The sequence below is a fragment of the Streptomyces sp. NPDC014889 genome (assembly GCF_043081205.1).
In the GTDB taxonomy this organism is placed as follows: domain Bacteria; phylum Actinomycetota; class Actinomycetes; order Streptomycetales; family Streptomycetaceae; genus Streptomyces.
In genome coordinates, this window is the sequence record NZ_JBIBWH010000011.1 from 268,958 (window position 1) to 318,489 (window position 49,532).

A 49,532-nucleotide genomic window follows, 5' to 3' on the forward strand; every position below is an offset into this window, starting at 1 on the left:
TTCAGCGCCGCCACCGGCATCGTCCGACAGGACTTCGGCCAGTCCGTGACCTGGATGGGCGACCGGCTCGGCGAGGCCGTCCACTCCATCGCGAGCCTGCCCGGCAAGGTGCCGGCCCTGTGGAACGCGGCCTTCGACGGCGCTCCACGCCAGCCCGACTCCCCGATGGGCGTGGTCGGCGCGGCCCGCGTCGGCGGCGAGATCTTCACCCTGGACATCCCGCCCACCCAGCAGCTGGCCATGGCCCTGATGCTGGTCGCCGGATTCAACCTCTCCCTGTTCCTGTTCAACATGCTTCCGCTGCTCCCGCTGGACGGCGGGCACATCGCGGGGGCGCTGTGGGAGTCGCTGCGGCGGAACCTGGCGAGGGTGCTGCGCCGGCCGGACCCGGGCCCGTTCGACGTGGCGAAGCTCATGCCGGTGGCCTACGTGGTGGCGGGCGTCTTCGTCTGCTTCACCCTCCTGGTCCTGGTCGCCGACGTGGTCAACCCGGTCAAGATCAGCTAGCGGAAACCCCCCGTGGAAGGCGGCCGGACGGATCTCCCGTCCGGCCGCCTTCCATTGAGTGGGTTTGGACGGGTGGGATGTGCTGGGGCGCACTGGTGTGCCGTAATCTCGATGCCTGGAGCCCGCCGCTGAACGAGGCCGGACCTTGATCCACGACTTGGGGTTGCACAGCAGATGACTGCGATTTCTCTCGGCATGCCGTCCGTTCCGACCAAGCTCGCCGAGCGCCGCAAGAGCCGGCAGATCCAGGTCGGGTCCGTGGCCGTGGGCGGGGACGCGCCGGTGTCGGTGCAGTCGATGACGACGACGCGTACGTCGGACGTCGGTGCGACGTTGCAGCAGATCGCGGAGCTGACGGCGTCGGGCTGCCAGATCGTGCGGGTGGCGTGTCCGACGCAGGACGACGCGGACGCGCTGGCGACGATCGCGCGGAAGTCGCAGATCCCGGTGATCGCTGACATCCACTTCCAGCCGAAGTACGTCTTCGCGGCGATCGAGGCCGGCTGTGCGGCGGTGCGGGTGAATCCGGGCAACATCAAGCAGTTCGACGACAAGGTCAGGGAGATCGCGAAGGCGGCGAAGGACCACGGCACGCCGATCCGGATCGGGGTGAACGCGGGGTCGCTCGACCGCCGGCTGCTGCAGAAGTACGGGAAGGCGACTCCGGAGGCGCTGGTGGAGTCGGCGCTGTGGGAGGCGTCCCTGTTCGAGGAGCACGACTTCCGGGACATCAAGATCTCGGTCAAGCACAACGACCCGGTCGTGATGATCGAGGCCTACCGTCAGCTCGCCGAGCAGTGCGAGTACCCCCTCCACCTCGGCGTCACCGAGGCCGGACCCGCCTTCCAGGGCACGATCAAGTCGGCCGTCGCCTTCGGCGCGCTGCTCTCCCAGGGCATCGGTGACACCATCCGCGTCTCGCTGTCCGCGCCGCCGGTCGAGGAGGTGAAGGTCGGCATCCAGATCCTGGAGTCGCTGAACCTGCGTCAGCGCGGTCTGGAGATCGTGTCGTGTCCGTCGTGCGGTCGTGCGCAGGTGGACGTGTACAAGCTGGCGGAGGAGGTCACCGCCGGTCTGACCGGTATGGAGGTGCCGCTGCGGGTCGCGGTGATGGGCTGTGTCGTCAACGGTCCGGGCGAGGCCCGTGAGGCCGACCTCGGGGTGGCCTCCGGCAACGGCAAGGGGCAGATCTTCGTCAAGGGGCAGGTCATCAAGACCGTTCCGGAGTCGAAGATCGTGGAGACCCTGATCGAGGAGGCCATGAAGCTCGCCGAGCAGATGGAGGCCGACGGGGTGTCCGCCGGGGAGCCCTCGGTCGCCGTCGCGGGCTGAGGCCGCTGTACGGGGCTTGCGGGGGCGGCGGCCGGTCGTCGCCGGGTGCGCCCGCGCCGGCTTCGGGCAGCCGCAGCGCCGGCAGGGCGACGTCATCGCCGCTGGGTGCGATGCGGTTCAGCAGCTCGCGCACCCTCGGGGCCCCGGGCCGGGGAGCCGGGAGGGAGGGCACCGGTGGCCATGGCGAGGGGCGAGCGGGACCCGGCCGGCGCCGCATCCCCGGCCGGGTCCCGCTTCTCACCAAGGTGTCCGGACCGCCGGGTCAGGAACCGGCCGGCCGGCCGTTGACGAGGACGTTGTCGAGACGCAGGCCGTCGACGTTCTCGGTCACGTTGTCCTTGGCCACCTCCGCGAACGTGCAGTCGCGCAGCCGGACATTTCTGATGGGCGCGTTCGGGAACGCCCGCATGGACAGCGCGTACGGCGCCTTCTGGACGGTGAGGTCTCTGATGGTGATGTCGTGGACGTCCGGCATGAACGGGTATCCGTCGGCCTCCTCGTAGTAGTAGTTGGTCTCGATCGCCGAGATGCTGACCTCGCCGACCGTCACGTTGCGGACGTTGAAGTTCTCGATGACCCCGCCGCGCAGCGAGTTCGTCTTCATCCGGATCGCGATCTGCAGTTCGGGGCTGGTCATCCGCAGGTTCTGGGCGAAGACGTTGCGCACCCCGCCGGTCATCTCGCTGCCGATGGTGACACCGCCGTGGCCGTCCCGGAACTCGCAGTTCTCGATGAGGATGTTCTCGCTCGGCACGTTGAGTCGACGCCCCTCGGCGTTCCGCGCCGCCTTGATGGCGATGCAGTCGTCCCCGGTGGCGAAGACGCAGTCACGGATGAGCACGTTCTTCGAACTCTCGGGGTCGCACCCGTCGTTGTTGGGGCCGAGTCCGGTCACGGTGACGCCCTGGATGATCACGTCCGTGCACTCCACCGGGTGGATGTTCCACATGGGTGAGTCCTTGATCGTGACGCCTTCGACGAGCACGCTCTCGCAGCGGTACGGCTGGATGAACATCGGCCGCATGTAGCTGCCGTCGCCGAACACCCGTTCCTCGACCGGAACGCCCTGCTCGACCATGGCCATCAGTGCGTTCCGGGCGTTGTCCTGCTTCGGGTCGCCCTTGTTCCAGCCGTACTCGGCCTTGCCCTTCCACGGCCACCAGTGGCTGTTGTCACCCTGCCCGTCGAGAACGCCCGAGCCCGTGATCGCGATGTTGCGCTGACCGTAGGCGTAGACGAGGGGCGAGTAGTTGTAGAACTCCATGCCCTCGAACCGGGTCAGCACCAGCGGCTTGTAGGCGTCCACGTCCTGGGTGAACCTGACCGTTGAGCCGGCCTCCAGATGCAGGTCGACGTTGCTGAGCAGATGGATCGGACCGGTCAGCCACACTCCGGCGGAGACGACGACGTGACCGCCGTTGCGCCGGTGGCACTCGGCGATGGCGCGCCTGAACGCCTCCGTGTTGTCGCTGGTGCCGTCACCGATCGCGCCGAAGTCGGTGATGTGGAACTTCCTGTTCGGGAAGTGCGGGGCCTTGATGGTGTGCCGCAGTTTCTCGATGTTCTTCCAGGCCTGGTCCCAGGCCTTCTCTTCCTTGGGGGTCCACGACGGCGAAGTGGCCGCCGGCTCGGCGAGCGGAGTGCCGGCGGCCGCGTAGGCCGTGCCCTGGCGCAGGACGGCGCCCGCGACCAGTGCGCTGCCGAGCGCGAAGCCACCGGCCTTCAGGAAATCTCTGCGACCGCGGTGTTCCGACATGACACGTGCTCCCTTGGTGTGGACGAGCGGTTCAGAGGTGCGAGGGTCGGGTGGCCACCCGGAAAGCGGTTTCAGCGGAGTGTTGTGGCGCTTCACCCGCGCGTCAAGACCTCCGGCCCACCGGATTTGGACAGCGGCAGCCCCAGCCCTGGCGCGTTTCGGTGGCCGGCCTGCCCCTCCGAGTCCCTACAGCGGCTGTTCAGAGGCGATCGCGGCGGTCCGTAGCCCTCTCCCCGCACGCTCGTGGCTGCTAACTTGCTGCAGAGCAGGCTGAGAAATCGTTATCTGATCACCAGGACGACCCCAGGGGGATGCGATGACCACGACGCGGCGCACGGGAGAGACCCTCGGACGCGGCGGCGAGGGGGCCGTGAGACGGGCCGTCGGGCGGGGTGCGAAACGAGTCACCATCGCCGACGTGGCCCGCGCCTCAGGCGCCTCCGTGTCGACCGTCTCACGAGTGATCAACGGGGTCGGCACCGTCGCCCCGGACCTCGCGGACCGGGTCCGCGGCGCCGTCGCCGACCTGGGCTACCGTCCGAACGCCGCAGCGCAGGGCCTGGCCCGGGGACGTTCCGGCACACTCGGCGTGCTCGTGCCGGACCTGGCGAACCAGTACTTCCACGACATCATCAAGGCGGTCTCCGCCGTGGCCAGGGCCGACGGGTCCCGGGTCCTGATCATGGACTCCAACGAGGACCCCGGCGCAGAGCGGGAACTGGCCGAGGACCTCATCCGGTACGCGGACGGTCTGCTGCTCTGCTCCCCGCGCATGCCGCGCGCCGACCTCATCGCGCTGGCCGGCCGCGACACCCCGATCCTGGTCACCAACCGGCAGGTGCCCGGCCTCGGTCTGCCGGCGATCACCGTCGACTTCTTCCGCGGCGTCCTGGCCATCTGCGGCCACCTCGCCCAGCTCGGACACCGGGACGTCGTCTACGTCGCCGGGCCCGAGCACGCCTGGGCCCACCACGAGCGGATGCGCGCACTCGCCGCCGCCGAGGACTTCGGACTGCGCGTGCGCACGGTCGACGGAGGCTCCACCACCGACGACGGATACGCGGCGGCCGACGCCGCCCTCGGCGCCGGCGCGAGTGCCGTGATGGCCTACAACGACTTCGTGGCGCTCGGGCTGCTCGCGCGGTTCGCGGAACTCGGCGTGCGGGTGCCGGACGACGTGTCGCTGACCGGCTTCGACGAGATCGACATGGCGCGCTTCTCGGCTCCGTCCCTCACCACGGTAGCGGTTGCCCGAGGGCGACTCGGGCAGGTCGCGGGCGGCGCGTTGCTGCGGCTGATGGCCGGCGAGGACGACATCGAGTGGGAATCCATCCCCGTTGACCTGCAGGTTCGTAGTTCGACCGGCGCACCTTCTTGACAGATCCGATGGGGGGCAGGATTTTGTTCGGGCACACAGGCCGAGAAAGCGTTTCCTCACTGTCGCTGTTGAATATCGGGCCGATGCCCACAGGGAGTTGCTGTGTCCCGCACCATCCTCAGAGCCAGTTCTCGTAAGTCGTCTGTTCAGCGCCTCGTCGCCGCCGGGTTGTTGCTCGCGGTCACGATGGTGGGATGCAGCGCGCCCAGCAGTCAGTCCTCGGACGACAAGGGGCAATCCGCCCAGGAGATACCGGACAAGCCCAGCAAGCCGGTCTCGCTGGAGATCCTCGACGTCGCGGGGAACCTCCAGTTGACCCAGGGCATGATCGACGAGTTCCGGAAGACGCACCCGGAGATCGTCAGCAAGGTCTCGTACTCCAAGGCGCCCGCCCCGGAACTCGCCGGCAAGATCAAGGCCCAGCAGCAGGCCGGCCGCGTCCAGATCGACATGGTCCTCACCGGGACCGACGGCCTCGCCGCGGGGCTTGAGCAGAACCTCTGGACGGACATGTCCGCGCACCAGGACGCCATCGGCAACCCGGACTACCTGCCGCCGGCGGCGGAGATGGCGAAGCTGGCGCAGGGCAAGGGCACGGCCGTCGTGTACTACCCGTCGGGCCCGCTGTTCGAGTACGACCCGGCCAAGGTGCCGAACCCGCCGAAGAGCCCGCAGGAACTCCTCGACTGGGCCAAGGCCCACCCCAAGCGCTTCCAGTACGCCGACCCGGCCAACTCGGGCCCGGGGCGCACCTGGTTGATGGGGCTGCCGTACCTCCTCGGCGACAAGGACCCGTCCGACCCCGAGAAGGGGTGGGACAAGACGTGGGCGTATCTGAAGGAACTCGACAAGTACGTCGACGTGTACGGCTCGGGCACCTCCGAGACCATGAAGAACCTGGCGACCGGTCAGGTCGACATGGTCATGAGCACCACGGGCTGGTACATCAACCCGCGTGCGCTGGGCACCGTGCCGAAGAAGATGAAGGCCGGTCACTTCGACAACATGACCTGGGTGACCGACGCCCAGTACGCCGTGGTCCCCAAGGGCGTCAGCGCCGACAAGATGTCCGCGGTGCTCAACCTGCTCCACTGGATGCTCACCCCCGAGCAGCAGGCCAAGGCCTACGACGACGGCTACTTCTACCCGGGCCCGGCCGTCAAGGACGTGCCGCTGTCGATGGCGCCCGCCAAGTCCCAGCAGGTCATCAAGGAGTACGGCGTCCCCGAGTTCGACACGTGGATCGACCAGTTCCCGAAGAAGCCGTCGCTGTCCTCGCAGGCACAGGTCAAGGCGTTCGACCTGTGGAACCGTCAGGTGGCCGGCCAGTGACCGCCGCCCGTATCTCGACCCTGCGCCTGGACGGAGTCACCCGCAGCTTCGGCGGACACCAGGCCCTGCGGGGCCTTGACCTGGAGATCTCGGGCGGCGAGTTCGTGGCGCTGCTCGGCCCCTCCGGATGCGGAAAGTCCACCGCCCTCAACTGCCTGGCCGGACTGCTGCCGCTGACCGGCGGCCAGATCCTGCTCGACGATGAGCGCATCGACCAACTCGCCCCCGAGCGGCGCGGGTTCGGCATGGTCTTCCAGAACTACGCCCTCTTCCCGCACATGACCGTACGGAACAACGTCGGCTTCGGCCTCAAGATGGCCAAGGTTCCCAAGGCCGAGGCCGCCGAACGGGTCGGCAGGGCCCTGGACATGGTGCAGTTGACCGACCACGCCCACAAGCGGCCCGGTCAGCTCTCCGGCGGCCAGCAGCAGCGGGTCGCCATCGCCCGCGCCATCGTCCTGGAACCGCGGCTCGTGCTGATGGACGAGCCGCTGTCGAACCTCGACGCCGCGCTGCGCCTGGAGATGCGGGCGGAGATCCGCCGCCTGCACCAGCGGCTCGGACTGACCACCGTGTACGTCACGCACGACCAGGAGGAGGCCCTCTCCCTCGCGGACCGGCTCGTCGTGCTGCGCGACGGCCGCACCCAGCAGATCGGCACCCCGGAGGAGGTCTACAGCCGCCCGGCCAACCGCTACGTCGCCTCCTTCATGGGCTACCGCACCCTGCTGGACGCCACCGTGACCGGGACCCGCGGCTCGCATGTGGTCGTCGACATCGCCGGCAGCCCGCTCGTCGGGCTCGACCGTGACGGCGTGGCGGCCGGGGGCCGGGTCACGGCGGCCATCCGTCCCGAGGACCTGGACGCGGTCACCGGCGACGAGCCGGCCGACGGCACCTCCGGCACACCGGGACTGCCCGCGACGGTCGAGGTCGTCGAGTACCACGGACGCGAACTCGCCGTACAGGCACGGCTGACGGACGGACGCCGGGTCCACTTCCGCACCGGCAAGCGGCTCGCGCCCGACGAGTCGGTGCGGCTCGTCGCACCACCCGACCGGGTCCTCGTCTTCGCCGCCGACGACGGCGACGGGCAGCGGAGCGACAGCGGTACCGGGCCGTCCCGCGGCCCCGGTGCCGAGGACGGACCGTCCGCCCCCGAGGCCGGGGAGCCGGACTCCCACGACGCGCGGAACCCGGCGGACAAGGACGCGGAGGCGGCGGGGCCTTCGCCGAAGTCGCGGGAGGCGCGCGACACCCCGAAGCAGGTGGCCACATGAGCGCCACCGACACCCGCGCGGCGCCGCCGCCCGCGCCGCCGGAACCCCCGGCCGCCCGGCCCGCGCTGCGCCACCGCCTGGCCGAGCGCGGGGTCGACCGGCTCCTGCTCCTCGCGGTCCCGGGCGTGCTCTTCCTCGCCGTGCTGTTCTGCTACCCGTTCTTCTACGGTCTCGGACTGTCCTTCCAGCCCGCCCAGGGCGGGGGGCCGTTCGCCAACTACCGGCTCTTCTTCAGCGATCCGTACCTGCGGGAGACTCTGTGGATCACGCTGGAGCTGGCCGTGCCCGCCGCGCTGATCAACTGCCTCGCCGCCGTACCGGTCGCGTTCCGCACCCGCGGGGCGTTCCGCGGCCGGCGGCTGATCACCACGCTGCTGGTCATGCCGATCACCCTGGGGACAGTTCTCACCGCCCAGGGTCTGCTCGGCTACCTCGGTCCCAACGGCTGGTTCAACAAGGCCCTGCTGGGACTCGGCATCGTCGACGAGCCGCTCGCCCTCGTGCACAACTACTGGGGCGTGCTGGCCTCGCTGATCATCACCGGCTTCCCCTTCTCCTACCTGCTGACGCTGTCGTACCTGACCGGTATCGACCCCAGCCTTGAGCAGGCCGCCGCGACGCTCGGCGCGGACTGGCGCAAGCGGCTGCGGTACGTGCTCCTGCCGCTGCTCGCGCCGGGGCTGGCCATCACCTTCTGCCTGTCGTTCGTCCTGGCGTTCGCGGTGTTCCCGTCCGCCCAACTCGTCGGTGACCCGCGCAAGTCCACGCACGTGATCTCGATCGAGGCGTACCAGGCGGCGTTCCAGAAATTCGACTACTCCCTCGGTTCCGCCATCGCCATGATCATGGCCGCGGTGATGCTCGCGGTCGTCGTCCTGGTGCTCGCCTGGCGGTCGCTGCTGTACCGAGGAGCGACAGGAGGCAAGGGCTGATGGCCGACCTCGTCCAGACCCCCGCGGCGGACGCCGTCACGGACCCGGCCGCCCGCCCCTGGTGGCGCGGGATCCGCCCCGGCACCTGGATCGCCGCCGTCGTCTTCGGGTTCTTCTTCCTCCAGCTCGCCGGAGTCATCGGCGTCCCGCTCGTCGACTCCCTGGGCACCCGCTGGTTCACCAGCTGGCTGCCGGAGGGCTGGACGACGAAGTGGTACGGCTCCGCCTGGCGGGAGTTCCAGCTCGGCCAGGTCTTCTGGACGACGGCGCTGGTGTCCGTGCTCGTCGTCGCCCTGTCCGTGGTGATCGGGGTGCCGGCCGCCTACGCGCTGGCCCGGCGCGACTTCCCCGGCAAGAAGGCCGTGCTGCTGCTCTTCGTGCTGCCGATCCTGGTGCCGCCTCTCACCTACGGCATCCCGCTGGCCACCGTCCTGTACAAGTTCCAGCTCGCCGGCACCCTGACCGGGGTGGTGCTGGCGAACCTCGTGCCGTCGGTGCCGTTCGTCGTCCTGACGATGACCCCGTTCATCGAGCAGATCGACCCCAGGATCGAGGCGGCCGCCCGGATGTGCGGGGCCAGGACCGGCTCCGTCCTGCTGCGCGTCCTCGCGCCGCTGCTGGTGCCCGGCATCCTCGCCGCCTCCGTGCTGGTCCTGGTCCGCACGGTCGGCATGTTCGAACTCACCTTCCTCACCGCGGGTCCGGACAGCCAGACGCTCGTCGTGGCGCTCTACTACGCCGTGTTCTCGGCCGGTATCCGCACCCAGCAGTCCATCGACGCGATGGCCGTGATGTACACACTGTCGATGCTGGTGCTGCTGGTCGTCGCGCTGCGCTTCGTCAACCCCACCCAGTTGGTGACCCGTGTCAAGGACGACCGGTCCGCGTAGGGGGCGGCCGTCCTTACGGGCGGGGGGACGCCGTCCGGCGCTGTTCACCGCCGGGCGGCGTCCCCCGTTTCTGGCAGGTACAGTGCGGGAACCAGTAGATCCTCATGGTGAGGCCCCGCCGACGTGTTGACCCAGACGACCACCACGGTCCTCGGACCGAGCGACCTCGACGCCGCACTGGCGGTCCTCGGCCGCGAGCCGGTCGCGAACGCCTTCGTGGCGTCCCGCGTACAGGTCGCCGGACTCGACCCGTGGCGGCTCGGCGGCGAGATGTGGGGCTGGTACGAGAACGGCATATTGACGTCCCTGTGCTACGCGGGCGCCAACCTCGTCCCGATCTGCGCCACCCCCAGGGCCGTCCGGGCCTTCGCGGACCGTGCCCGCCGGGCCGGCCGCCGCTGCTCCTCCATCGTCGGACCGGCCGAACCCACCTCCCAGCTCTGGCGGCTCCTGGAACCCGGCTGGGGCCCCGCCCGCGAGATCCGCGCCCACCAGCCGCTCATGGTCACCGACCGCATGCCCGCCGGCATCGCCGCCGATCCCTACGTCCGCCGCATCCGCAAGGACGAGATGGAGACGATCATGCCGGCCTGCGTGGCGATGTTCACCGAGGAGGTCGGGGTCTCCCCGCTCGCCGGTGACGGCGGCCTGCTCTACCAGGCCCGGGTCGCCGAACTCGTCGGCTCCGGACGCTCCTTCGCGCGCCTCGACGAGCACGGCAAGGTGATGTTCAAGGCCGAGATCGGCGCCGCGACCCCCGAGGCCTGCCAGATCCAGGGCGTCTGGGTGGCCCCCGAGTACCGCGGCCGCGGACTCGCGGTCCCCGGCATGGCCGCGGTCCTGCGGTACGCGCTGGCCGACGTCGCCCCGCTGGTCAGTCTTTACGTGAACGACTTCAACACCGCGGCCCGGCGCACCTACCTCAAGGCGGGCTTCCGCGAGGTCGGCGCGTTCATGAGCGTGCTGTTCTGACCTGCGCCTCACTGAGCTGTTCAGCGTCCCGTGCCTGCCCTGTAGTCTCCCCGCATGGCGCACTTCCCCGATCACGGACACCGCCACGGCGAGGACGTCGTGATCGGCCCGCTCGACCTGCCGGCCCACGTCGACGAGGCGCTCGCCGTGCAGGCCGTCGCCTTCGGCCTCGGCGCCGAAGAGGTGGCCGTACGCCGGCAGATCGTGCTGCGCCACATGACCTGCCGGGGCGCCCGCGCGCTCGGCGCCACCACGGCCGACGGCCGGCTCGTCGGATTCGTCTACGGCATGCCCAACGACCGCACCCACTGGTGGTCCACCGTCGTCGAACCCCATCTGCGCGCCCGCGGCCACGACGACTGGCTCGACGACTCCTTCGTGATCACCGAACTGCACGTCCACCCGAGCCACCAGAACCGCGGCATCGGACGGGCCCTGATCACCACCATCACCGACAGCGCGAGCGAGCCGCGCTCGATCCTCTCCGCGATCGACACCGACAGCCCGGCCCGCGGCCTCTACCACTCCCTCGGCTACGAGGACCTGGCCCGCCAGGTGCTCTTCCCCAGCGCGCCGAAACCGTACGCCGTGATGGGCGCACCGCTGCCGCTGCGCCGCCGTCCGGCCACGGCGCCGGGTCGGCTTTAACCGATTTCCACCGGCGCGGCAAGCCCGGCTAACCTCCTAGTCACCAGCTTCCCCCGCCCTCGGCCCGCCCGGGCGCGGGGCAACCATCGGCAGGAGTACGAGAACCATGGCCAACGCACCGGTCCAGCGCATGTCCCAGTTGTTGGTGAAGACGCTGCGCGACGACCCGGCGGACGCCGAGGTCCTGAGCCACAAGCTGCTGGTCCGCGCGGGTTACGTACGGCGTACCGCCGCCGGGATCTGGACCTGGCTGCCGCTCGGCAAGAAGGTCCTCGCCAACGTGGAGCGGATCGTCCGCGAGGAGATGGACGCCATCGGCGCCCAGGAGGTGCTGCTGCCGGCGCTGCTGCCCCGCGAGCCGTACGAGGCCACCGGCCGCTGGGACGAGTACGGCGCCGAGCTGTTCCGCCTGAAGGACCGCAAGGGCGGCGACTACCTCCTCGGGCCGACCCACGAGGAGATCTTCACGCTGATGGTGAAGGACCAGGCGACCTCCTACAAGGATCTGCCGGTCATCCTCTACCAGATCCAGACCAAGTTCCGTGACGAGGCCCGGCCGCGCGCGGGCATCCTGCGCGGGCGCGAGTTCCTGATGAAGGACTCCTACTCCTTCGACCTCGCCGACGAGGGCCTCGCCGAGTCCTACGCCCTGCACCGCGAGGCCTACCAGCGGATCTTCGAGCGGCTCGGCCTGGACTACCGGATCTGCGCCGCGACCGCGGGCGCGATGGGCGGCTCCAAGTCCGAGGAGTTCCTCGCCCCGGCCGCCGCCGGCGAGGACACCTTCGCCGACTGCCCGAACTGCGACTTCGCCGCCAACACCGAGGCGATCGCGTACGAGCTGGTGCCGGTGGACGGCTCCGCCGTGCCCGCGGCCGAGGAGATCCCCACCCCGGACACCCCGACCATCGAGACCCTCGCCGCCTCCCTCGGCGTGCCGGCCTCCGCCACGCTGAAGAACCTGCTCGTCAAGGTCGACGGGGAGATCGTCGCCGTCGGTGTCCCCGGCGACCGCGAGGTGGACCTGGGCAAGGTCGAGGCGCACTTCGCCCCGGCCGCCGTCGAACTGGTCACCGCGGAGGACTTCGTGGGCCGCCCCGACCTGGTCCGCGGCTACGTCGGGCCGCAGGGACTGGGCAAGGTGAAGTACATCGCCGACCCGCGCGTGGCGCCGGGCACGGCCTGGATCACCGGCGCCAACAAGCAGCACACGCACGCGAAGAACGTGGTCGCCGGGCGCGACTTCGAGGTCGACGAGTACGTGGACGTCGTGGTCGTGCAGGACGGCGACCCCTGCCCGAAGTGCGGCACCGGCCTCAAGCTGGACCGGGCCATCGAGATCGGCCACATCTTCCAGCTCGGCCGCAAGTACGCCGACGCCCTCAAGCTGGACGTGCTCGGCCAGAACGGCAAGCCGGTCCGCGTCACCATGGGCTCCTACGGCATCGGCGTCTCCCGCGCGGTCGCGGCCCTCGCCGAGCAGCACGCCGACGACAAGGGCCTGATCTGGGCCAAGGAGGTCGCCCCGGCCGACGTGCACGTGGTCGCCGCCGGAAAGGCCCTGCAGACCGAGGTCGCCCTTGAGGTCTCCCAGAAGCTTGCCGCGGCGGGCGTCCGCGTCCTGGTCGACGACCGGGCCGGCGTCTCACCGGGCGTGAAGTTCACCGACTCCGAGCTCATCGGCGTCCCGCAGATCCTGGTCGTCGGCCGTCGCGCGGCCGAGGGCGTCGTGGAGCTGAAGGACCGCCGCACCGGCGAGCGCGAGGAACTCCCGATCGAGGAGGCCCTCACCCGCCTCACGGCATAGCACCGCGGGTACGCGGAGCCCGGCGCGTCCAACCGCGAAACCCGGCGGACCGCACCGGGCCGTGCGTCCACGGCCCTCGGCCGGGCAACGGCGCCTGGCTCCGGCTGCCGTCCGCGCCGGGCGGGCCGGAGCCCGGCTGTCGTGGCCGCGACGCGGCTGCCGGGCGGGGTGGCCCGGGATCTGACGGGTACCGGCTGCCGGGCGGGCGGGGTGCGTTCGGACCGCACCGGGTCGTGCGTCCACGGCCCTCGGCCGGGCAACGGCGCCTGGCCCCGGCTGCCGTCCGCCCCGGGCGGGTCGGAGCCCGGCTGTCGTGGTCGCGACGCGGCTGCCGGGCCGGGTGGTTTGGGATCTGACAGGTTCCGGCTGCCGGGCGGGGTGCGCCCCGACCGCACCGGGCCGTGTGTCCACGGCCCTCGGGCCGGGCAACGGCACCTGGCCCCGGCTGCCGGGCCGGGCGGCCCGGGATCTGACGGGTTCCGGCTGCGGGCGGGGCGTCCGCGGCAGGATCCTCCGATCGGGCGCTGACGCCTCGCCATCGTCGGCAGTCCCGGCGGTCGACGGGCCGGGGCGGTGTCCGCCGTCGCGGTCGGCGAGGGCGTCGCCCGGTGGCGCCGTCGCCTGCTCGCGGAGCACGGGGCGGTGGCCGGCCAGGCGGCTCGGGTCAGAGCCAGGTGGCGAATTCCAGGAGGAGTTCCGCGTCCTTCGGGCGGCCCACACGGCGCGCGCGGGCGCCGGATTCGACGGCCCGGAAGAGGGTCCAGCCGCGCAGGCGGTCGCGGTCGACCTCCAGGGACTCCGCCAGCCGCTTGACGCGGCGCCGGGTGGTGGCGGCCCCGGACGGTGAGGCGATCAGGTCCTCCACCCGATCGCGTACCAGCCGTGCCAGATCGAAGGCGGTCTCGCCGACCACCGGATCCGGGCCCACGGCCAGCCACGGCATCCGGTCCCCGGCGAGCACCTTGCTCTGCCGGAACGTGCCGTGCAGCAGCCGCCGTTCGGGCGGCGCCGCCAGCAGTTCCGTACGAGCCGTGAGCGCCGCCTCGACCAGCGGCGCCACCTCCGCGTCGGCCTCCGCGCCCGCCCGCATCGCCTCGGCCTGCCGCCCGGTCCGCTCCTCGACCGTCTCGAAGGAATGCCCGGCGGGCGGCTCGACCCACAGCCGCCGCAGCGTGCCCGCCGCCTCCAGCAGCGCCCTCGCCTCCGGCAGCGACCGCACCGACACGTCCGGGTGCAGCCGCTCGAGGAGCAGCACGCCCTCGCCGGGAACCGGACCGGCCGGACCGTCCTCCAGCAGTTGCACGGCGCCCCGCCCGCCCCAGTGCGCGAGCGCGGCCCGCTCGCTCTCCGGACGGGCCCGGGCAGGGGCCAGCTTCAGCACGGCCGGTGTCCCGTCCGCCGTCCGCACCAGCACGACGAGGCTGCTGCGTCCGCCCGGCATCTGCACCCGCTCGACGGTCAGCTCACGCAGCTCCACGGCCTGCCGCGCCAGTCCGGGCAGCTTCTCCAGCCAGTCGTCCCCGTCCGGCGCGGTCTCACCCAGCGCCCGCACCAGACGCCGCGGCGGTTCGAAAGCCATGCGCGAGTCGTTCCTTCCTGACGTCCCGGACGCGTTCTGCGCTGTCGCCGTGCGCCTGTCGCCGTGCGCCGTGGGCGCCTCCTGTGCCGTCCCGCTCCTCCTGTCCGTGCCCGTCCGTGCCCGTCCGCAGGATCCGTACGCCCTACGGCGTCGGCGCCGCCGAGGCCGCGGGCGTGGGCGCCGCACCGGCCCGTTCGGCGAGACCAGGGAAGGCTACGCTCTCCCCGCGCCAGCGCACCGCCCGGACCGCCGCCTCGCGCAGCGCCCCGGCGGCCTCCCGCCGCCGCTCGCCCCCGCTCGCCCTGACCAGGTCGGAGTACACCCCGGCCACGCGGTCCTCGAGGTCGGCGGCGAGCCGTACCGCCGCCGCGGAGTCCGGCACCGGGAACGGCAGCGCGTAGGCGGCCGCCGCGGCCACCGGCTGCCCGCCCAGGTCCCGCACCTCGCGCACCAGGGCGTCCCGCCGTGCCCGGTGGGCGTCGTACGCCGACCGCGCCTCGGCCCGCCGGCTCTCGCCGATCCGGCCGCCGACGACGCCGTACCCGTACACGGCCGCGTGCTCGGCGGCGAGCGCCGCCGAGAGGGCCTCCAGCCGCCGCCGGTCCGTCACCTGGCTCACTTGTCACCTTCCGTCAGGAGATACGCGTGGGCGGCCCCGGCCGCCGCCACCGAGGCCAGCAGGCGGGCCAGTTCGCCGGACACCTGGACGAGGAGGGCGGTGCGCCGGTCGGACAGGGAACGCTCGGCGGCGGCGAGCCCGGCCAGGGCCGACTTCGCGGTCTCCCGGGCGGCGGGGGAGGCCGACGCCTCGGCTCCCGCCGGTGCCGCCGAGTCCTCCGGTGAGCCGGAGCCCTCGGGCGTGGCCGAGCCCGACGGTGACGCGGTGGAGGCCGACGGCGTGGTCGATGCCGTCGCACCCGGCGAGGACTTAGCCGTGCCGCCGAACGCCTCCGCGTGCGCCGCGACCTGCGCGCGCAGCGGCCGCAGCCGCTCCGCCAGCGCGGGGTACGCGGCCATCACCGCGTCGTACCGCCGCGCCAGCTCCTCGCTGTCGCGTGCCGCACGCGCGCGTGCCCGCTCCTCGGGCGACGGGGTCTCGCCCGCGCCGCCGGAGTCGTCGGAACCGGCGGAGCAGCCCACGAGCAGGGCGGCCCCCGCGGCCGAGGCGAGCAGGCTCCTTCTGCGCGGCCCTGGGGCGCGCGGAGGTGAGGGGAACGGCACGGCAGACGTCCTCGGGTGCGTACGAACGGAATGGGAGGGGCAGGCGGCTCGCCCGTGATCACGGTACCCGCGCCCCGCGCCCGCTTCACTCAGCGGCACCGCCGCTGCCCAGGTGGACGGCAACACCCCTGCGGACCGGATACCCTTTGACCAGACACACGACCAACCCACAACAGCACACGCGGCCGAGGAGTCACCCGGATGAGCACCACCCAGAGCGAGAGGCTGCGGGAACTGCTGGAACCGCTCGTCACCTCCCAGGGCCTGGATCTCGAAGAGATCGCCGTGGACTCCGTAGGACGAAAGCGTGTGCTGCGCGTCGTCGTCGACTCCGACACCGGGGCCGACCTGGACCGGATCGCCGATGTGAGCCGTGCGCTCTCGGCGAGGCTGGACGAGACGGACGCGATGGGCGAGGGCGAGTACACCCTCGAGGTCGGCACCCCGGGCGCGGAGCGCCTCCTCACGGAACACCGGCACTACGTGCGCGCCACGGGCCGGCTGGCGAAGTTCACGCTGGCCGACGGCGGCGAGCTGGTGGCCAGGATCCTCGGGGTCGACGACGAAGGCCTCGACCTCGAAGTGCCCGGAGTGAAGGGGCGCAGGCCCACCACCCGCAGGCTCGGCCTCCCGGACGTCGTCAGGGCGCGGGTGCAGGTCGAGTTCAGCCGCAAGGACCAGAAGGAAGAGGAGGCGTAGCCGTGGACATCGACATGAGTGCCCTGCGGGGCTTGGTACGAGAGAAGGAGATCTCCTTCGACCTGCTGGTCGAGGCGATCGAGTCGGCCCTCCTCATCGCCTACCACCGCACCGAGGGAAGCCGCCGCCACGCGCGCGTGGAGCTCGACCGGCAGACCGGGCATGTGACCGTGTGGGCGAAGGAGGACCCCCAGGACCTCGAGGAGGGCCAGGAGCCCCGCGAGTTCGACGACACCCCGTCCGGCTTCGGCCGTATCGCCGCCACCACCGCCAAGCAGGTCATCCTGCAGCGGCTGCGCGACGCCGAGGACGACGCGACGCTCGGCGAGTACGCCGGCCGCGAGGGCGACATCGTCACCGGGGTGGTCCAGCAGGGCCGCGACCCGAAGAACGTGCTCGTGGACATCGGCAAGCTGGAGGCCATCCTGCCGGTGCAGGAGCAGGTCCCGGGCGAGACCTACCCGCACGGCATGCGGCTGCGGTCGTACGTCGTCCGGGTCGCCAAGGGCGTCCGCGGCCCCTCGGTGACGCTGTCCCGTACGCACCCGAACCTGGTGAAGAAGCTCTTCGCGCTGGAGGTCCCGGAGATCGCCGACGGCTCCGTGGAGATCGCCGCGATCGCCCGTGAGGCCGGTCACCGCACCAAGATCGCCGTGCGGTCCACCCGTTCGGGCCTGAACGCCAAGGGCGCCTGCATCGGCCCCATGGGCGGCCGGGTGCGCAACGTGATGGGCGAGCTGAACGGCGAGAAGATCGACATCGTCGACTGGTCGGACGACCCGGCCGAGATGGTGGCGAACGCGCTGTCGCCGGCCCGCGTCTCCAAGGTGGACGTCGTGGACCTGGCCGCCCGCTCGGCCCGCGTCACCGTGCCGGACTACCAGCTGTCGCTGGCGATCGGCAAGGAGGGCCAGAACGCCCGGCTGGCGGCCCGGCTGACCGGCTGGCGGATCGACATCCGCCCGGACACGGAGCAGCCGGCCGAGCAGGTGCCCGAGTAGTCGTTCGGGTACGGCGGCGGGGAGTTCACCCGTACGGAGGGAATAGATCCGAGCCGTAGGCCGCTCGGAATACGACAACAGCCGTTCGATCTTTGCCCCGCAGGGGTGAGGTCCGTGCGGGGAGGTAGACTTAGCTGTGTCTGGCCGGACACGTGTCCGCGCATGCCCTGAGCGTACCTGTGTGGGATGCCGGGAGCGGGCGGCCAAGATCGAACTGTTGCGGACCGTGGTGGTCGAGGGCGAGTGCGTCCCCGATCCTCGCGGTACGCTGCCCGGCCGGGGTGCGTATGTACACCCCGCCCCGGTCTGTCTCGACCAGGCGGTGCGCCGCCGGGCGTTTCCGCGGGCGCTCCGCGTCCCGGGACCGCTCGACGTAATGGCGTTGCGCCAGTACGTCGAGCAGGCACAAGGTTGCTGAGGCAACACGGCAAGGAAAGCCGTACGGAAGTCCCCGTGCGGCCTGGTACCTCGCGAGTCGAAAGCAGGTCGAGATTGCGATGAGCACTCGATGAGTACGCGATGAGTACGCCCATGAACTAGCGACGGTCCGGCCGCAACCCGGACCTCAAAGGAGCGAAGTGGCTAAGGTCCGGGTCTACGAACTCGCCAAGGAGTTCGGTGTGGAGAGCAAGGTCGTCATGGCCAAGCTCCAGGAACTCGGTGAATTCGTCCGATCGGCGTCCTCGACGATCGAGGCGCCCGTAGTACGCAAACTGACTGACGCCTTCCAGCAGGGCAACGGCAGCGGCAGGTCCGCCGCGAAGCCGGGTGCCCCGAAGAAGGCCGCCCCCAGGCCCGCCGCGCCCTCGCCGGCGCAGGCCGGGGGTCCCTCTCGCGCCGCCAAGCCGGCGGGTGAGCGTCCGGCCGCGCCCAAGCCGCCGGCCGCGCCCAGGCCGGCCCCGGCGCAGCCCGCGGCCCCGTCGGCGTCCGCGCCGGCCCCCGGTCCGCGTCCGGTGCCGGGTCCCAAGCCCGCGCCGCGTCCGGCTCCGGCCGCGCCCACCACGCCGGAGTTCACCGCTCCGCCGTCGGCCCCGTCGCCGGCCGCGCCGAAGCCCGCCGCCCGTCCCGGTGCCCCCAAGCCCGGCGGCCGTCCCGGCCAGGGCCAGGCGCCGCGTCCGGGCGGCCAGGGTGCCGCGCGTCCCGGTGGCCAGGGTGCGCGTCCGGGCGGTCGTCCGGCCGGCCCGCGTCCGGGCAACAACCCCTTCACCTCCGGTGGCTCCACCGGCATGGCGCGTCCGCAGGCGCCGCGTCCGCAGGGCGCGCGTCCCGGCGGCCCCGGTGCTCCCGGCGGCGGTCCCCGTCCGCAGGGCCCCGGTGGCCAGGGCGGCGGTCCGCGTCCGCAGGCTCCGGGCGGTCCGCGTCCGACTCCGGGCTCGATGCCCCGTCCCCAGGGCGGTCCGCGTCCGGGCGGTCCGCGCCCGAACCCCGGCATGATGCCGCAGCGTCCCGCTGCCGGCCCGCGTCCCGGCCCCGGTGGCGGCGGTCGCGGCCCGGGTGGTGCGGGTCGTCCCGGCGGTGCCGGTCGTCCCGGCGGCGGCTTCGCCGGTCGTCCCGGAGGCGGCGGCGGTGCCGGTCGTCCCGGTGGCGGCGGCGGCTTCGCCGGTCGTCCCGGCGGTGGCGGCGGCTTCGGCGGTGGCGGCGGTGGCCGTCCCGGCTTCGGCGGCCGTCCCGGCGGTCCCGGTGGCCGTGGTGGCACGCAGGGCGCCTTCGGCCGTCCCGGCGGTCCCGCGCGTCGCGGCCGCAAGTCGAAGCGGCAGAGGCGCCAGGAGTACGAGGCCATGCAGGCCCCGTCGGTCGGCGGCGTGATGCTGCCTCGCGGCAACGGCGAGACCATTCGCCTGTCGCGCGGTGCGTCGCTCACCGACTTCGCGGAGAAGATCAACGCCAACCCGGCGTCGCTCGTCGCGGTCATGATGAACCTGGGCGAGATGGTCACGGCCACGCAGTCCGTGTCCGACGAGACGCTCCAGCTCCTCGCCGACGAGATGAACTACCAGGTTCAGATCGTCAGCCCCGAGGAGGAGGACCGCGAGCTGCTCGAGTCCTTCGACCTGGAGTTCGGCGAGGACGAGGGCGGCGAGGAGGACCTGGTCGTCCGCCCGCCGGTCGTCACCGTCATGGGTCACGTCGACCACGGAAAGACCCGACTGCTCGACGCCATCCGCAAGACGAACGTCATCGCGGGCGAGGCCGGCGGCATCACCCAGCACATCGGTGCCTACCAGGTCGCGACCGAGGTCAACGGCGAGGACCGGGCGATCACCTTCATCGACACCCCGGGTCACGAGGCGTTCACCGCCATGCGTGCCCGCGGTGCCCGGTCGACGGACATCGCCATCCTGGTCGTCGCGGCCAACGACGGCGTCATGCCGCAGACGGTCGAGGCGCTCAACCACGCCAAGGCGGCCGACGTCCCGATCGTGGTCGCGGTCAACAAGATCGACGTCGAGGGCGCCGACCCGACCAAGGTGCGCGGTCAGCTGACCGAGTACGGCCTGGTGGCCGAGGAGTACGGCGGCGACACCATGTTCGTCGACATCTCCGCCAAGCAGGGTCTGCACATCGACTCGCTGCTGGAAGCGGTCGTCCTGACCGCCGACGCCTCGCTCGACCTGCGGGCCAACCCGAAGCAGGACGCGCAGGGCATCGCGATCGAGTCCCGCCTCGACCGCGGCCGCGGTGCCGTGGCGACCGTCCTCGTCCAGCGAGGCACGCTGCGGGTCGGCGACACCATGGTGGTCGGCGACGCGTACGGCCGAGTCCGGGCGATGCTCGACGACAACGGCAACAACGTGGCCGAGGCCGGCCCGTCGACGCCGGTGCAGGTCCTGGGTCTGACCAACGTCCCGGGTGCGGGCGACAACTTCATCGTGGTGGACGAGGACCGTACGGCCCGTCAGATCGCGGAGAAGCGCGCCGCCCGTGAGCGCAACGCCGCGTTCGCCAAGCGCGTCCGCCGCGTCTCGCTCGAGGACCTGGACAAGGTGCTCAAGGCCGGCGAGGTCCAGCAGCTCAACCTCATCATCAAGGGCGACGCGTCCGGTGCGGTCGAGGCCCTCGAGTCCTCGCTGCTCCAGCTCGACGTCGGCGAAGAGGTCGACATCCGCGTCCTGCACCGCGGTGTGGGTGCGGTCACGGAGTCGGACATCGACCTGGCCATGGGCTCCGACGCCATCGTGATCGGCTACAACGTGCGCGCCGCCGGGCGTGCCGCGCAGATGGCCGAGCGCGAGGGCGTGGACGTCCGGTACTACTCGGTCATCTACCAGGCGATCGAGGAGATCGAGGCGGCCCTCAAGGGCATGCTCAAGCCGGAGTACGAGGAGGTCGAGCTCGGCACGGCGGAGATCCGCGAGGTCTTCCGTTCGTCCAAGCTGGGCAACATCGCCGGTGTGCTCATCCGCTCCGGCGAGGTCAAGCGCAACAGCAAGGCGCGCCTCCTGCGCGATGGCAAGGTCATCGCGGAGAACCTCAACATCGAGGGTCTGCGCCGCTTCAAGGACGACGTCACCGAGATCCGCGAAGGCTACGAGGGTGGTATCAACCTCGGAAACTTCAACGACATCAAGATCGACGACGTCATCGCGACGTACGAGCTCCGCGAGAAGCCGCGGGCGTAACGCCGCAGACACCCCGTGCCGGCCGGCGGGACCACTCCCGTCGGCCGGCACGGCCGTGCCCGGGGCCGCGAGCCGTGCCCGGTGCCGGAGGGAACCCCGTCCCACCCGGGCCGCGGAAAACCCCGTCGAGTCACCGGCGGGGTTCGCGGTACCGTTCTTGATGTCCCTGCCCACCGAGAAGGCAGGACCATCGACCCCGTACCGGCGGGCAACCCGGGAACACACATGTACGTGGGGACTCTGTCCTTCGACCTTCTCCTCGGCGACGTCCACTCGCTGAAGGAGAAGCGTTCCGTCGTCCGCCCGATCGTCGCCGAGCTCCAGCGCAAGTACGCGGTGAGCGCGGCGGAGGTGGACCACACGAACCTCCACCGGCGGGCCGTCATCGGTCTCGCCGCGGTCTCCGGCGACGCGACGCACCTGACCGACGTGCTGGACCGGTGCGAACGGCTGGTCGCCGGCCGTCCCGAAGTGGAGCTGCTGTCCGTCAGACGCCGCTTCCACGGCGAGGACGACTAGACCGCGCCCCACCGCACCATCCACATCGCACCAGCAGAAGAAGAAAGAACGGGAGACGGACCAGTGGCCGACAACGCGCGGGCGAAAAGGCTGGCGGACCTCATCCGAGAGGTGGTGGCCCAGAAGCTGCAGCGCGGGATCAAGGACCCGCGGCTCGGCTCGCACGTCACCATCACGGACACCCGGGTCACGGGTGACCTGCGGGAGGCGACCGTCTTCTACACGGTCTACGGGGACGACGAGGAGCGCAAGGCGGCGGCCGCCGGCCTGGAGAGCGCCAAGGGCATCCTGCGCTCCGAGGTCGGCCGGGCGGCCGGGGTGAAGTTCACCCCGACCCTCGCCTTCGTCGCGGACGCCCTGCCGGACACCGCCCGGAACATCGAGGACCTCCTCGACAAGGCCCGCGCCTCCGACGCGAAGGTGCGCGAGACGTCCGCCGGTGCCTCGTACGCCGGTGAGGCGGACCCGTACAAGAAGCCGGAGTCCGACGACGGGACGGACGACACCACCGCATGACCAGCAAGCCCACCCCGCCCGACGGCCTCGTCATCGTCGACAAGCCGTCGGGCTTCACCTCGCACGACGTCGTGGCCAAGATGCGCGGCATCGCCAGGACCCGCCGGGTCGGCCACGCGGGCACCCTCGACCCCATGGCGACCGGTGTCCTCGTGCTCGGCGTGGAGAAGGCCACCAAGCTCCTCGGCCATCTCGCGCTGACCGAGAAGGAGTACGTCGGCACCGTCCGGCTCGGCCAGAACACGGTCACCGACGACGCCGAGGGCGAGATCACCTCTTCCACGGACGCCTCCAAGGTCACCCGGGACGCCGTCGACGCCGCCGTCGCCAAGCTGACCGGCGACATCATGCAGGTCCCGTCCAAGGTCAGCGCCATCAAGATCAACGGCGTGCGGTCCTACAAGCGGGCACGGGAGGGCGAGGACTTCGAGATCCCGGCCCGGCCGGTGACGGTCTCCTCCTTCGCCGTCCACGACGTCCGCGACGCCGTCGCCGACGACGGCACCCCCGTGCTCGACCTGGTGGTGTCCGTGGTCTGCTCCTCCGGCACCTACATCCGCGCCCTCGCCCGCGACCTGGGCGCCGACCTCGGTGTCGGCGGCCATCTCACCGCGCTGCGCCGCACCCGGGTCGGCCCGTACAAGCTGGACTCCGCCAGGACGCTGGACCAGCTCCAGCAGGAGCTGACCGTGATGTCGATCGCGGAGGCGGCCGCGGCGGCGTTCCCCCGCTGGGACGTCGACGCCCGGCGCGCCCGGCTGCTCATCAACGGCGTACGGCTGGAGGTGCCCGACGAGTACGCGGGCGCCGGTGCCGTGGCCGTCTACGGTCCTGACAGCCGCCTCCTCGCGCTCGTGGAGGAGCAGCGCGGCAAGGCCAAGAGTCTGGCCGTCTTCGGCTGACCGCGCGGCGCCCGTGGAGCGGCGAACAGGGGGTGTTCCCCATCCGCCGCTCCACGGTTCCGCCCCCCTCGGTTCCCCCACCCATGAGCTTTATCCAGCGGCGCGCACTCATTCACCCGGCCGTGCGGGCGCTCGGAGTGAACCGGGGGAGCGCAGGGGGGGCGCGTTCGCCGCTCGGCCTGTTCCGCTGATCATCCGCGGCCTACCGTCTAGTGCTGTGACCGGTCACAGCACCGGTCAGGCACGGCGGTACGGCGGGGAGGTTCGGGCATGGCGGGGCGGGGCCTCCATGAATCCGCGCAGGCGCGGGGATCACACGGACCGGAGCGCGTGGGGGAAGCCCTGGACCACGCTCTGGACCGCTCCCTGGTCCGCATCCGCGACCTGGCGGGACGGCCCCGCGGCACCGGCTTCGCGGCCGACCACCGCGGCACGGTGATCACCAGCCACGAGGCCGTCGACGGCCTGTCCCGGCTCGTCGTGCACGCCCCCGGCGCGGACGAGCGCTCCCGCGTCGTGACGGCCGACGCGATCACCGCGCTGCCCGATCTGAACCTCGCCCTGGTCCGCACCGAGGGCCTCGGCGTGGAGCCGCTTCCCGTCACCGTGCGCGACGGCGCCCGCAGCGGCACCTACGTCAGGATCGCGGCCGACCACTGGCGCGAGGCTCGGGTGCTCGGCGCGGCCACGGTGACGTACACGGCCACGGACCGCTTCCATCTCCTCGACGGAGTCACGGAGTTGGCGATCGGCACGGCCGGCCGCGAGGCGCTCAGGCCGGGCGGCGGGGCCGCCGGGGGACCTGTCCTCGACGCGGCGACCGCAGCGGTGGTCGCCGTCCTCGGTACGGCACTGCGCTCCGGCCGCGGCGACGCCGGGTTCGCGGTACCGCTGCGCCGCCCCGGCGAGGGCCCCCTGGCCGACCTCCTCACCCGCAACGAGGCCACCGTCGCCGCCTACGGCCCCGACCTGAACCTGGCCGCGGTCCTCGAACTCACGGCGACCGCCCTGGCCCAGGACGGCCCCGCCGGAGCCCTGCCGTCCCCTCTCCCGCGGCCGGGCGGGCCCGGGGCGCCCGCCGGTCCGGTCGAGCGCGCCGCCGTGGCGGGGGAGCTGGCCGCGTTCGGCGCCGGCCCGGCCGCCGTGCTCGGGCTCGTCGGGGAGCCCGGAAGCGGCCGCACGACCGAGCTCGCCGCGCTGGCCGGCCGCCGTGCCCGCGGCGGTTCGCCCGCGCCCACCCTGTGGCTGCGCGGCGCCGATCTGCTGGCCACCGACGCCTCGGTCGCGGACGCGGTGGGCCGGGCGCTGGACCGGGCGGCCCGGATCGTCGCGGCCGCCCGGGCACTCCTGCCCACCGAGCTCACCGACCTCACCCCGGAGCGCGTCGCCCGCCTCGCCCGCGCCCACGGCCGCCCCCTCCTGCTCCTCCTCGACGGCCCCGAGGAGATGCCGCCCGCCCTGGCCGGCCGGCTCCCCGAGTGGACCGAGGGCACGGCGCAGTGGCTGCGCGGCACGGGGGCGCGGCTGGTGGTGGCCTGCCGGGGGGCGTACTGGGAGGCGGCCGGAGCGCGCTTCCCGGCGGACCTGCTCCACACCCCGGCCGCGGCCGGCCCGGACGGCGCCACCGGCCATCTGCCGCCCTGCCTGCCCCTCGGCGGCCTCACCCCCGCCGAGGCCCACGAGGCCCGCGCCCGCCACGGCATCCCCGACGGCACACTGGTGGACGCCGCCGGCCGTCACCCGCTCACCCTCAGGCTCCTGTCGGAGGTGCGCGCCGCCCTCCCCGACGCCGCCGGCCACCCACCGCTCGACCGTGACGACGTCCTCGCGGCCCACCTGGACCTGATGTGCCTGCGCGTCGCCGTCCGCCTCGCCGCGGAGAACGGGCTGCGCGGCACCGCCGTACGGCGCCTGGCGGCGAAGGTCTCCGGCCAGGTGCACGAGGCCGCCCGCCGCAGCCTCGGCCAGGGGGAACTGGACCGGGCGGCGTTCGAGGAGCTGTTCCCCCGGGGACCCGCGCCGGCCCTTCTCGGCGGCGGCACCGGCTGGGCGGCGGCCGTCCTCGCCGAGGGCCTGCTCGTCCCCGCGGGCAGCGGCTACCGCTTCGCGCACGAGGAGCTCGCCGACTGGATCCAGGGCACCCACCTCGACCTGGACGAGGCCCTGCGCGTCCTGGTCCACCGACAGCACACGCCCGGCGCGCCTCGGTCCCCGCAGCCCGTTCCGCACCACCGCGTCGGACCCGTGGTGCGGGCCCTGCTTCTCCTGGCACGCCAGCACGGCACCCGCCGACTGGCCGTCCGGCTCGAGGAGTTGCTGTGCGCCCTCGACACCGACCCGCACTCCTGGTGGGCGTCCCGGCTGCTCGCCGGCGTACTGCTGCGCGTGGCGGACGCGACACCGTACCTGCGGGTGCTGCGGCTGCTCGCCGAGCGGATCGTGGTGTGGCAGCAGTGCGACCTGCCCGTGCCGCCCGGCTTCGGGCCGGGGTTCTGGACCGCTCTGCACCTGTCCGACGCCGACCGCTGCGACCTGCTCAGGCGCCTCCTCCTCGCCGACGGCGCGCCGCGGGACACGGGCGGCCCCTGCGACAGAGCCCGCCGTCCCTCCCGCTACCTGGACGCCGTCGCACGCCTCCTCACCGCCGCCCCCGCCGCCGTGCAACCGCACCTCACTCGCTGGTTCGACGACGAGCGTCCGCTGCCCGCCGCGCCGCAGGCCACCGTGGCGACGGCCGCCCAGGCCCTGCTCCACACCCACCGCCACGGCGCCCTGGACGACCTCACGGACACGCTGGCCGGATGCGCGCACCCGCGTGCCGAGGAACTGCTGACCGTGCTCGCCGAGGAGGAGCCGTCGGCGCTGTGCCGGGCCGTGGACCGGTGGGCGCACGACGACCGTCCCGCGCTGCGGGCGCAGGCCCTGGCGTACGGGCTGCGGACCGCGCCCCGGGCGCGCGGCGCGGCCGACCGCGAACTGCTGGGCCACGCGGCCCTCGCCCTGCTCGACCGCCGCGCCGACACCGCCCTGCACGGCGGCGCGCTCGCCCTCCTCGTCCGGGATCCGCACACCCGCGCCCGCCATCTGCCGCGGGCGCTGCGGCACTTCGCGGCGGGCGACCGGCATCTGCCGCCGAGCGCGCTGGCGCCCGCCCTGACCACCCACCCCGAGGCGGTCCTCGCCGCCGTCGGCGCCTGTCTGCGCCGGGACACAGGCGACGGGCGCGGCGGCGGCACCGACATCGGCCTCGGCATCGGTGAGGCCCTGCGCGCGCTCGGTGAGGTCGCGACGCCCGCGCTCGCCCGCCGGGTCGCCGGTGTGGTCCGCGAGGCGGCGACGCGGCACCCGGAGGCCGCCGGGCCGGTGGCGGCGTACGTCGACCAGCGCCTGGACGACGATCCCGGCGCCCGCTCGGTGCTGTTCCCCCTGGTCGCGGGCCTCCTTGACGGCGACGACGCCGGTCAGGGCGGCGAGGGCGGGGGTGCCGGTGACCGGGGCCGCGGTGGTACGGAGCTGTTGCGTCGCGCGCTGGCCCGTGTGCTCGCGGCCCCCGGCGCTCCGGCCTGCCGTCCGCTGCGCCGGGAACTGCTGGACTTCCTCCTGGCCCACGAAGACGCCCCGGCCGTCCTGGACGCGGTGCTGCGCGCCGCCGCATCCAACGCCGAGGAGGACCTGCGCGGCCTGGTCCACCGCGTCGGACTGCTCCTCGTCCGCACTCCCGACGGCGCGGCCGTGTTCGACCGGGGCCTGGTGGAGCTGGGCCGGGAGGTGCCCGGCTTCGCCGCCCGCGTGGCCGGCTGGCTGACGGACGCCCCATGGGACTGGGCCGCCGTGGTGGGTCCCGGCGCCCGCCGGATGATCGAGAACACGGCGGGCGTACCCGTCCCCGTCTGACGACGTGCGCCGGATCACAGCCGCCCATGCCGGTGCAGGCGGCGACCGCCGGGCATGGCACCCTTAGACCTGCGAACAGCAAGAAGAGACGACTATGGCAACCCGGGACAAACGCGGACACGGGTTCGACGAGGAGCGGTCACAGTGCAGCGCTGGCGTGGCTTGGAGGACATCCCCCAGGACTGGGGGCGCAGCGTCGTCACCATCGGCTCCTACGACGGAGTGCACCGCGGGCACCAGCTGATCATCGAGCACGCCGTGGACCGCGCCCGGGACCTGGGCGTCCCCGCCGTCGTCGTCACCTTCGACCCGCACCCCAGTGAGGTCGTGCGCCCCGGCAGCCACCCGCCGCTGCTCGCCCCGCACCACCGCCGTGCCGAGCTGATGGCCGGGCTTGGCGTGGACGCGGTCCTCGTACTGCCCTTCACCCCCGAGTTCTCGAAGCTGTCCCCGGCCGACTTCGTCGTCAAGGTGCTGGTCGACAAGCTGCACGCCAGGGCGGTCGTCGAGGGCCCCAACTTCCGCTTCGGGCACAAGGCCGCCGGCAACGTCGAGTTCCTGGCCGAACAGGGCAAGACCTACGACTTCGAGGTCGAGGTCGTCGACCTGTACGTCACCGGGGAGGCGGGCGGCGGCGAGCCGTTCTCCTCGACGCTGACCCGCCGTCTGGTCGCCGAGGGCGAGGTCCGGGGCGCCCGGGAGATCCTGGGCCGCCCGCACCGGGTGGAGGGCGTCGTGGTCCGCGGCGCCCAGCGCGGCCGCGAGCTGGGCTTCCCCACGGCCAACGTCGAGCCCCTCCCGCACACCGCGATCCCCGCCGACGGCGTCTACGCCGGTTATCTGCACGCCCAGGGCGAGGTGATGCCCGCCGCGATCTCCGTGGGCACGAACCCGCAGTTCGACGGCACCGAGCGCACGGTGGAGGCGTACGCCATCGACCGGGTGGGCCTCGACCTGTACGGACTGCACGTCGGCGTCGACTTCCTGGACTTCGTGCGCGGCCAGGCCAAGTTCGACTCGCTGGAGGCGTTCCTGGAGACGATGGCCGAGGACGTCGAGAAGTGCCGGCGGATCGTCGCGGAGGACGCGGGGACGGCGTAGCTAGAGCCCAGGCCGCCCCACCGCCGGCAGCCGCCCTCGGCGGGCCGGCGGTCGGCCTACGCCTCTGCTTCCGCCTCCGTCGGTGCCTCTGCCTTCGCCCGTGGCCCCGCCTCTTCCCCGGGCGCGGTCACGGCGCGTGCCCAGTGGCACGCCACCTGGGCCTGTCCCCCCCCGCTCAGGATCTCCAGGTCCCTGCCGCGGCACGCGTCCGCGACGCCCGCCCGTTCCGCCTCGCCTTCCGACAGGACCTGGCAGCGGACGTGGAAACGGCAGCCTGAGGGGATCCGGGACGGGTCCGGGGGCTCGCCCGTCAGGACGACCGGTTCTCCGGGTGCCTCGGGCAGGACGGACAGCAGGGCCCGGGTGTACGGGTGCCGGGGAGCGGTCAGGACCTGCTCCACCTCGCCGGTCTCCACGATCCGGCCGAGGTACATCACCGCGACCCGGTCGGCGATGTTCCAGGCCAGCCCCAGGTCGTGCGTCACCACCAGCGCGGACAGGCCGAGTTCGGCGCGCAGCCGCAGCAGCAGGGCGAGGATCTCGCCGCGCACCGAGGCGTCCAGGGAGGCCACCGGCTCGTCGGCGACGAGGAGTTCGGGCTCCAGGACCAGGGCGCCCGCGATGACCACGCGCTGGCGCTGACCGCCGGACAGTTCGTGCGGGTAGCGCAGGAAGAAGCGCTCGGGCGGCCGCAACCCCGCCCGCGCCAGCGCCCCGGCGACCGCCGCCCGCTCGTCCCCGCGGTGCCCGTGGACCCGCAGCCCCTCGGCCACGGCGTCGTACACCGTGTGCCGCGGGTTGAGCGAGCCGCTCGGGTCCTGGAGCACCAGTTGGGCACGCTTGCGGTACGCCTTCAGCGCGCGGGAGGAGTAGTCGAGCGGGGCGCCGTCGAACGTGACGCGGCCCGCGGTCGGCGGCACCAGACCGAGCAGGGAGCGGGCCAGGGTCGTCTTGCCGCAGCCCGACTCGCCGACCAGCGCCACGATCTCGCCGCGCCGGATGTCCAGGTCGACCCCGTCCACGGCGCGGGCCGCGGGGCCGCCGTGCCGGCCCGGGAACACGACCCGCAGCCCCTCGACGCTCAGCAGCGCGGATGTGGTCATGGCGTGCCGCTCCTCATGTCGTCCTGCGTCGTCTCCGCTTCCGGCGCCCCCGCCGCTGCCTCCGCCTGCGCCTCCACGTGCACGCAGGCCGCCCGCCGGCGCGGGCCCGCATCCTTCAAGGACTGGTCCTGGGTGCCGCACAGGTCCAGGGCGACCGGGCAGCGCGGGTGGAAGGCGCAGCCGGAGGGGACGGCGGACGGGTCCGGCGGGTCGCCCGCCAGACCACGGGGAGCGAAGCGGGACGCCGGGTCGCCGATCCGCGGGAAGGCGTCCGACAGGGCCTTGCCGTAGGGATGCCGGGCGTCCTCGTAGACCTGCTGGGCCGGGCCCTCCTCGACCACGCGGCCCGCGTACATGACCGCGAGCCGGTCGCAGGTGTCGGCCAGTACGGCGAGGTCGTGGCTGATCATGAGCAGGCCCAGGTCCTGGTCGCTCACGAGTCCTTCGATCAGGCGCAGGATCTGCGCCTGGATCATCACGTCGAGCGCGGTGGTGGGCTCGTCGGCGACGACCAGCCGCGGGTCGCAGGCCAGGGCCATCGCGATCATCACGCGCTGCCGCTGGCCGCCGGACAGCTCGTGCGGGTAGGCGCTCGCCCGCGCGGCGGGCAGTCCCACCTGTTCCAGCAGTTCACCGGTCTTCTTCCGGGCGCCGGCCGGTGTCGCCCTGCGGTGCAGCAGGATCGGCTCGGCGATCTGGTCGCCGACGCGGTGCACGGCGTTGAGCGAGTGCATCGCGCCCTGGAAGACGATCGACGCCCCAGCCCAGCGCACCGCCCGCACCCGGCCCCACTTCATGGCCAGCACGTCCTCGCCGTCGAGCAGGATCTCGCCGCCGACCCGGGTGCCGGCCGGCAGCAGCCGCAGCAGTGCCAGCGCCAGCGTGGACTTGCCGCAGCCGGACTCGCCCGCGACGCCGAGCTTCTCGCCGGCGGCGAGCGTGAGGTCCGCCCCGCGCACCGCGGCGGCCCCCGACGGGTACGTCACTTCCAGGCCGCGCACTTCGAGGAGGGTCAACGGGACACCCCCAGCCTGGGGTTGAGAACGGCCTCGACGGCGCGCCCGCACAGCGTGAACGCCAGCGCGACGACCGCGATGGCGATGCCCGGCGGCACCAGGTACCACCAGTCGCCGGAGCTGACCGCGCCGGCCTCGCGCGCGTCCTGGAGCAACCCGCCCCAGGAGACGAGCGTCGGGTCGCCGAGCCCGAGGAAGGCGAGCGTCGCCTCCGCCAGGATCGCCGTGGAGATGATCAGGGTGGTCTGGGCGAGCACCAGCGGCATGACGTTGGGCAGCACATGCCGGGACATCACGTGCCAGTGCCCGCCGCCGAGCGCCTTGGCCCGCTCGATGTACGGCCGCGACTCCACCGCCAGCGTCTGCGCCCGCACCAGCCGGGCGGTGACCGGCCAGGTGGTGACGCCGATCGCCAGGACGATCGTGCTCAGTGAGCGGGACATGACGGTGGCCAGCGCGATGGCGAGCACCAGCGTCGGCATCACCAGGAACCAGTCGGTGACCCGCATGATCACGGTGGCGTACCAGCCGCGGAAGTGCCCGGCGGTGATGCCGATGACCGCGCCGATCGCCACCGACAGCACGGCGGCGAGCAGCCCGACCAGCAGCGAGACGCGCGAGCCCCAGATCACCAGGCCCAGCAGGTTCCTGCCGAACTGGTCGGTGCCCAGCGGGAAGTGGGCGCTCGGACTCTCCAGCGGCCCGCCGGGCGCGTCGGTCACGCTCTGCACGTCCGCCCCGACGGTCAGCGGCGCGGTCAGCGCGACCAGCGCGCACAGTACGAGGGCGGCGAGCCCCACCAGGCCCGCCCGGTGCGTCCGGTACTGCCTCCAGAAGCGGACGACGGAGGCCCGGCGGCGTTGGCGGGCGAGTGCGCGGGGGCCGGGGCCGGGGCCGGGCGCCCGGTCCGGGCCGGCGGTCGTGGCGGTGTCGGCGGTCATCGTCCCACCCTCGGGTCGAGCAGCGGATACAGGACGTCGGCAAGGGTGTTCATCAGGATCACCGCCGCGGCGAAGACGAAGAACAGCCCCTGCACCAGCGGCAGATCGGGCACGCTCAGCGCCTGGTAGAACAGTCCGCCCAGACCCGGCCAGGAGAACACGGTCTCGACGAGGATCACTCCCGCGACCGTCCGCCCCAGATTGACGAAGATCAGCGTCACGGTCGGCAGCAGCGCGTTCGGCACGGCGTGCCGCCGTCGTACGAGGTCGTCGCGGAGTCCCTTGGCACGCGCGGTCGTCAGATAGTCGCTGCCCATCTCGTCCAGCAGCGCCGACCGCGTCACCAGCAGCGTCTGCCCGTACTCGACCGCGACCAGCGTCACCACCGGCAGCACCAGATGATGGGCGACGTCGACGGCGTACGCGAAGCCCTCCTTGCCGCCCGACTCCATGCCTCCGGTCGGGAACAGGCCGGGGACCGGGCCCACACCGACCGAGAGCACGATGATGAGCAGCAGCCCCAGCCAGAACGCGGGAATCGAGTAGAGCGTCAGCGCCAGCCCGGTGTTGAGGCGGTCGCCGAGCCCGCCGTGCCGCCAGGCGGAACGGGTGCCGAGCAGGATCCCGAGGGCGGTGTAGATCACGAAGGCCGTACCGGTCAGCAGCAGGGTGTTCGGCAGCGCCTCGGTGATCTTGTCGATGACCGGCGTGCGGAACTGGTACGAGGTGCCCAGGTCCCCGGTCAGCGCCTTGCCGCAGTAGTCCGTGAACTGCCGCCACATCGGCAGGTCCAGCCCGAACTCCCGCCGGTAGGCGGCGAGCTGCTGCTCGGAGACCTGGCGGCCGCCGGTCATGAACTTCACCGGGTCACCCGGGATCAGCCGGAAGAGGAAGAAACTGGTGACGAGGACGGCGAGCAGGGAGACGGCCGCACCGGCCAGCTTGCCCGCCGCATACCGCAGATACGCGGTGGTGTTCCGCGCCCGGGGCCCGCGGCCCGCCGCCGGCCCGGACGTTCCCGGACCGGCGGCGGGCCCCTCGACCAGCGCGGGTGTCGCTTCAGCGGTCATGTGCGCTCACTTGCCTATTCGCGGTCTTCTGCCGTTGCCCGGCGGCGCACCGCGAAGAGCGCCGCGAGGCCGACGAGGACGACGACGCCCGCGATGGCCCCGATGATGACGCCCGTCGACGTGGAACCGCCCGAGGAGTCGTCGGAGTTCGCCGGAACGGCCGACCACCAGCTCCAGTAGCCGTCCTGGCCGTAGATGTTGCCCGCCTTGGCCGGCATGGTGGTGATCGAACCGATCTGGTCCGTGCGGTAGGCCTCGACGGCGTTCGGATAGGCCATGACGTTCATGTACCCGAGGTCGTACAGCCGCGACTCGATCTGCTTGACCAGGTCCGCCCGCTTGGCGGGGTCGTACTCGGCCAACTGCCGGGCGTACAGGTCGTCGTACGTCTTGTCGCAGATGAAGTTGTCGGTGGCGCCGGTGTCCTTCGGGGTCGCGGGAAGGGCGGCGCAGGTGTGGATGGAGAGTACGAAGTCGGGGTCCGGGTTGACCGACCAGCCGTCGAAGGCGAGGTCGTACTCGCCCGCGAGCCAGGGATCGGTCACGTTGTCCAGGCAGTTGAGCTGGACCCCGACGCCGAGCTTGCCCCACCACTCCTGGAGGTACTTGCCGACCGCCTTGTCGTTGGGGTCGGTGGCGTGGCACAGCACGCGGTAGTTCAGCGGCTTGCCGTCCTTGCCGACGCGCTTGCCGTCCGCGTTCTGCTTGTAGCCCGCCTCGTCGAGGAGCCGGCCGGCCTTCGCCGGGTCGTACGCCAGCTCCTGGTCCGCCGACGGCTTCCAGAAGTACGACTCGTAGCGCGGCGGGATGTAGCCCTGGCCCTGCTCCGCGTGGCCCTGGAAGACCTTGTCCACGATGGTCTGCCGGTCCACCGCCATGAACAGCGCGTGCCGCACCCGCTCGTCCTTGAGGGACGGGTCGCCGTCACCGAACTTCTTGCCGTTCCTGGCCTGGGCGCCCGGGTTGGTGGCGAGGGCGTAGAAGCGGCGGCCGGGGCCCTCGTTGACGTGGATGTCCTTCTCGCCCTTGAGCGATGCGGCCTGGGCGGGCGTGAGGGACGGCGAGCCGGCCACGAAGGAGACCTCGCCCTTGCGCAGGGCGGCGACCGCCGCGTCCTGGTCCTTGTAGTACCGGAAGACCAGCTCGTCGAACTTCGGCGCGCCACGCCAGAAGCTCTTGTTGGCCTCCAGCCGCACATAGCTGTCGGGCTTGTAGTCGGTCAGGATGAACGGCCCGTTGCCGACGATCGGGAAGCTCTTGTCGTTGTTGAACTTCGAGAAGTCGTCGACCTTCTCCCAGAGGTGCTTGGGCACGATCGGCACGTCGAGCGCGGTCATCGTGGCCTGCGGCTTCTTCAGCCGGATCACGAGCTGCGTGGGGCTGGGCGCGGTGACCTCGGCGAAGTTGGTGACGAAGCTGCCGTTGGCGGTGGCCGCGGCCTCGTCCGTCATCATCTTGTTGAACGTCCACGCCGCGTCCTCGGCGGTGGCCTGCTGCCCGTCCGACCACTTGGAGTCCGAGCGGATCGTGTACGTCCAGGTCAGCTTGTCCGGCGACGCTTCCCACTTGGTGGCCAGACCCGGGATGACGTGGGCGTCCTTGGCGTCGTAGTTGGTCAGGTACTCGTACATCAGCCGGTGGACGCTGGTGCTGAGCAGCCGTACCGCGAGGAAGGGGCTGAGCGAGTCGACGCTCTGCGCGACGGCGACCGTGAGGACCTTCTTGCCCTTCTTGCCCTGCGCGCTCTCCGCGGCGTGGGCCTGCGACGCGGCCGGGGCGAGCGGGGTCGCGAGCCCGGCCGTGAGGACGAGGGCGGCGGCGCCCGCGGCCAGGAGCCGTATCCCCTTCAACCGGGGGCCGGTACGTCCTCTGCCGTGCTGATCGTGTGTCTTCATGGCTCGGTGACCTCGCGTCGTCGCTCGCAGAAGACGGTTTGCGCCTCCTGCCGGGCTGGCTTGAACGGGCTTGATCGGGTGGCGCCGGCGGAATGAAGTGAGTGTCTATCAGCGGCAGTCTGCGCGCGTCAACGGTATGTCAAACCCCATGTGGCCTGCGGAAATAACGACTTGAACGCGATCTTGCTCTCATTGGTGGAGACCACTGAAGCCTCCCTGGTGAGGGCGTGGCGGCGGAATCCGACCGGTTCTGACTGCGAACACGCGAAGGCCCGCGCCGTGGGGGAACGGCGCGGGCCCGGAGGGCGCGGCGGAACTGCAGGTGGGACTACTGCTGGGGCGGGGGAGGGGGCGGGGTCTGGCCCTGGGGGTGCTGAGGGGGCTGGGGGTAGGGCTGCGGTTGGGCCGGGTACGGCTGGCCGGGGGCGGGCTGGCCGGGCGGCTGCGGAGCGAACTGGCCCGGAACCGGCTGCCCGGGGTGCGCCTGGCCCGGGGTGGGCCGGCCCGGGACCGGCTGACCGGGGTACGCCTGGCCTGGACCGGGCTGCCCGGGATACGGCTGTCCGGGGTACGGCTGCCCCGGAACCGGCTGGCCCGGATGGGGTTGTCCAGGAACCGGCGGGCCCGGAAGCGGCTGGCCCGGCATGGGCGGGGCGGCGACCGGCGGCGGGTTGCCGTCGGAGGTCCACAGCCCGTGCGCCTGCTGGTGCCGTACGAAGTCCTCCGCGACCATCGCCGCGAGGTTGAAGTACGCCTCCCGCACCTTCGGCCGCATCATGTCGAGGTCGACCTCGGCACCGGCGGACAGATGCTCGTCGAACGGCACCACAACGACACCGCGGCAACGGGTCTCGAAGTGGGCGACGATGTCGTCCACCTTGATCATCTTGCCGGTCTCGCGCACCCCGGAGATCACGGTGAGGGAACGCGCGACGAGGTCGGCGTACCCGTGGGCCGACAGCCAGTCCAGTGTCGTACTGGCGCTGCTGGCACCGTCGACGGACGGCGTGGAGATGATGATGAGCTGGTCGGCGAGGTCGAGCACACCGCGCATGGCGCTGTAGAGCAGACCCGTGCCGGAGTCGGTCAGGATGATCGGGTACTGCTTGCCGAGCACGTCGATCGCGCGGCGGTAGTCCTCGTCGTTGAACGTCGTGGACACAGCCGGGTCGACGTCGTTGGCGATGATCTCCAGACCCGAGGGCGCCTGGGACGTGAACCGCCGGATGTCCATGTAGGAGTTGATGTACGGGATCGCCTGGACGAGGTCACGGATGGTGGCCCCGGTCTCCCGGCGCACCCGGCGGCCGAGCGTGCCGGCGTCCGGGTTGGCGTCGATGGCGAGGATCTTGTCCTGCCGTTCGGTGGCGAGCGTGGAGCCGAGCGCGGTGGTGGTGGTCGTCTTGCCGACGCCGCCCTTGAGGCTGATGACCGCGATGCGGTAGCAGGACAGCACCGGCGTACGGATCAGGTTCAGCTTCCGCTGCCGCTCGGCCTCCTCCTTCTTGCCGCCGATCCGGAACCGCGGTCCGGGACCGGCGGGCCGAGTGCTGCGGGTCTTCTGCTTCTTGTTGTTGAGCAGCCGGTCGGAGGACAGCTCCACGGCCGCGGTGTAACCGAGCGGCGCCGCACCGGGGTTGGTCGGCTGCCGCTGGTCGTGCTGTATCGGCTGCGGCCAACTGGTCCCGAGACGGGGGTCGACGGGCTGTTGCGGGGGAGCCGGCGGCTGCGCCGGAGCACCGTCGGGCTGCGCGGGCGGCTGGGGGAACCCGTAGCCACCGGGCTGCGCGGGCGGGGTGGGCACGCCGGGAGCGGCGGCCTGGCCCTGGCCCTGCGGGAACCCGTAGCCCTGCGGCTGCTCCCCGCCCACCGGACCAGGAACGGCCGGCCGGCCCATGGGCGAGGGCTGAGCGCCGGGCTGCGGGAAGCCGTATCCGGCTTGAGGGTTGGCGGGGGGTGCGGCGGGGGCGGTCGGCGGTTGGCCCGCGGGCGGCTGCTGCGCGCCGGGGGTGCCGGGCTGGGGGAAGCCGTATCCGGCTTGCGGGTTCGCCGGCGGTGCGGTGGGACCGGCCGGCTGCTGCGCACCCGGGGCGCCGGGCTGCGGGAAGCCGTAGCCCTGCTGCGGGGCCGCCGGAGCGGACGCCGGGGGCGGCGGTGGCGGAACGGCAGGCGGAGTCCAGGCGGCGGGCGCGGGCTGAGGTGCCTGCGGCTGGAAGTGCGGCTGCCGGCCCGGCTCGTCCGGCTGACCCTGCGGAGCCGTCGGCTGCGGCCCGTTGGGCCACTGGGCCGCCGACGCGGGCGCCGCGGGCTGGTACGACGGCGGCAACGGCGGCACCGGACCCTGCGGGACCGGAGGCGGAGCCCAGGCGGCGGGCGCGCCCTGCGAGGCCTCGGCGGCAGCGGCCGGGGCGACCTCCTGGGACGCCGCGTCCTGGGATGCCGGGGCTTGAGCAACGGCGTCCTGCGGAACCGCGTCCTGCGGCTCCGGGTCCCGCGGGGCCGCGTCCTGCGGCTCCGCGACGGGCACGGCGTCTTCAGGAGTGGCGTCCTCGGGTTCGGCGGGGACGGGCTCGGAGACCGCGACAGCGGATTCCTCGGGCGCGCCGTCCGTCACCTCGGCGTCGGACACCGACGCGTCCGGGGCGTCCGGGGCGTCCGGGGCGTCCGGGGCGTCCGGGGCGTCCGGGGCATCCGGGGCGCCCACCTCCGCCTCCGCGCTCTCCTCGGCATCCGTGGATTCGGCGGACGCCGTCTCCGCGTCCTGGTCCTCCTCGGCCTCCGCGTCGGCGGAGTCCACGGGGATCACGTCCACGTCCTCCGCGTCGACGTCCTCGGCCGCATCCTCCGCCGCGTCGGAGCCGTCCCGAGGCTCGGCCACGTCAGCCAAGTCAGCGGCATCGGCCGCATCGGCGGCATCGGGCACGTCGGTCAGCCCGGTCTCTCCTCCGGACTCCTCCGCGTCCTCGCCCGCTTCGTCGGTCTCGTGAGCCGCAGTGCCGGCCTCGGCGTCGGCCGCGGCCCCGGAGTCCGTGTCCACCACCGCGGCCGACTCGTCGTCACCGTCCTCGGCGCCGGGCGCCTCGCCCTGCTCGTCGGTCACCTGCGTCACCTCCCGCCGCACGGCGACGGCGGAGATCCGCATGGTGGCACCGCTCTCGAGGTCACCGGCCCCGGCACCCGCGCCCGACGGGAGCCCGCCCACCGGAATGTGCGGCACAGCCGACGGAGACCCGGCACCGGCGGGATCCGCCTCCGGCGAATCCGCCGCCTGCTGCGGCTCGAACCCGCTTCCCACCGGCAGCTTCGGCACGGCGACCGGACCCCCCACCGGCGGCGGGGGAGGCGTGAAGGACGCTCCCGGCGCGGAAGCCGGCGGCGTGAACGGCGTACCCGGCGCGGGCGGAGGCGGGGTGAAGGGCGCCCCCGGTGCGGGAGCGGGCGGAGTGAAGGACCCACCCGGGGCAGGAGCCGGCGGCGTGAACGGCGCACCCGGCGCCGGCGGAGGAGGCGTGAAGGGAGCGCCCGGCGTCGCCGTGGCGTGCGGCGGCGGAGTCAGCCCGGGCACCGGACCGCTCGGAGCGGCCGGCCGCGCGGGACCGCCCGGCGCAGCCGCGGTCCCCGGCGGAACCGGCGCGTCGGAGGAAGGGCCGGAAGGGCCCCCGGCGGCACCGCCTGCCCCGGCCCCACCGCCCGCCTCGGCCGACTGCCCCGATCCGCTCGACGCGTTCTGCGTGTACCAGGCGGGCGGCGCGTAGTCGATCGTGAACTCGCCCGTCGTCTCGATGGCGGACGCCGCGTCGGGCTGGTCGTCGCCGGGCGTGGCCCAGCCCCCGCGGATCCCGTCCCGATCGCTGCTCACAGTTCCTCCTGGTGTGGTCGAGCACCCTCAATGCCGTGCGGGGGCGACCATTTCTCGTCGTCCTCGGTCGTTCGAGGTCGTCCGATCCACCGACTTCCCCCCGTGACGACGATGTCCGGCCCACGGGTTCTGACATCGCGCCCCCTGACCCAGCCTAATCACCAGGGGACTCACCATGGCAGGCCTGTTCGCCCCCCGGCGTCCGCCCACTTGACGACAACCTGCCCGAAATCGCCGTACACAGCACGGCATTCGCCGGCAAACCGGACACTTGCGTGGCCAAGCCGTACAGAAGGTGAACACTGAACCCCGAGGGACTCCGGCTCACGAGCCGGCCCGCCCCGTCCGGTCATTGAAGGCCCGGTCCGTCAACCACACCCACCCGTCAAGCGGGTTGAGGAAGGGGGCGGCACGCGCACGTGCCGCCCCTTTTCATGTCCGCGCGTGCCTCACTCGGACGCGAGACCCCCCTTGTGTGGCGCGGGCTCCAGGTCGAACTCACCGTCCCGTGCGCCCAGCACGAACGCCCGCCACTCCGCCTCCGTGTAGCGCAGCACCGTGTCCGGGTCCAGCGAGGAGCGCATGGCGACGGCCCCGCCGGGAAGACGGGCGATCTCGACGCGCTCCTCGTGCTCCTCCGTACCCGGTGCGCAGTCCCACCGCACACCGGAGATGTCGAGCGCGTACAGTTCGTCGCGCTCACGCTCCTTGCGGGCCTTGATCTCCGCTTCCGTCTCCGCCATGTCGCAGCGACCCCTTCCAGACGCGCCCAACGGTGCCGCGCTCACCCTAGTAGCCCGCCGGCCCCCCTAGGCGGAATCGGAGAACCGGGGGAAATCGGGCCGTCGCGGCCTGGTACTCTGTGTGACGGCCGTATGTGTACGCACCCCCGGAGCCTCGCAGGAAGTCCTGCGGGCCCTGGAGGCCGCGCCCAGCGGATCCCCGCCTCCCGAGTAGAGGAAGCTCCCCCGAGACGAAGACCGGGGGCACTCGGAGGCCATCACAGATCACGAGGAGTACGAGTGTCGCTCGACGCCGCAACGAAGAAGCAGATCATCACCGAGTTCGGTACCAAGGAGGGTGACACCGGCTCCCCCGAGGTCCAGGTCGCTCTGCTGTCCCGTCGGATCTCCGACCTGACGGAGCACCTCAAGACCCACAAGCACGACCACCACTCCCGCCGCGGTCTGCTGATCCTGGTCGGTCAGCGCCGTCGCCTGCTGCAGTACCTCGCCAAGAAGGACATCACGCGCTTCCGCGCGCTGGTCGACCGCCTCGGCATCCGCCGTGGTGCGGCGGGCGCCAAGTAGGACGTCGTGGAGGGAGCGGTTCCCCGGAGACAGGGGACCGCTCCCTTTGCCGTACGTGAGGGAACATACGGGAACGTGCGGAGTGTCGGTGCCGCTTTGTAGTGTGGTAGCACGACGCAGTACCCGTGACACGGCGCGATACGGCCGGCCCCAGGTGGGCACGGCACGGCATCGCGCATGACGAACGAGGAGGAGCGCACCTCACCGCCGCCGGTCCTCGGTAGTGGCCCCCGGGAGAAGTGAACCCCGGGTGCTTCGATCGAAGACCGGCCCGCACCGGACGGAGCGCCTCTCCGCCACCGTCCCCCCGCCACACGGGCGGGAGGACGACGACGAGGAGAAAACGCTAGTGGAGAACGAGACCCACTACGCCGAAGCCGTGATCGACAACGGCCCCTTCGGCACCCGTACCATCCGCTTCGAGACGGGCCGCCTGGCCAAGCAGGCCGCCGGCTCCGCCGTCGCGTACCTGGACGACGACACGATGGTCCTTTCGGCCACCACCGCGTCCAAGAATCCCAAGGACCAGCTCGACTTCTTCCCGCTGACGGTCGACGTCGAGGAGCGGATGTACGCGGCCGGGAAGATCCCCGGTTCCTTCTTCCGCCGTGAGGGCCGTCCCTCCGAGGACGCCATCCTCACCTGCCGCCTGATCGACCGCCCGCTGCGCCCGTCCTTCAAGAAGGGCCTGCGCAACGAGATCCAGGTCGTCTGCACCGTCATGGCGCTCAACCCCGACCACCTGTACGACGTCGTGGCGATCAACGCCGCGTCCGCGTCCACGCAGCTGGCCGGTCTGCCCTTCTCCGGCCCGATCGGCGGCGTCCGCGTCGCGCTGATCCGCGGCCAGTGGGTCGCGTTCCCGACGCACACCGAGCTCGAGGACGCCGTCTTCGACATGGTGGTCGCCGGCCGCGTCCTGGAGGACGGCGACGTCGCGATCATGATGGTCGAGGCCGAGGCCACCGAGAAGACCATCAAGCTGGTCGAGGGCGGTGCCGAGGCCCCCACCGAGGAGGTCGTCGCCGCCGGTCTGGACGCCGCGAAGCCCTTCATCAAGGTGCTCTGCCGCGCCCAGTCGGACCTCGCCGCCAAGGCCGCCAAGCCGACCGGCGAGTTCCCGATCTTCCTCGACTACCAGGACGACGTCCTGGAGGCGCTCACCGCCGCCGTCCGCCCCGAGCTCGCCCAGGCGCTCACCATCGCCGGCAAGCAGGAGCGCGAGACGGAGCTGGACCGCGTCAAGGGTCTGGCGGCCGAGAAGCTGCTGCCCGAGTTCGAGGGCCGCGAGAAGGAGATCTCCGCCGCGTACCGCTCGCTGACCAAGACCCTGGTCCGTGAGCGCGTCATCAAGGAGAAGAAGCGCATCGACGGCCGCGGTGTCACCGACATCCGCACGCTGGCCGCCGAGGTCGAGGCCATCCCGCGGGTGCACGGCTCCGCGCTGTTCGAGCGTGGCGAGACCCAGATCCTGGGCGTCACCACCCTGAACATGCTCCGCATGGAGCAGCAGCTGGACACCCTCTCCCCGGTGACCCGCAAGCGCTACATGCACAACTACAACTTCCCGCCGTACTCCACCGGTGAGACCGGCCGCGTCGGCTCCCCCAAGCGCCGCGAGATCGGCCACGGCGCCCTCGCCGAGCGCGCGCTCGTGCCGGTGCTGCCCGCGCGCGAGGAGTTCCCGTACGCGATCCGCCAGGTCTCCGAGGCCCTCGGGTCCAACGGCTCGACCTCGATGGGCTCGGTCTGCGCCTCCACCATGTCGCTGCTGAACGCCGGTGTGCCGCTGAAGGCCCCGGTCGCCGGTATCGCCATGGGCCTGATCTCCCAGGAGATCGAGGGCGAGACGCACTACGTGACCCTCACCGACATCCTCGGTGCGGAGGACGCCTTCGGCGACATGGACTTCAAGGTCGCCGGCACCAAGGAGTTCGTCACCGCCCTCCAGCTCGACACCAAGCTGGACGGCATCCCGGCCTCCGTCCTGGCCGCCGCCCTCAAGCAGGCCCGTGACGCCCGCCTCCACATCCTCGACGTGATGATGGAAGCGATCGACACGCCGGACGAGATGTCCCCGAACGCGCCGCGGATCATCACCGTGAAGATCCCGGTCGACAAGATCGGCGAGGTCATCGGCCCCAAGGGCAAGATGATCAACCAGATCCAGGAGGACACGGGCGCCGAGATCACGATCGAGGACGACGGCACGATCTACATCGGCGCCGCCGACGGCCCGTCCGCCGAGGCCGCCCGTGCCACGATCAACGGCATCGCCAACCCGACGATGCCCGAGGTCGGCGAGCGCTACCTGGGCACGGTCGTGAAGACGACCACCTTCGGCGCGTTCGTCTCCCTGCTGCCCGGCAAGGACGGTCTGCTGCACATCTCGCAGATCCGCAAGCTGGCCGGCGGCAAGCGCGTGGAGAACGTCGAGGACGTGCTCGGCGTGGGCCACAAGGTCCAGGTCGAGATCGCCGAGATCGACTCCCGCGGCAAGCTCTCCCTGGTCCCCGTGATCGAGGGCGAGGAAGACGGCAACGACAAGAACGACAAGAAGGACGACGCGGACAAGTGACGTCCCGTAACTTCAAGGCGACGGCCCGCACCTCCTCGGAGGCGCGGGCCGTCGCCCGTACCCAAACACTCGTCAAGGGCCAGAACGGCATCGGGACCGTCCGCAGGACGACCCTCCCGGGCGGCCTGCGCATCGTCACCGAGACGCTGCCCTCCGTGCGCTCCGCCACCTTCGGCATCTGGGCGCACGTCGGCTCCCGGGACGAGACCCCCGCGCTCAACGGCGCCACGCACTATCTGGAGCACCTGCTCTTCAAGGGCACGTCCCGCCGGTCCGCCCTGGACATCTCCGCCGCGATCGACGCCGTCGGCGGCGAGATGAACGCGTTCACGGCCAAGGAGTACACGTGCTACTACGCGCGCGTGCTCGACACCGACCTGCCCCTGGCCATCGACGTCGTCTGCGACATGCTCACCGGCTCGCTGATCCTGGAGGAGGACGTCGACGTCGAGCGCGGCGCGATCCTCGAAGAGATCGCCATGACCGAGGACGACCCCGGCGACTGCGTGCACGACCTGTTCGCGCACACCATGTTCGGCGACAACGCCCTCGGCCGCCCCGTCCTCGGCACGGTCGACACGGTCAACGCCCTCACCGCCGACCGCATCCGCCGCTTCTACAAGAAGCACTACGACCCCACCCACCTGGTGGTCGCCTGCGCCGGCAACATCGACCACGCCAAGGTCGTACGCCAGGTCCGCGCCGCCTTCGAGAAGGCCGGCGCTCTCGGCAACGCCCACGCCGTCCCGATCGCCCCGCGCGACGGCCGCCGCACCCTGCGCACCGCCGGCCGGGTCGAGCTGCAGAACCGCAGGACGGAACAGGCGCACGTCGTCCTCGGCATGCCGGGCCTGGCCCGCACCGACGACCGGCGCTGGGCCCTGGGCGTGCTGAACACCGCCCTCGGCGGCGGCATGTCCTCCCGCCTCTTCCAGGAGGTCCGGGAGAAGCGCGGCCTGGCCTACAGCGTGTACTCCTACACCTCCGGCTTCGCCGACTGCGGACTCTTCGGCGTCTACGCCGGCTGCCGTCCGAGCCAGGTGCACGACGTGCTCAGAATCTGCCGGGACGAACTCGACCACGTCGCCGAGAACGGACTGACCGACGACGAGATCGGCCGCGCCATCGGCCAGCTCCAGGGCTCCACCGTCCTCGGCCTGGAGGACACGGGTGCGCTGATGAACCGTATCGGCAAGAGTGAACTGTGCTGGGGCGAGCAGATCTCCGTCGACGACATGCTGGCCAGGATGGCCGCGGTCACCCCGGACGAGGTCCGCTCGGTCGCCCGGGACATCCTGGGACAGCGCCCGTCGCTGTCGGTCATCGGCCCGCTCAAGGACAAGCAGGCCGCGCGTCTGAACGACGCGGTCGCCTAACCCCTGTCCGTACCGTCGGTGGTAAGGAAGCAAGAGATGAGCAAGCTGCGCGTGGCGGTCCTCGGTGCCAAGGGCCGGATCGGGTCCGAGGCGGTGCGGGCGGTCGAGGCCGCCGAGGACATGGAACTGGTCGCCGCCCTCGGCCGGGGCGACAAGCTGGAGACCCTCGCCGAGACCGGCGCGCAGGTCGCGGTCGAACTGACCACCCCCGGGTCGGTCATGGGCAACCTCGACTTCTGCGTACGGCACGGCATCCACGCCGTCGTCGGGACCACCGGCTGGACCGACGAGCGCCTCGCGCAGCTGCGGGGCTGGCTGGCCCAGTCCCCGCAGACGGGTGTGCTCATCGCCCCGAACTTCTCCATCGGCGCCGTGCTCACCATGAAGTTCGCGCAGATCGCCGCGCCCTGGTTCGAGTCGGTCGAGGTCATCGAGCTGCACCACCCGAACAAGGCCGACGCCCCCTCCGGCACCGCCACCCGCACCGCGCAGCTCATCGCCGAGGCCCGGGCCGAGGCGGGCTCGGCCCCCGCGCCCGACGCCACCGTCACCGCCCTGGACGGAGCGCGCGGCGCCGTCGTCGACGGCGTGCCGGTCCACTCCGTGCGCCTGCGCGGACTCCTCGCCCACCAGGAGGTCCTGCTGGGCGGCGAGGGGGAGACGCTCACCATCCGCCACGACTCGCTCCACCACAGCAGCTTCATGCCGGGCATCCTGCTCGGCGCGCGCCGCGTGGTGACCACTCCGGGCCTGACCGTCGGCCTGGAGCACTTCCTCGACCTGAACTGAGCCCGAGCCCTACATGCGCGCGAAGATCACCTACCTCGTCACGGCCGCCGTCCTGGTCTTCTACTTCGTCCTGGTCGGCAGCCGCGGCGTCATGCTCATCCAGTACGGCACACCCGTCACCGTCGCCTTCGGGATCGCCGTGCTGATCCTGCCGGTGATCGGCCTGTGGTTCCTGTGGAAGAACACCCAGTTCGTCCGCAGGGCCAACCAGCTCGCCGCCGAGCTCGACGCCGAAGGGGGCCTGCCCCTCGACGAGTTGAGCCGTACGCCCAGCGGCCGCATCGACCGCGACTCGGCGGACCGGGTCTTCGCCGAGCGCAAGGCCGAGACGGAGGCGGCCCCGGACGACTGGCGCACCTGGTTCCGCCTCGCCGTCGCCTACCACGACGCCCGCGACACCCCGCGCGCCCGCAAGGCGATGCAGCGGGCGATCGCCCTGCACGACGGCAAACCGGTGCAGGTCGCCTGACACCCGGAACACCCCGCGAACGCGGAGGGGCCCGGTCCGCACGCGCGCGGACCGGGCCCCTCGGCATGCCGTCGGCCGGGGTCAGCGCTTCCTGTTCTCCTCCGCCCACGCCTCCACCGCGTCCGCCGCCCGGTCGAACGCCTCGAAGCGCCCCAGGAAGTCGGCGTTGTGCGTGGTCATCAGCGGCGGCAGCCCCTGCTGCCCACGGCCCGAGCGGCTGAGCACCAGCGCCTGCCCCTGCACCGTGCGCGGCAGCCCCAGCCAGCGCACCGGCTGCTGCACCGTCCGCACGCCGGCGACCTGCGCCCACGGCGTCGTACGGGTGACGAGGAGGCTCACGTGCCGCAGCCCGCGCGCGCCGACCCAGACGCCCATGCGCAGCAGCCGCAGCGCGCCGGCGATCAGGACCAGCGCGACGACGAAGCAGAAGCCGGCGGAGGACAGGGTGGCGGTGAGCGCCGTGACGACGCCCGCGAGCAGCACGAAGGAGGCGAGCAGCAGCAGGAGGGCGGCCGCCCCCACGCGCCACGGCCCGGGCCGGTAGGGGCGTCGCCAGCGCTCGCGGTCGTCGAACGGAAGCGCTACGTCGTCCGCCGCGTCGAAGGCGCGGTCGGCCGTCAGGAAGGACAGGGGCACGGCTGGTCCTCACTCAATCCATGCGTGGGCTGTGCCCGGTGAGGCTATCCGCATGGGTCCGTGCCCACCACCCGTGGGGGGCCGGGGAGGTGCCCGCCGGGCCACCGGGGTGGTGGCACGGCGCCCGGGACCGGCTCAGTGCCCGGGCGAGACCTGGGACTGCTGCGTCTCGGCGGGGGAGTGGCTGATGGTCAGCGCGGGCGTCCCGAGGATCACGGAGCCCACGAGCCCGGCGACGATGGTCAGCCCCAGCAGGCAGCGCCCGGCTATTCGGCCGGTGGAAGCGCGTTCGCGGGGCGGAGGGGCGACATTGCTGCGGAACCGGTCGGCCTCGGCGACGAAGGCGAACGGTACGGGTTCGCGCCGACGGAGCATCGGGGGTACGACTCCTTCCGGGGGGTCGAACGGGGGTCGAACTGGGGTGTCTCACCCATACAGACGACCGAGTGTCCCAAAAGGTGCCCGCTTCCGCCGAAATCGCAGATCTTCACCAAAGATGTCGTACCCCGGCACCGCACGTCCCGAGGCCGAAGGCGGGCCGTAGAGCCGTAGAGTGGGCGCCGCCCGTCAGCCGTGAAGGAAGGGACCCGCCCAGCCGTGACCGCCACCCCCGCCGACGAACCGAAGCCCAGCTTCCGCAGCGACGTCACCGTCGACCTGGTCAAGCACGCCGCGTCGGACGCCGACGTGCTGTTCGCGGCGCGCGTCTCCACCCTCGGCGAGCAGTCCCTGGCCGAGCTGGACAAGGACCCCGAGCGCTCCAAGGGCCTGATCAACTTCCTGATGCGCGACCGGCACGGCAGCCCCTTCGAGCACAACTCGATGACCTTCTTCATCAGCGCCCCCATCTTCGTGTTCCGTGAGTTCATGCGGCACCGCGTGGGCTGGTCGTACAACGAGGAGAGCGGCCGCTACCGCGAGCTGGAGCCGGTCTTCTACGTCCCCGACGAGTCCCGCAAGCTCGTCCAGGAGGGCCGCCCGGGCAAGTACCGGTTCGTCGAGGGCACCCGGGCCCAGCAGGAGCTGGTCGGCCGGGTCATGACGGACTCCTACCGGGAGGCCTACGAGGCCTACCAGGAGATGCTCGCGGCCGGTGTCGCCCGCGAGGTGGCCCGCTCGGTCCTGCCGGTCGGCCTGTTCTCGTCGATGTACGCCACCTGCAACGCCCGCTCGCTGATGCACTTCCTCGGTCTGCGCACCCAGCACGAGCTGGCCAAGGTGCCGTCCTTCCCGCAGCGGGAGATCGAGATGGTGGGCGAGAAGATGGAGGCCGAGTGGTCCAGGCTCATGCCGCTGACCCACGCCGCCTTCAACGCCAACGGCCGCGTCGCGCCCTGACCGGAGGCCGCCCGCACAGGCAGGTACAGATGTACGGTTCAGCCGGGCGAAGTGTCCGGATTGCGGGGCTTGCAGAAGTTCATCTAGCCTGATCAAACGGACCCGGCACTGCTTGAACCCCCGAGCAGGCAGTGCCGGGCTCCATCTTTGCCGGCACCCGTCGGGCCGCCCCCCGAGGGCAGCCCCCACATTGAGCAGCGAGTAGCGTGTTACCCATGGCTCCGACCTCGACTCCGCAGACCCCCTTCGGGCGGGTCCTCACCGCCATGGTCACGCCCTTCACGGCGGACGGCGCACTCGACCTCGACGGCGCGCAGCGGCTCGCCGCCCACCTGGTGGACGCAGGCAACGACGGCCTGATCGTCAACGGGACCACCGGCGAGTCCCCCACCACCAGCGATGCGGAGAAAACGGACCTGGTACGCGCGGTCCAGGAAGCGGTCGGCGACCGAGCCCACGTCGTGGCGGGGGTCGGCACCAACGACACCCGGCACAGCATCGAACTGGCCCGCGCCGCCGAGCAGGCCGGCGCGCACGGCCTGCTGACCGTCACGCCGTACTACAACAAGCCCCCGCAGGAGGGCCTGTACCGGCACTTCAAGGCCATCGCCGACGCCACCGGCCTGCCGGTCATGCTCTATGACATCCCCGGCCGCAGCGGCGTCCCGATCAACACCGAGACGATCGTCCGGCTCGCCGAGCACCCGCGGATCGTCGCCAACAAGGACGCGAAGGGCGACCTCGGCCGGGCGAGCTGGGCCATCGCGCGCTCCGGCCTCGCCTGGTACTCCGGCGACGACATGCTGAACCTGCCCCTGCTCTCGGTGGGCGCGGTCGGCTTCGTCTCCGTCGTCGGCCACGTCGTCACCCCGGACCTGCGGGCCCTGGTCGACGCGTACACCGCCGGCGACGTCCAGAAGGCCACCGAGATCCACCAGAAGCTGCTCCCGGTGTACACCGGCATGTTCCGCACCCAGGGCGTCATGACCACCAAGGCCGCGCTCGCCCTCCAGGGCCTGCCCAGCGGTCCCCTGCGGGCCCCGATGGTCGAGCTCACGCCCGAGGAGACCGAGCAGCTCAAGATCGATCTTGCCGCCGGCGGGGTACAGCTCTGACAACGAGACTTCGCACCACCCCGTAACACCCGAGGCCTGACAACTGAATAGGCGGGCCACCGGTGCCCGCATCCCACCATGACAACTGCTTCTGCACGAACGTCACGCGCGCCACGTGCCACCGGTACGTGGCGCGCGTGGTTGAGGAGAGTCTTTTGAGTCATCCGCATCCTGAACTGGGTTCGCCCCCGCGCCTCCCCGACGGCGGTCTGAGGGTCACCCCCCTCGGCGGTCTCGGTGAGATCGGCCGGAACATGACCGTCTTCGAATACGGCGGCCGCCTGCTGATCGTCGACTGCGGAGTGCTCTTCCCCGAGGAGGAGCAGCCCGGAATCGACCTGATCCTGCCTGACTTCACGTCGATCCGTGACCGCCTCGACGACATAGAGGGCATGGTCCTCACGCACGGCCACGAGGACCACATCGGCGGTGTCCCGTTCCTTCTGCGCGAGAAGCCGGACATCCCCCTCATCGGCTCCAAGCTGACCCTCGCCCTCATCGAGGCCAAGCTCCAGGAGCACCGCATCCGCCCGTACACCCTCGAGGTGGCGGAGGGACAGCGCGAGCGCATCGGCCCCTTCGACTGCGAGTTCGTCGCGGTCAACCACTCCATCCCGGACGCCCTCGCGGTCGCCATCCGCACCCCCGCGGGCATGGTCGTGCACACCGGCGACTTCAAGATGGACCAGTTGCCGCTGGACAACCGCCTGACCGACCTGCACGCGTTCGCGCGGCTGAGCGAGGAAGGCATCGACCTCCTCCTCGCGGACTCCACCAACGCCGAGGTGCCGGGCTTCGTCCCGCCCGAGCGGGACATCTCCAACGTGCTGCGCCAGGTCTTCGGCGGCGCCCGCAAGCGGATTATCGTGGCCAGCTTCGCCAGCCACGTCCACCGCATCCAGCAGATCCTGGACGCCGCGCACGAGTACGGCCGCCGGGTCGCCTTCGTCGGCCGGTCCATGGTCCGCAACATGGGCATCGCCCGGGACCTGGGTTACCTGAAGGTCCCGCCGGGTCTGGTGGTCGACGTCAAGACCCTGGACGATCTGCCCGACCACGAGGTCGTGCTCGTCTGCACCGGTTCCCAGGGCGAGCCGATGGCGGCCCTGTCCCGCATGGCCAACCGTGACCACCAGATCCGCATCGTCGAGGGCGACACGGTGATCCTGGCGTCGTCGCTGATCCCGGGCAACGAGAACGCGGTGTACCGGGTCATCAACGGCCTGACCCGCTGGGGCGCCAACGTCGTGCACAAGGGCAACGCCAAGGTCCACGTCTCGGGCCACGCCTCGGCCGGGGAGCTGCTGTACTTCTACAACATCTGCCGTCCGCGGAATCTCATGCCGGTCCACGGCGAATGGCGCCATCTGCGGGCCAACGCCGAGCTGGGCGCGCTCACCGGGGTGCCGCACGACCGGATCGTCATCGCCGAGGACGGTGTGACCGTCGACCTGGTCGAGGGCAAGGCCAGGATCTCCGGCAAGGTCCAGGCCGGCTACGTCTACGTGGACGGCCTCTCGGTCGGCGACGTGGGCGAGCCCGCGCTGAAGGACCGCAAGATCCTCGGCGACGAGGGCATCATCTCGGTCTTCGTGGTGGTCGACTCCACCACGGGCAAGGTCACCGGCGGCCCGCACATCCAGGCCCGCGGCTCGGGCATCGAGGACTCCGCCTTCAGCGCGGTCATCCCGAAGATCGCGGAGGCGCTGGAGAAGTCCGCCCAGGAGGGCATCGCGGACTCCCACCAGCTCCAGCAGCTCATCCGCCGCACCCTCGGCAAGTGGGTCTCGGACTCCTACCGGCGCCGGCCGATGATCCTCCCGGTCGTCGTGGAGGTCTGACCCGAGGACGTCCTCCGGGACGCGCGAACTGGGAGCGGGGCACCTCGATTTGCATCGGGGCGCCCCGCTCCAGTACGTTTACGGCTCCGCCAGGACGGGAACCCGAAGGCTTCAAGCCATTCGGGGGACACCCCCGGAACCGGCGGGAAATCCGACTCAGAATCTCTGATAAAGTCGGAGCCGCCGGAAAGGGAAACGCGAGAGCGGGAACCTGGAAAGCGCCGAGGAAATCGGATCGGAAAAAGATCTGATAGAGTCGGAAACACCGAAGGGAAGCGCCCGGAGGAAAGCCCGAGAGGGTGAGTACGAA

40 protein-coding genes and 1 pseudogene (1 of these 41 cut by a window edge) are annotated in these 49,532 nt (G+C 72.0%); 27 read left to right on the forward strand and 14 right to left on the reverse strand.

The features are described from left to right. Positions 1-507 carry the final stretch of a M50 family metallopeptidase gene (locus tag ACF09J_RS23495; RefSeq protein WP_392307431.1) on the forward strand. It extends 786 nt beyond the left edge of the window, so 507 of the gene's 1,293 nt are visible here — the last part of the coding sequence; its start codon lies off the left edge, out of view; its stop codon occupies positions 505-507. Positions 508-681: 174 nt separating this feature from the next. After that, a complete protein-coding gene (ispG, locus tag ACF09J_RS23500) occupies positions 682-1,839 on the forward strand; it encodes a flavodoxin-dependent (E)-4-hydroxy-3-methylbut-2-enyl-diphosphate synthase (RefSeq protein WP_392307392.1) in 1,158 nt (385 codons plus the stop codon). Positions 1,840-2,101: 262 nt separating this feature from the next. Here ispG and ACF09J_RS23505 read toward each other — a convergent pair whose 3' ends face one another. Continuing rightward, the gene (locus tag ACF09J_RS23505) at positions 2,102-3,595 is read right to left on the reverse strand and encodes a glycoside hydrolase family 28 protein (RefSeq protein WP_392307393.1); all 1,494 of its coding nucleotides are present in this window, start codon (positions 3,593-3,595) and stop codon (positions 2,102-2,104) included. Between the two features lie 418 nt (positions 3,596-4,013). On the opposite strand from ACF09J_RS23505, the gene ACF09J_RS23510 reads away from it, so the two are divergent. The 8 genes from ACF09J_RS23510 (at position 4,014) to ACF09J_RS23545 (ending at position 12,834) form a co-directional block, all read left to right on the forward strand. Further along, positions 4,014-4,973 carry a LacI family DNA-binding transcriptional regulator gene (locus ACF09J_RS23510; protein ID WP_392307394.1) on the forward strand — a complete coding sequence of 320 codons (960 nt, stop codon included), beginning with the start codon at positions 4,014-4,016 and terminating at the stop codon, positions 4,971-4,973. 102 nt (positions 4,974-5,075) lie between these two features. After that, positions 5,076-6,305 carry an ABC transporter substrate-binding protein gene (locus ACF09J_RS23515; protein WP_392307395.1) on the forward strand — a complete coding sequence of 410 codons (1,230 nt, stop codon included), beginning with the start codon at positions 5,076-5,078 and terminating at the stop codon, positions 6,303-6,305. Further along, positions 6,302-7,585, forward strand: coding sequence for an ABC transporter ATP-binding protein (locus tag ACF09J_RS23520; RefSeq protein WP_392307396.1), 1,284 nt, complete (start codon positions 6,302-6,304; stop codon positions 7,583-7,585). Before ACF09J_RS23515 ends, ACF09J_RS23520 begins: the two co-directional genes overlap by 4 nt. Beyond that, positions 7,582-8,517, forward strand: a complete 936-nt coding sequence (locus ACF09J_RS23525; protein WP_392307397.1) for an ABC transporter permease — start codon at positions 7,582-7,584, stop codon at positions 8,515-8,517. Before ACF09J_RS23520 ends, ACF09J_RS23525 begins: the two co-directional genes overlap by 4 nt. Beyond that, positions 8,517-9,407 (forward strand): ABC transporter permease, encoded by an 891-nt coding sequence (locus ACF09J_RS23530; RefSeq protein ID WP_392307398.1) that lies wholly within the window; start codon positions 8,517-8,519, stop codon positions 9,405-9,407. Before ACF09J_RS23525 ends, ACF09J_RS23530 begins: the two co-directional genes overlap by 1 nt. A 123-nt stretch (positions 9,408-9,530) precedes the next feature. Further along, positions 9,531-10,379 carry a GNAT family N-acetyltransferase gene (locus ACF09J_RS23535; protein WP_392307399.1) on the forward strand — a complete coding sequence of 283 codons (849 nt, stop codon included), beginning with the start codon at positions 9,531-9,533 and terminating at the stop codon, positions 10,377-10,379. A 54-nt stretch (positions 10,380-10,433) separates the two neighbouring features. Then, positions 10,434-11,027 carry a GNAT family N-acetyltransferase gene (locus ACF09J_RS23540; RefSeq protein WP_392307400.1) on the forward strand — a complete coding sequence of 198 codons (594 nt, stop codon included), beginning with the start codon at positions 10,434-10,436 and terminating at the stop codon, positions 11,025-11,027. 106 nt (positions 11,028-11,133) lie between these two features. Further along, entirely contained in the window at positions 11,134-12,834 is a 1,701-nt protein-coding gene (locus tag ACF09J_RS23545) for a proline--tRNA ligase (protein ID WP_392307401.1), read from the forward strand. A gap of 664 nt (positions 12,835-13,498) precedes the next feature. Here the strand turns inward: ACF09J_RS23545 and ACF09J_RS23550 are convergent. From ACF09J_RS23550 to ACF09J_RS23560, 3 genes are all read right to left on the reverse strand, one after another. After that, a complete protein-coding gene (locus ACF09J_RS23550) occupies positions 13,499-14,413 on the reverse strand; it encodes an aminoglycoside phosphotransferase family protein (protein ID WP_392307402.1) in 915 nt (304 codons plus the stop codon). A 142-nt stretch (positions 14,414-14,555) separates the two neighbouring features. Continuing rightward, positions 14,556-15,032: a ferritin-like domain-containing protein gene (locus tag ACF09J_RS23555; RefSeq protein WP_392307403.1), complete on the reverse strand. Its 477-nt coding sequence runs from the start codon at positions 15,030-15,032 to the stop codon at positions 14,556-14,558. Further along, positions 15,029-15,634, reverse strand: coding sequence for a hypothetical protein (locus ACF09J_RS23560; RefSeq protein ID WP_392307404.1), 606 nt, complete (start codon positions 15,632-15,634; stop codon positions 15,029-15,031). Before ACF09J_RS23560 ends, ACF09J_RS23555 begins: the two co-directional genes overlap by 4 nt. Positions 15,635-15,835: 201 nt before the next feature. Between ACF09J_RS23560 and rimP the strand changes: the two genes are divergently transcribed. The 9 genes from rimP to ACF09J_RS23605 all read left to right on the forward strand — a co-directional run bounded on the left by rimP (position 15,836) and on the right by ACF09J_RS23605 (position 27,886). Then, the gene (rimP, locus tag ACF09J_RS23565; RefSeq protein ID WP_392307405.1) at positions 15,836-16,333 is read left to right on the forward strand and encodes a ribosome maturation factor RimP; all 498 of its coding nucleotides are present in this window, start codon (positions 15,836-15,838) and stop codon (positions 16,331-16,333) included. Between the two features lie 2 nt (positions 16,334-16,335). Then, positions 16,336-17,334 (forward strand): transcription termination factor NusA, encoded by a 999-nt coding sequence (nusA, locus tag ACF09J_RS23570; protein WP_392307406.1) that lies wholly within the window; start codon positions 16,336-16,338, stop codon positions 17,332-17,334. A 136-nt stretch (positions 17,335-17,470) separates the two neighbouring features. Further along, on the forward strand, positions 17,471-17,752 hold the full coding sequence (locus ACF09J_RS23575) for a YlxR family protein (RefSeq protein ID WP_392307407.1): 282 nt from the start codon (positions 17,471-17,473) through the stop codon (positions 17,750-17,752). A 160-nt stretch (positions 17,753-17,912) separates the two neighbouring features. Next, positions 17,913-20,954: a translation initiation factor IF-2 gene (gene infB, locus ACF09J_RS23580; RefSeq protein WP_392307408.1), complete on the forward strand. Its 3,042-nt coding sequence runs from the start codon at positions 17,913-17,915 to the stop codon at positions 20,952-20,954. A gap of 225 nt (positions 20,955-21,179) precedes the next feature. Then, complete coding sequence (locus ACF09J_RS23585) at positions 21,180-21,473, forward strand: DUF503 domain-containing protein (protein ID WP_100571646.1); 294 nt, start codon at positions 21,180-21,182, stop codon at positions 21,471-21,473. Positions 21,474-21,536: 63 nt separating this feature from the next. Further along, the gene (gene rbfA / locus ACF09J_RS23590) at positions 21,537-21,989 is read left to right on the forward strand and encodes a 30S ribosome-binding factor RbfA (RefSeq protein ID WP_392307409.1); all 453 of its coding nucleotides are present in this window, start codon (positions 21,537-21,539) and stop codon (positions 21,987-21,989) included. After that, positions 21,986-22,891 (forward strand): tRNA pseudouridine(55) synthase TruB, encoded by a 906-nt coding sequence (gene truB, locus ACF09J_RS23595; RefSeq protein WP_392307410.1) that lies wholly within the window; start codon positions 21,986-21,988, stop codon positions 22,889-22,891. The genes rbfA and truB overlap by 4 nt, the downstream gene beginning before the upstream one ends. A gap of 270 nt (positions 22,892-23,161) precedes the next feature. Further along, entirely contained in the window at positions 23,162-26,785 is a 3,624-nt protein-coding gene (locus tag ACF09J_RS23600; protein WP_392307411.1) for a trypsin-like peptidase domain-containing protein, read from the forward strand. A gap of 144 nt (positions 26,786-26,929) precedes the next feature. Then, positions 26,930-27,886 (forward strand): bifunctional riboflavin kinase/FAD synthetase, encoded by a 957-nt coding sequence (locus ACF09J_RS23605; RefSeq protein ID WP_392307412.1) that lies wholly within the window; start codon positions 26,930-26,932, stop codon positions 27,884-27,886. Between the two features lie 56 nt (positions 27,887-27,942). On the opposite strand, the gene ACF09J_RS23610 is transcribed toward ACF09J_RS23605, so the two are convergent. The 8 genes and pseudogenes from ACF09J_RS23610 to ACF09J_RS23645 form a co-directional block, all read right to left on the reverse strand. Next, complete coding sequence (locus ACF09J_RS23610) at positions 27,943-28,989, reverse strand: ABC transporter ATP-binding protein (RefSeq protein WP_392307413.1); 1,047 nt, start codon at positions 28,987-28,989, stop codon at positions 27,943-27,945. Next, entirely contained in the window at positions 28,986-30,005 is a 1,020-nt protein-coding gene (locus ACF09J_RS23615; RefSeq protein WP_392307414.1) for an ABC transporter ATP-binding protein, read from the reverse strand. The genes ACF09J_RS23610 and ACF09J_RS23615 overlap by 4 nt, the downstream gene beginning before the upstream one ends. Further along, positions 30,002-30,946, reverse strand: a complete 945-nt coding sequence (locus tag ACF09J_RS23620; RefSeq protein WP_392307415.1) for an ABC transporter permease — start codon at positions 30,944-30,946, stop codon at positions 30,002-30,004. Before ACF09J_RS23620 ends, ACF09J_RS23615 begins: the two co-directional genes overlap by 4 nt. Then, positions 30,943-32,016 carry an ABC transporter permease gene (locus ACF09J_RS23625; protein WP_392307416.1) on the reverse strand — a complete coding sequence of 358 codons (1,074 nt, stop codon included), beginning with the start codon at positions 32,014-32,016 and terminating at the stop codon, positions 30,943-30,945. Before ACF09J_RS23625 ends, ACF09J_RS23620 begins: the two co-directional genes overlap by 4 nt. Positions 32,017-32,030: 14 nt before the next feature. After that, positions 32,031-33,911 (reverse strand): ABC transporter substrate-binding protein, encoded by a 1,881-nt coding sequence (locus ACF09J_RS23630; RefSeq protein WP_392307417.1) that lies wholly within the window; start codon positions 33,909-33,911, stop codon positions 32,031-32,033. 328 nt (positions 33,912-34,239) lie between these two features. Then, complete coding sequence (locus ACF09J_RS23635; protein ID WP_392307432.1) at positions 34,240-37,053, reverse strand: AAA family ATPase; 2,814 nt, start codon at positions 37,051-37,053, stop codon at positions 34,240-34,242. Between the two features lie 585 nt (positions 37,054-37,638). Further along, positions 37,639-37,770: pseudogene (locus tag ACF09J_RS23640) on the reverse strand (SCO5717 family growth-regulating ATPase); the annotation flags it as partial. A gap of 449 nt (positions 37,771-38,219) precedes the next feature. Continuing rightward, the gene (locus ACF09J_RS23645; RefSeq protein ID WP_392307418.1) at positions 38,220-38,513 is read right to left on the reverse strand and encodes a DUF397 domain-containing protein; all 294 of its coding nucleotides are present in this window, start codon (positions 38,511-38,513) and stop codon (positions 38,220-38,222) included. A 279-nt stretch (positions 38,514-38,792) separates the two neighbouring features. Between ACF09J_RS23645 and rpsO the strand changes: the two genes are divergently transcribed. From rpsO to ACF09J_RS23670, 5 genes are all read left to right on the forward strand, one after another. Beyond that, the gene (gene rpsO / locus ACF09J_RS23650) at positions 38,793-39,080 is read left to right on the forward strand and encodes a 30S ribosomal protein S15 (protein WP_225080554.1); all 288 of its coding nucleotides are present in this window, start codon (positions 38,793-38,795) and stop codon (positions 39,078-39,080) included. A 349-nt stretch (positions 39,081-39,429) separates the two neighbouring features. Further along, positions 39,430-41,658 carry a polyribonucleotide nucleotidyltransferase gene (locus ACF09J_RS23655; protein WP_392307419.1) on the forward strand — a complete coding sequence of 743 codons (2,229 nt, stop codon included), beginning with the start codon at positions 39,430-39,432 and terminating at the stop codon, positions 41,656-41,658. Then, positions 41,655-43,034 carry a M16 family metallopeptidase gene (locus ACF09J_RS23660; RefSeq protein ID WP_392307420.1) on the forward strand — a complete coding sequence of 460 codons (1,380 nt, stop codon included), beginning with the start codon at positions 41,655-41,657 and terminating at the stop codon, positions 43,032-43,034. Before ACF09J_RS23655 ends, ACF09J_RS23660 begins: the two co-directional genes overlap by 4 nt. A gap of 36 nt (positions 43,035-43,070) precedes the next feature. Further along, on the forward strand, positions 43,071-43,823 hold the full coding sequence (gene dapB, locus ACF09J_RS23665) for a 4-hydroxy-tetrahydrodipicolinate reductase (protein WP_392307421.1): 753 nt from the start codon (positions 43,071-43,073) through the stop codon (positions 43,821-43,823). 13 nt (positions 43,824-43,836) lie between these two features. Beyond that, entirely contained in the window at positions 43,837-44,292 is a 456-nt protein-coding gene (locus ACF09J_RS23670; protein WP_392307422.1) for a hypothetical protein, read from the forward strand. 81 nt (positions 44,293-44,373) lie between these two features. On the opposite strand, the gene ACF09J_RS23675 is transcribed toward ACF09J_RS23670, so the two are convergent. Together ACF09J_RS23675 and ACF09J_RS23680 are read right to left on the reverse strand one after the other, a co-directional pair. After that, on the reverse strand, positions 44,374-44,928 hold the full coding sequence (locus ACF09J_RS23675) for a hypothetical protein (RefSeq protein WP_392307423.1): 555 nt from the start codon (positions 44,926-44,928) through the stop codon (positions 44,374-44,376). 135 nt (positions 44,929-45,063) lie between these two features. Next, positions 45,064-45,303: a hypothetical protein gene (locus tag ACF09J_RS23680; RefSeq protein WP_392307424.1), complete on the reverse strand. Its 240-nt coding sequence runs from the start codon at positions 45,301-45,303 to the stop codon at positions 45,064-45,066. Positions 45,304-45,525: 222 nt separating this feature from the next. Between ACF09J_RS23680 and thyX the strand changes: the two genes are divergently transcribed. The 3 genes from thyX to ACF09J_RS23695 all read left to right on the forward strand — a co-directional run bounded on the left by thyX (position 45,526) and on the right by ACF09J_RS23695 (position 49,222). Further along, entirely contained in the window at positions 45,526-46,266 is a 741-nt protein-coding gene (thyX, locus tag ACF09J_RS23685; protein WP_392307425.1) for an FAD-dependent thymidylate synthase, read from the forward strand. A gap of 215 nt (positions 46,267-46,481) precedes the next feature. Further along, complete coding sequence (gene dapA, locus ACF09J_RS23690) at positions 46,482-47,381, forward strand: 4-hydroxy-tetrahydrodipicolinate synthase (RefSeq protein ID WP_392307426.1); 900 nt, start codon at positions 46,482-46,484, stop codon at positions 47,379-47,381. A gap of 155 nt (positions 47,382-47,536) precedes the next feature. Then, entirely contained in the window at positions 47,537-49,222 is a 1,686-nt protein-coding gene (locus ACF09J_RS23695) for a ribonuclease J (RefSeq protein ID WP_392307427.1), read from the forward strand. Positions 49,223-49,532 lie beyond the last annotated feature (310 nt).

Coding starts and splice junctions, on each gene's coding strand:
- ispG (WP_392307392.1), top strand. CDS start 682: ATGACTGCGATTTCTCTCGGCATGCCGTCCGTTCCGACCAAGCTCGCC.
- ACF09J_RS23505 (WP_392307393.1), bottom strand. CDS start 3,595: ATGTCGGAACACCGCGGTCGCAGAGATTTCCTGAAGGCCGGTGGCTTC.
- ACF09J_RS23525 (WP_392307397.1), top strand. CDS start 7,582: ATGAGCGCCACCGACACCCGCGCGGCGCCGCCGCCCGCGCCGCCGGAA.
- ACF09J_RS23530 (WP_392307398.1), top strand. CDS start 8,517: ATGGCCGACCTCGTCCAGACCCCCGCGGCGGACGCCGTCACGGACCCG.
- ACF09J_RS23540 (WP_392307400.1), top strand. CDS start 10,434: ATGGCGCACTTCCCCGATCACGGACACCGCCACGGCGAGGACGTCGTG.
- ACF09J_RS23545 (WP_392307401.1), top strand. CDS start 11,134: ATGGCCAACGCACCGGTCCAGCGCATGTCCCAGTTGTTGGTGAAGACG.
- ACF09J_RS23550 (WP_392307402.1), bottom strand. CDS start 14,413: ATGGCTTTCGAACCGCCGCGGCGTCTGGTGCGGGCGCTGGGTGAGACC.
- rimP (WP_392307405.1), top strand. CDS start 15,836: ATGAGCACCACCCAGAGCGAGAGGCTGCGGGAACTGCTGGAACCGCTC.
- ACF09J_RS23585 (WP_100571646.1), top strand. CDS start 21,180: ATGTACGTGGGGACTCTGTCCTTCGACCTTCTCCTCGGCGACGTCCAC.
- truB (WP_392307410.1), top strand. CDS start 21,986: ATGACCAGCAAGCCCACCCCGCCCGACGGCCTCGTCATCGTCGACAAG.
- ACF09J_RS23600 (WP_392307411.1), top strand. CDS start 23,162: ATGGCGGGGCGGGGCCTCCATGAATCCGCGCAGGCGCGGGGATCACAC.
- ACF09J_RS23610 (WP_392307413.1), bottom strand. CDS start 28,989: ATGACCACATCCGCGCTGCTGAGCGTCGAGGGGCTGCGGGTCGTGTTC.
- ACF09J_RS23620 (WP_392307415.1), bottom strand. CDS start 30,946: ATGACCGCCGACACCGCCACGACCGCCGGCCCGGACCGGGCGCCCGGC.
- ACF09J_RS23625 (WP_392307416.1), bottom strand. CDS start 32,016: ATGACCGCTGAAGCGACACCCGCGCTGGTCGAGGGGCCCGCCGCCGGT.
- ACF09J_RS23630 (WP_392307417.1), bottom strand. CDS start 33,911: ATGAAGACACACGATCAGCACGGCAGAGGACGTACCGGCCCCCGGTTG.
- ACF09J_RS23635 (WP_392307432.1), bottom strand. CDS start 37,053: ATGCGGATCTCCGCCGTCGCCGTGCGGCGGGAGGTGACGCAGGTGACC.
- ACF09J_RS23645 (WP_392307418.1), bottom strand. CDS start 38,513: ATGGCGGAGACGGAAGCGGAGATCAAGGCCCGCAAGGAGCGTGAGCGC.
- dapB (WP_392307421.1), top strand. CDS start 43,071: ATGAGCAAGCTGCGCGTGGCGGTCCTCGGTGCCAAGGGCCGGATCGGG.
- ACF09J_RS23670 (WP_392307422.1), top strand. CDS start 43,837: ATGCGCGCGAAGATCACCTACCTCGTCACGGCCGCCGTCCTGGTCTTC.
- ACF09J_RS23680 (WP_392307424.1), bottom strand. CDS start 45,303: ATGCTCCGTCGGCGCGAACCCGTACCGTTCGCCTTCGTCGCCGAGGCC.
- dapA (WP_392307426.1), top strand. CDS start 46,482: ATGGCTCCGACCTCGACTCCGCAGACCCCCTTCGGGCGGGTCCTCACC.